Annotated in this window: 55 protein-coding genes, 1 pseudogene and 1 riboswitch (2 of these 57 running past the window's edge); of the genes and pseudogenes, 26 read left to right on the top strand and 30 right to left on the bottom strand. The window is 58.7% G+C overall.

The features are described from left to right. The 4 genes in view from BFG58_RS06565 to BFG58_RS06550 are tightly spaced (at most 22 nt apart) and all read left to right on the top strand, a layout consistent with a single transcriptional unit that may run on beyond the window. Positions 1-705 carry the end of a DUF2264 domain-containing protein gene (locus tag BFG58_RS06565; RefSeq protein ID WP_069719483.1) on the top strand. 1134 nt of this gene lie to the left of the window's left edge, so 705 of the gene's 1839 nt are visible here — the last part of the coding sequence; the start codon falls outside the window, past its left edge; the stop codon is at positions 703-705. After that, entirely contained in the window at positions 702-1982 is a 1281-nt protein-coding gene (locus BFG58_RS06560; RefSeq protein WP_063621329.1) for an oligosaccharide MFS transporter, read from the top strand. The genes BFG58_RS06565 and BFG58_RS06560 overlap by 4 nt, the downstream gene beginning before the upstream one ends. A 13-nt stretch (positions 1983-1995) precedes the next feature. Next, positions 1996-3186, top strand: coding sequence for a glycoside hydrolase family 88 protein (locus BFG58_RS06555; protein ID WP_069719482.1), 1191 nt, complete (start codon positions 1996-1998; stop codon positions 3184-3186). A 22-nt stretch (positions 3187-3208) separates the two neighbouring features. Beyond that, entirely contained in the window at positions 3209-3808 is a 600-nt protein-coding gene (locus BFG58_RS06550) for a DJ-1/PfpI family protein (RefSeq protein ID WP_069719481.1), read from the top strand. Between the two features lie 123 nt (positions 3809-3931). Here BFG58_RS06550 and BFG58_RS06545 read toward each other — a convergent pair whose 3' ends face one another. Genes BFG58_RS06545 through hpxO form a run of 3 tightly spaced genes read right to left on the bottom strand, consistent with a single transcriptional unit; the run spans position 3932 to position 7085 of the window. Beyond that, entirely contained in the window at positions 3932-4867 is a 936-nt protein-coding gene (locus tag BFG58_RS06545) for a PDR/VanB family oxidoreductase (RefSeq protein ID WP_069719672.1), read from the bottom strand. Between the two features lie 11 nt (positions 4868-4878). Beyond that, complete coding sequence (gene hpxD, locus BFG58_RS06540) at positions 4879-5916, bottom strand: molybdenum cofactor-independent xanthine hydroxylase subunit HpxD (RefSeq protein ID WP_048027296.1); 1038 nt, start codon at positions 5914-5916, stop codon at positions 4879-4881. 14 nt (positions 5917-5930) lie between these two features. Then, positions 5931-7085, bottom strand: a complete 1155-nt coding sequence (gene hpxO, locus BFG58_RS06535; protein ID WP_069719480.1) for an FAD-dependent urate hydroxylase HpxO — start codon at positions 7083-7085, stop codon at positions 5931-5933. A 239-nt stretch (positions 7086-7324) separates the two neighbouring features. Between hpxO and uraD the strand changes: the two genes are divergently transcribed. Both uraD and uraH read left to right on the top strand, forming a co-directional pair. Then, complete coding sequence (gene uraD / locus BFG58_RS06530) at positions 7325-7825, top strand: 2-oxo-4-hydroxy-4-carboxy-5-ureidoimidazoline decarboxylase (RefSeq protein ID WP_069719479.1); 501 nt, start codon at positions 7325-7327, stop codon at positions 7823-7825. Continuing rightward, entirely contained in the window at positions 7822-8145 is a 324-nt protein-coding gene (gene uraH, locus BFG58_RS06525) for a hydroxyisourate hydrolase (protein WP_063621334.1), read from the top strand. The genes uraD and uraH overlap by 4 nt, the downstream gene beginning before the upstream one ends. On the opposite strand, the gene guaD is transcribed toward uraH, so the two are convergent. Both guaD and BFG58_RS06515 read right to left on the bottom strand, forming a co-directional pair. After that, entirely contained in the window at positions 8125-9444 is a 1320-nt protein-coding gene (gene guaD, locus BFG58_RS06520) for a guanine deaminase (protein ID WP_069719478.1), read from the bottom strand. The genes uraH and guaD overlap by 21 nt on opposite strands. Before the next feature lie 99 nt (positions 9445-9543). Continuing rightward, positions 9544-11040 (bottom strand): NCS1 family nucleobase:cation symporter-1, encoded by a 1497-nt coding sequence (locus BFG58_RS06515; protein WP_008499855.1) that lies wholly within the window; start codon positions 11038-11040, stop codon positions 9544-9546. Positions 11041-11184: 144 nt separating this feature from the next. Here BFG58_RS06515 and BFG58_RS06510 point away from each other — a divergent pair, with 144 nt between their 5' ends. From BFG58_RS06510 to puuE, 3 genes and pseudogenes are all read left to right on the top strand, one after another. Then, positions 11185-11901, top strand: coding sequence for a GntR family transcriptional regulator (locus BFG58_RS06510; RefSeq protein ID WP_069719477.1), 717 nt, complete (start codon positions 11185-11187; stop codon positions 11899-11901). Continuing rightward, a pseudogene (locus BFG58_RS06505) lies at positions 11901-12770 on the top strand (aspartate/glutamate racemase family protein); the annotation flags it as partial. The gene BFG58_RS06510 and the pseudogene BFG58_RS06505, both read left to right, overlap by 1 nt. After that, on the top strand, positions 12691-13590 hold the full coding sequence (gene puuE / locus BFG58_RS06500) for an allantoinase PuuE (protein WP_240186502.1): 900 nt from the start codon (positions 12691-12693) through the stop codon (positions 13588-13590). The pseudogene BFG58_RS06505 and the gene puuE, both read left to right, overlap by 80 nt. A 115-nt stretch (positions 13591-13705) precedes the next feature. On the opposite strand, the gene hpxZ is transcribed toward puuE, so the two are convergent. Genes hpxZ through hpxW form a run of 4 tightly spaced genes read right to left on the bottom strand, consistent with a single transcriptional unit; the run spans position 13706 to position 17265 of the window. Beyond that, positions 13706-14092, bottom strand: coding sequence for an oxalurate catabolism protein HpxZ (gene hpxZ / locus BFG58_RS06495; RefSeq protein ID WP_008499851.1), 387 nt, complete (start codon positions 14090-14092; stop codon positions 13706-13708). Then, complete coding sequence (locus BFG58_RS06490; RefSeq protein WP_069719476.1) at positions 14089-15486, bottom strand: AtzE family amidohydrolase; 1398 nt, start codon at positions 15484-15486, stop codon at positions 14089-14091. The genes hpxZ and BFG58_RS06490 overlap by 4 nt, the downstream gene beginning before the upstream one ends. Beyond that, a complete protein-coding gene (hpxX, locus tag BFG58_RS06485) occupies positions 15483-15671 on the bottom strand; it encodes an oxalurate catabolism protein HpxX (protein WP_024909607.1) in 189 nt (62 codons plus the stop codon). Before hpxX ends, BFG58_RS06490 begins: the two co-directional genes overlap by 4 nt. 10 nt (positions 15672-15681) lie before the next feature. Beyond that, positions 15682-17265, bottom strand: coding sequence for an oxamate amidohydrolase (hpxW, locus tag BFG58_RS06480; RefSeq protein WP_069719475.1), 1584 nt, complete (start codon positions 17263-17265; stop codon positions 15682-15684). Positions 17266-17409: 144 nt separating this feature from the next. Here hpxW and hpxU point away from each other — a divergent pair, with 144 nt between their 5' ends. From hpxU to hpxK, 7 genes are all read left to right on the top strand, one after another. Continuing rightward, positions 17410-18249 (top strand): MurR/RpiR family transcriptional regulator HpxU, encoded by an 840-nt coding sequence (gene hpxU / locus BFG58_RS06475; protein WP_069719474.1) that lies wholly within the window; start codon positions 17410-17412, stop codon positions 18247-18249. Between the two features lie 192 nt (positions 18250-18441). Continuing rightward, positions 18442-19224 (top strand): transporter substrate-binding domain-containing protein, encoded by a 783-nt coding sequence (locus tag BFG58_RS06470; RefSeq protein ID WP_008499846.1) that lies wholly within the window; start codon positions 18442-18444, stop codon positions 19222-19224. Positions 19225-19228: 4 nt separating this feature from the next. Continuing rightward, entirely contained in the window at positions 19229-19894 is a 666-nt protein-coding gene (locus BFG58_RS06465; protein WP_048027626.1) for an amino acid ABC transporter permease, read from the top strand. Further along, positions 19894-20550, top strand: coding sequence for an amino acid ABC transporter permease (locus tag BFG58_RS06460; protein ID WP_083261469.1), 657 nt, complete (start codon positions 19894-19896; stop codon positions 20548-20550). Before BFG58_RS06465 ends, BFG58_RS06460 begins: the two co-directional genes overlap by 1 nt. Further along, entirely contained in the window at positions 20531-21268 is a 738-nt protein-coding gene (locus BFG58_RS06455) for an amino acid ABC transporter ATP-binding protein (RefSeq protein ID WP_069719473.1), read from the top strand. Before BFG58_RS06460 ends, BFG58_RS06455 begins: the two co-directional genes overlap by 20 nt. A 13-nt stretch (positions 21269-21281) precedes the next feature. Beyond that, positions 21282-22523: an alanine--glyoxylate aminotransferase family protein gene (locus tag BFG58_RS06450; protein WP_069719472.1), complete on the top strand. Its 1242-nt coding sequence runs from the start codon at positions 21282-21284 to the stop codon at positions 22521-22523. Further along, entirely contained in the window at positions 22520-23758 is a 1239-nt protein-coding gene (hpxK, locus tag BFG58_RS06445) for an allantoate amidohydrolase (RefSeq protein WP_069719471.1), read from the top strand. The genes BFG58_RS06450 and hpxK overlap by 4 nt, the downstream gene beginning before the upstream one ends. Here the strand turns inward: hpxK and BFG58_RS06440 are convergent. From BFG58_RS06440 to BFG58_RS06420, 5 genes are all read right to left on the bottom strand, one after another. Next, on the bottom strand, positions 23755-25005 hold the full coding sequence (locus BFG58_RS06440) for an MFS transporter (protein WP_048027321.1): 1251 nt from the start codon (positions 25003-25005) through the stop codon (positions 23755-23757). The genes hpxK and BFG58_RS06440 overlap by 4 nt on opposite strands. A 48-nt stretch (positions 25006-25053) precedes the next feature. After that, on the bottom strand, positions 25054-26610 hold the full coding sequence (locus tag BFG58_RS06435; protein WP_069719470.1) for an MFS transporter: 1557 nt from the start codon (positions 26608-26610) through the stop codon (positions 25054-25056). Between the two features lie 39 nt (positions 26611-26649). Next, a complete protein-coding gene (locus BFG58_RS06430) occupies positions 26650-28014 on the bottom strand; it encodes a glycoside hydrolase family 28 protein (protein ID WP_069719469.1) in 1365 nt (454 codons plus the stop codon). Between the two features lie 219 nt (positions 28015-28233). Beyond that, positions 28234-29913, bottom strand: a complete 1680-nt coding sequence (locus BFG58_RS06425) for a hypothetical protein (protein WP_069719468.1) — start codon at positions 29911-29913, stop codon at positions 28234-28236. 163 nt (positions 29914-30076) lie between these two features. Further along, on the bottom strand, positions 30077-31078 hold the full coding sequence (locus BFG58_RS06420) for a magnesium transporter (protein WP_048027328.1): 1002 nt from the start codon (positions 31076-31078) through the stop codon (positions 30077-30079). Between the two features lie 60 nt (positions 31079-31138). Beyond that, positions 31139-31308: riboswitch (M-box (ykoK) riboswitch) on the bottom strand. Between the two features lie 159 nt (positions 31309-31467). On the opposite strand from BFG58_RS06420, the gene BFG58_RS06415 reads away from it, so the two are divergent. Further along, a complete protein-coding gene (locus BFG58_RS06415) occupies positions 31468-31971 on the top strand; it encodes a DedA family protein (protein WP_048222448.1) in 504 nt (167 codons plus the stop codon). Position 31972: 1 nt separating this feature from the next. Here BFG58_RS06415 and BFG58_RS06410 read toward each other — a convergent pair whose 3' ends face one another. After that, positions 31973-32722 carry an SDR family oxidoreductase gene (locus BFG58_RS06410; RefSeq protein ID WP_069719467.1) on the bottom strand — a complete coding sequence of 250 codons (750 nt, stop codon included), beginning with the start codon at positions 32720-32722 and terminating at the stop codon, positions 31973-31975. 100 nt (positions 32723-32822) lie between these two features. On the opposite strand from BFG58_RS06410, the gene BFG58_RS06405 reads away from it, so the two are divergent. Further along, entirely contained in the window at positions 32823-33182 is a 360-nt protein-coding gene (locus BFG58_RS06405; RefSeq protein ID WP_063621345.1) for a helix-turn-helix domain-containing protein, read from the top strand. A gap of 1 nt (position 33183) precedes the next feature. Here BFG58_RS06405 and BFG58_RS06400 read toward each other — a convergent pair whose 3' ends face one another. Next, positions 33184-33978 (bottom strand): SDR family oxidoreductase, encoded by a 795-nt coding sequence (locus BFG58_RS06400; protein ID WP_069719466.1) that lies wholly within the window; start codon positions 33976-33978, stop codon positions 33184-33186. 124 nt (positions 33979-34102) lie between these two features. Then, the gene (locus BFG58_RS06395; protein WP_045908316.1) at positions 34103-34546 is read right to left on the bottom strand and encodes a helix-turn-helix domain-containing protein; all 444 of its coding nucleotides are present in this window, start codon (positions 34544-34546) and stop codon (positions 34103-34105) included. Positions 34547-34698: 152 nt separating this feature from the next. Here BFG58_RS06395 and agp point away from each other — a divergent pair, with 152 nt between their 5' ends. Continuing rightward, on the top strand, positions 34699-35940 hold the full coding sequence (gene agp / locus BFG58_RS06390; RefSeq protein WP_045908315.1) for a bifunctional glucose-1-phosphatase/inositol phosphatase: 1242 nt from the start codon (positions 34699-34701) through the stop codon (positions 35938-35940). Between the two features lie 33 nt (positions 35941-35973). Here the strand turns inward: agp and BFG58_RS06385 are convergent, their stop codons facing one another. Both BFG58_RS06385 and wrbA read right to left on the bottom strand, forming a co-directional pair. Beyond that, entirely contained in the window at positions 35974-36201 is a 228-nt protein-coding gene (locus BFG58_RS06385) for a YccJ family protein (protein ID WP_008499832.1), read from the bottom strand. A 20-nt stretch (positions 36202-36221) separates the two neighbouring features. Next, entirely contained in the window at positions 36222-36818 is a 597-nt protein-coding gene (wrbA, locus tag BFG58_RS06380) for an NAD(P)H:quinone oxidoreductase (protein ID WP_006809323.1), read from the bottom strand. Positions 36819-37209: 391 nt separating this feature from the next. Between wrbA and BFG58_RS06375 the strand changes: the two genes are divergently transcribed. The 4 genes from BFG58_RS06375 to BFG58_RS06360 all read left to right on the top strand — a co-directional run bounded on the left by BFG58_RS06375 (position 37210) and on the right by BFG58_RS06360 (position 39274). After that, positions 37210-37380, top strand: a complete 171-nt coding sequence (locus tag BFG58_RS06375) for a general stress protein (RefSeq protein ID WP_023311077.1) — start codon at positions 37210-37212, stop codon at positions 37378-37380. Between the two features lie 117 nt (positions 37381-37497). Next, positions 37498-38415, top strand: coding sequence for a DMT family transporter (locus BFG58_RS06370; RefSeq protein WP_069719465.1), 918 nt, complete (start codon positions 37498-37500; stop codon positions 38413-38415). Positions 38416-38476: 61 nt separating this feature from the next. Beyond that, positions 38477-38746: a DUF1778 domain-containing protein gene (locus tag BFG58_RS06365; RefSeq protein ID WP_008499829.1), complete on the top strand. Its 270-nt coding sequence runs from the start codon at positions 38477-38479 to the stop codon at positions 38744-38746. Positions 38747-38752: 6 nt separating this feature from the next. Beyond that, entirely contained in the window at positions 38753-39274 is a 522-nt protein-coding gene (locus BFG58_RS06360; protein WP_069719464.1) for a GNAT family N-acetyltransferase, read from the top strand. A 73-nt stretch (positions 39275-39347) separates the two neighbouring features. Here the strand turns inward: BFG58_RS06360 and rutG are convergent, their stop codons facing one another. From rutG to BFG58_RS23030, 9 genes are all read right to left on the bottom strand, one after another. Beyond that, positions 39348-40670: a pyrimidine utilization transport protein G gene (rutG, locus tag BFG58_RS06355; protein WP_069719463.1), complete on the bottom strand. Its 1323-nt coding sequence runs from the start codon at positions 40668-40670 to the stop codon at positions 39348-39350. 21 nt (positions 40671-40691) lie between these two features. Beyond that, the gene (gene rutF, locus BFG58_RS06350; RefSeq protein WP_023327078.1) at positions 40692-41186 is read right to left on the bottom strand and encodes an NADH-dependent FMN reductase RutF; all 495 of its coding nucleotides are present in this window, start codon (positions 41184-41186) and stop codon (positions 40692-40694) included. Positions 41187-41195: 9 nt separating this feature from the next. After that, positions 41196-41786, bottom strand: a complete 591-nt coding sequence (locus BFG58_RS06345) for a malonic semialdehyde reductase (protein ID WP_023327079.1) — start codon at positions 41784-41786, stop codon at positions 41196-41198. A gap of 9 nt (positions 41787-41795) precedes the next feature. Then, positions 41796-42596 carry a pyrimidine utilization protein D gene (rutD, locus tag BFG58_RS06340; RefSeq protein WP_069719462.1) on the bottom strand — a complete coding sequence of 267 codons (801 nt, stop codon included), beginning with the start codon at positions 42594-42596 and terminating at the stop codon, positions 41796-41798. 7 nt (positions 42597-42603) lie between these two features. Further along, positions 42604-42990 (bottom strand): pyrimidine utilization protein C, encoded by a 387-nt coding sequence (gene rutC / locus BFG58_RS06335; RefSeq protein ID WP_008499822.1) that lies wholly within the window; start codon positions 42988-42990, stop codon positions 42604-42606. 11 nt (positions 42991-43001) lie between these two features. After that, positions 43002-43691, bottom strand: coding sequence for a pyrimidine utilization protein B (rutB, locus tag BFG58_RS06330; protein WP_048027351.1), 690 nt, complete (start codon positions 43689-43691; stop codon positions 43002-43004). Next, a complete protein-coding gene (gene rutA, locus BFG58_RS06325) occupies positions 43691-44782 on the bottom strand; it encodes a pyrimidine utilization protein A (protein WP_045908307.1) in 1092 nt (363 codons plus the stop codon). The genes rutB and rutA overlap by 1 nt, the downstream gene beginning before the upstream one ends. A 315-nt stretch (positions 44783-45097) precedes the next feature. Then, positions 45098-45715 (bottom strand): hypothetical protein, encoded by a 618-nt coding sequence (locus BFG58_RS23740; protein WP_139125295.1) that lies wholly within the window; start codon positions 45713-45715, stop codon positions 45098-45100. A 178-nt stretch (positions 45716-45893) separates the two neighbouring features. Then, a complete protein-coding gene (locus BFG58_RS23030; protein WP_254665192.1) occupies positions 45894-47411 on the bottom strand; it encodes a hypothetical protein in 1518 nt (505 codons plus the stop codon). A 648-nt stretch (positions 47412-48059) separates the two neighbouring features. On the opposite strand from BFG58_RS23030, the gene rutR reads away from it, so the two are divergent. Next, on the top strand, positions 48060-48698 hold the full coding sequence (gene rutR, locus BFG58_RS06320) for an HTH-type transcriptional regulator RutR (protein ID WP_008499819.1): 639 nt from the start codon (positions 48060-48062) through the stop codon (positions 48696-48698). On the opposite strand, the gene BFG58_RS06315 is transcribed toward rutR, so the two are convergent. Both BFG58_RS06315 and putA read right to left on the bottom strand, forming a co-directional pair. After that, a complete protein-coding gene (locus BFG58_RS06315; RefSeq protein WP_069719461.1) occupies positions 48695-49090 on the bottom strand; it encodes a lysozyme inhibitor LprI family protein in 396 nt (131 codons plus the stop codon). The two genes, rutR and BFG58_RS06315, sit on opposite strands and share 4 nt — an antisense overlap. 101 nt (positions 49091-49191) lie before the next feature. Beyond that, entirely contained in the window at positions 49192-53154 is a 3963-nt protein-coding gene (gene putA, locus BFG58_RS06310) for a trifunctional transcriptional regulator/proline dehydrogenase/L-glutamate gamma-semialdehyde dehydrogenase (RefSeq protein WP_069719460.1), read from the bottom strand. A gap of 423 nt (positions 53155-53577) precedes the next feature. Between putA and putP the strand changes: the two genes are divergently transcribed. Together putP and BFG58_RS06300 are read left to right on the top strand one after the other, a co-directional pair. After that, a complete protein-coding gene (putP, locus tag BFG58_RS06305) occupies positions 53578-55086 on the top strand; it encodes a sodium/proline symporter PutP (RefSeq protein WP_045908304.1) in 1509 nt (502 codons plus the stop codon). 115 nt (positions 55087-55201) lie between these two features. Next, positions 55202-55604, top strand: partial view of a DUF3574 domain-containing protein gene (locus tag BFG58_RS06300; protein ID WP_045908303.1) — the 5' portion only. The gene runs 17 nt beyond the window's last position; only the first 403 of its 420 coding nucleotides appear in the window; the start codon lies at positions 55202-55204; the stop codon falls past the right edge of the window.

The following is a 55604-nucleotide window of genomic DNA, read 5'->3' as shown; positions in this document are numbered from 1 at the left end:
CTGTGGATGCTAACGTCCGGCCAGCTGGAGCTGAACAACTTCGTGAACACCGAAGCGAAATACTGCAAATTTGCCTATTCCACCCGCTTTGGCTTCACCATCGAACGCGGCCGCTACGGTCTGAACCATGCCGCGCCCGATTCGATGCTGCTGCTGGCCGAAAAGGACAACTACTGGCGTGGCCGCCGCGAGTGCCAGCACGTGGTCACCGCTGACGGCACTATTTATAGCCGCTGGCTGCCGTGGCACGACGTGGTGATTGATAGCTGGCTGCTGGCGCTGGGCGATTGGCAACTGCGCGTTCATCGTATCGATACCCGGCGCGCGCTGGACTGCGCGGAAGGGGGCTTTAGCCTGGCAAACCGCCCGCAGCCGCAGGTACACGAGAGTGACGGCGCCTGCTGGTTACGCAATGCCCGGGATGTCTCAGCCATTTTCTGTTTACATCCGCACGCTCGCCGCGGCGAGACGGTGTTGACGCCGCCAAACAGTAATCTGCTGTTCGCCGAGCGCGCAGCGGTGCCGGTGCTGCGCGGCGAGCTCGACCCCGGTACGCATGTGTTAATCAGCGCGGTGTGGGCGGGAAATGCCGCCGACTTCGATCCTCAACGCTGCCCGCAGGCCTTCATTAGCGATGACGCGGTACGCTTCGTGACGGCACGACAAGAAACGACGCTCGTTCTGGCTCCGGAGGCATCGCTATGAGCACATCATCGTCCGTACGCGCCGCTCAGTACAAAATGAGTACCTTTATTTTCCTTTACTTCTTCACGTGGTCATCCAGCTTTGGCCTGTACGCCCTGTGGCTGAGCCAGAAAGTGGGCCTCGATAGCGTCACCATCGGCAGCGTGTTCGCTATAAATGGCGTCTTCGCGGTGGTCCTGAAGCCGGTGTATGGCTACATCATGGACAAAATCGGCATGAGCAAGTGGCTGCTCTATTTTGTCTGCGCCATTTCTGCGCTGATGGCGCCGTTTTTTGCGCTGGTTTACCAGCCGCTGCTGCAAAGCCATGCGATGGCGGGGATTATCATCGGCGCGCTGTATCTAAGCCTGGGCTGGTACGCCGGTGTGGCGGCGTCTGAATCTTACGCCGACCGCTTTAGCCGCCTGTACGGACTGGAGTTTGGCCGCATCAGAATGTGGGGTTCACTGGGCTGGGCGATGGCGGCGTCGGTCTCCGGGCTGTTGTTTAATGTCACCCCGCTGGCCAACTTTCTCCTCAGCAGCGGTACCTCGGTACTGATGCTGCTGGTGCTGATTAGTCTCAAAATCGGCGATGAGCAGCTGCGCAATAACAGCGTCATTTCCGCTAATAAGATCGTCTTCGCCGATGTGCTGATGCTCCTGAAAAACCGCAAATTCTGGATGTTCAGCCTCTATGTCGCCGGGGTGGCGTGGATGATGTTTATCGCCGAACAGCAGTTCCCGCGCTACTTCGTCTCGTTCTTCGCCACCAAAGAGCAGGGGAATGCCTGGTACGGCTACCTGAGTACCGTCCAGTCGGGGATGGAGTTCGTGATGATGATGTTTATCCCGTGGCTGGTGAACCACTACGGTGCTAAGCGCGGCCTGCTGTTCTGCGGCTGCGTGGTCGGGGCACGGCTGATCGCCTCCGGGCTGACCAGTGACCCGATTGTTATCTCCATCATCAAACCGTTTTATGGCGTCGAGATCGCGCTGCTGCTCATCTCCGTCTTCAAATACATTGCCGAACATTTCCATCGTCGGGTTAACGCCACGATGTACCTGCTGGGCTACCAGGCGATGATTTACGTGGGTTCGATTGTGGTCGCCCCACCTGCCGGCTATCTGTACGACAAGATTGGCTTTGAGCATACCTATCTGCTGATGGGCAGCTGCGCCCTGGTATTTACGCTGATTTCCGCCTTTACGCTGTCGCGCTGCCAGTCGACGCGCGATGACTCACGATCCTTTGCTCCGGCTTTAGATACCGCCCCGGTTGAACCGGCCAAACATTAATTCAGGAGTTGTTATGACCAAATCTGTTATCACCGAAGCGTTGCGGCCGATCGAACTGCATCAGGTCGATCGCCTGGTACTGAGCCAGAAGCTGGAAGCGGCGTTAGCCCGCGTCACGCGCAAGCTCGACAACAATATTGTCGCCTTCGGCGATAAGTTCCCCGGTGAGGCCTGTGAGAAGGGGGTCTGGCCGCGCACCGATAACGTGGAATGGACCACCAGCTTTTGGCCTGGCCAGCTGTGGCTGGCGTGGGAGATGACCGGCAAAGCGCATTATCGCGAAGCCGCCGAACGCTATTTACCGTCGTTCGCCCGGCGTATTGAGCAGCGCATCGACACCGCAACGCACGATCTCGGGTTCCTCTATTCGCTCTCCTGCATCAGCGCCTGGCGCCTCACCGGTAACGAAGCCGCTCGCCAGTCGGCGCTGCTGGCAGCCGAGCGCCTGATGGAGCGTTTTAACCCGACGGCCAACATTATTCAGGCGTGGGGTGATTTAAACGACCCGGAGCAGCAGGGGAGAATGATCATCGACTGCAACATGAACCTGCCGCTGCTGTACTGGGCCAGCGAACAGACCGGGGATCCGCGCTATGCGCAGGCGGCGACGGCTCATGCCGGACAGGCCGCGAACTATATCGTGCGTGAAGATGCCTCGACTTATCACACTTACTATATGGATGTGCAGACGGGTGAGCCGCGCTTTGGCAACACCCATCAGGGTTACAGCGATACCTCGTGCTGGTCGCGCGGCCAGGCATGGGGCATTTACGGCTTCCTGCTCAGCTATCAGCACACCGGCGATAAGCAGATGGTTGAGCTGTCCCGCAGCCTGGCGCATTACTTCCTCAACCGTCTGCCGGAAGATGATGTTTGCCACTGGGATTTGGCGCTGCTCGGTACCGACGCCGTGCGCGACAGTTCAGCGGCGGCGATTGCCGCCTGTGGCCTGCTGGAGCTGGTCAAGGCGCTGCCGACGCTCGACGCAAACCGTGCGTATTATGAAGAGATGGCGCTGCGTATTGCGCTGTCGCTGACCGATAACTACCTTGCTCACGACGACGATCCGACCGAAGGGCTGCTGCAGCACTCGGTTTATCATATGGGCAGCGGTAAGGGCGTCGATCAGTGCTGTAGCTGGGGAGACTATTTCTATCTTGAACTGCTGGCGCGGCTGCGACAGATTTGGCACCCGTACTGGTAACCCTTAAGCAATGGAGAGCAAAATGAAAAGCGTAGCCGTGCTATTAGCCCCTGGTTTTGAAGAGGGGGAAGCGATTGTCACTATCGATATCCTGCGCCGCCTGAATATTTCGGTGCAGACGATTGCCTGCGGCGAGAGTCGCGAAGTGGTGAGCTATCACGCCATCCCTATGGTGGCGGACAGTACTCTGCAGGCCAGCCTCGACCGTACCTTTGACGCCGTGGTGTTACCGGGCGGCCCGCAAGGCAGCGTTAACCTGGCGAAAAGCGCGGAGGTCATTGCCTTCGTCCGCCGCCACGATGAAGCGGGCAAATATATCTGCCCGATTTGTTCCGCCGCCGCCCGCGTGCTGGGCGGCAATGGACTGCTGAAGGGGCGTCGCTATGTCTGTTCCGGCGATCTGTGGAAAACAGTCAGCGATGGCATCTACGTCGATGCCGACGTGGTGGAAGACGGCAATCTGCTGAGCGGCCGTGGGCTGGGTAAAGTGTTTGATTACGCCTTTACCCTGGCGGCGCGATTGCAGGGCGATGACGCGTTGGCGCGCGAGCAGGCCAGCCATATTGATTATGCGTGGCAGGATAGCAAGCCCGTTTACGGGCTGGCAAAGCGCGATTTGTAAGTTTCGCCCGGCGGCGCTACGCTTGCACGGGCCTACAATGAATAGTGCAATATATTGATATTGTTACGGATTATAGGCCGGGTAAGCGCAGCGCCACCCGGCAAGAAAGCGTGTGCAGACGGTTTACAGCCCTATCACCAGCTCCCCGGAATGGCTCCGCGAGCAGCACAGCGCCACCTGCTGGTCCGTTGCGCTTTTTTCCGCCTCCGACTGCACGCTATCCCGGTGATCCACCACGCCGTCAATCACCGGCGTCAGGCAGGCTCCGCAGATCCCCATCTCACAGGAAAGCGGGACCGCCACGCCATTTTCCTGCAGCACCTGGGCGATGGTTTTATCCGCAGGCACCAGCCAGCGCTCCCCGGTGGAGGCCAGCTTGACCGTGAAGATCTCCCCGGTTTCACCGCCTGCGGCGGGCGCAACGGGCTGAAACGCCTCGCTGTGAAGATGGGCGTCATCCCATCCCTTTGCCGTGGCGACCTCACGCACTTTTTCCATAAAACCTGCCGGACCACAGACCCAGGCGTGAAGGCCCGATTCGGCCGCCGGGAGATGTTCCGCCAGCGCGGTGCGCGGGCTGGCGGTATGAATGATGCACTCATCGCAAAGCGAGAGTTCGCGCGTAAACGCCGCGCTTTCCCGGTTCCTGACGTAGTAGTGCAGCGTGAACGGCGTTCCGGTCGCCTTCAGCTGCAGGGCCATCGCATACAGCGGCGTAATGCCAATTCCCGCCGCCAGGAGCAAAACCCGCTCTGCCTGCTGAAGCGGAAACAGGTTGCGCGGGGCCGATATCATCAGCTTCTGCCCGGGACGCAGCGTCTCGTGAACGTAGCGCGACCCGCCACGCGAGGCGGTTTCTCGCCCCACGCAGATCAGGTAGCTCTCACCGCTACACGCTCCGGTCAGGGAATACTGGCGAACCACGCCGCAGGGCAGGTGAACATCAATGTGTGCGCCGGGCTGCCACGGTGGCAGCGCTTCGCCGTCTTCCGCCACCAGCCTGACGGCGAGGCTTTTGTCGCCCTCGCGCCACAACCCGTCAACAATTACGCTCAGCATATCGGCCTCCGTCATACCAGGAAAAACTCGCCAAAGCCCATCTTCTTCAGTCCCCGACGGTAGGCAATCGAGCTTTTATCAGCGGGGATATGCGCTTCCAGGGTCAGGTCCAGCGGCAGGCTTTCCGGACGCTGGGTTTCCACCATCAGACGGTCCTCTTCAAAAATCCGCAGATTGAAGGCATGCACATCTTCCACCGGAATATGCAGGTCAAAATTGCGGGCGATAGGGGCGAACATGCGGGTCACGCGCGATGACACCGGCGATGCGGCGTTCATAATGACCAGTCTTGATTCACCCGGAAAATGAATCGTCAGGGTGGCGGTGAACGGCAGGTGCATCTCAAAATGGCGCAACCACTGGAACCCTTCCGGGGCCTGCACGGGGGAACTGGCGGGATAGTTGCTCACGGAGCTCCAGTAATCCGCCACGAAGCCAAACGGCGTCTCCTGCGGCTGATAGTGGGGCACCAGCGGGTTATTGGGGTCCGCAAAAGTATCAGTGTGGATCCAGGCAAAGTGCGCCACGTCCAGAAAACCCTCTACCTGACGTCCGGCAAAGCCGTTGACCTCAAACGCGGGGCAGTTAATCTGCTGAAATCCGTCGTCATCCCAGTGCGGCATGGTGGGCAGCGGCGCGGGGTTTTCCGGATCAAACGCCAGGCAGGTCCAGATGAGCCCGAACCGCTCCTCCACGGCGTAGTTAATCAGGTTCAGCTTCGCCGGAACGGGCTGGTCGGGGCTGGAGGGAATACGGTTGCAGCGCCCGTCCTCCCCAAAGCGTAAGCCATGATAGGGGCAGATAATCCCATGCTCGTCGTGAAAGCCGAGCGTCAGCGGCACGCCGCGGTGCGGGCAAACGTCACGGGCGACCACGACCTGGTCGTTAATGCGGTAAATCACCAGCTGTTCATCCAGTAGCGTCGCTTTGACTGGCGCCGGTCCGACGTCGCAGGCACGCGCGACCGGATGCCAGCATTTCGCCAGACGCAGCCAGTCCTCTGGCTCAAACGTACAGTGGGCGGGTGGAGTCGGTTCTCTTTTCATCATTATCCCTCTTACATTCAGCCTAACGGGCCGCCCTGAATGGTCTCGCACAGACCGTTGATGATGCGCTCTCCGGTCTCCTCTCGAAGCTCCTGATACCAGGCCTGCGTCAACGCCATGTCTTTGCCGTGGGTGACGTCGCAGCGCTTACGTGCCTTCAGCACCAGGTCGCGCACCCGGTCGCAGCGCAGCGCCTCGTACTGCCGAAGCGCCAGCGTGATGTTGTGGTTTTCACGCAGGCATTCCCCCAGCACCACGGCGTCTTCCATCGCTGCGCAGCCGCCCTGGCCGATATCCGGCGTGGTGCTGTGCCCGGCATCGCCCAGCAGCGCGACGTTGCCGCGTACCAGACTGTCGAACGGCTCAATGTCGTGGATTTCAATCCGGTTGGTGGTTTCAGGATCCAGCGCCGCGATAAGCGTCTGCACCGGCGGCGCCCAGCCGCGGAAGTAGCCCGTGAGATCGGCGCGCAGGGTAGTGCGATCCTCCGCCAGACCCGCAGGGAGCGGCACGTCAAAGAAGAAGTAGAAGCGTCCACCGGAGACGGGCATCAGCGACACCCGTTTGCCTTCGCCAACGAAGGTGGTCCACTGGTGCGCCGGGGCGATCTCCTCGTCAATCTTCACCAGCCCGTTCCAGTTCACGTAGCCGGCGTAGCGGCGCTCGGGGGTATACCCCAGCACGTACGGGCGAACCGCCGAGTGGCTGCCGTCGGCGGCAATCAGGAAATCCCCGGCAGCTGTGCTGCCATCGGTGAAGGTGACGCTCACGCCAGCCTCGTCTTCATGGACGCGTTCCACGCGCTTGCCGAACTGCACCTTGTCGCGCCCCCAGAAGTCCAGCATTTCGCGCTGAAGCTCAGCGCGCGAGACGGGGCAGGGACGCCCGCCGGTACGCTCAACCAGCGGGGCAAGGCTAAAGCGGGTCAGGGTATCGCCGCGACGGTAATCCTTATAGGCCATAAAACGCATCGGTCCGCCGTAGGTCTCGATGATGTCGCCCATGCCGAGGTGCTGCATGCATTTCACGCCGTTCGGCCAGATGGAGATGGCCGCCCCGACGGGCCTGATCTCCTTTACGGCTTCAAACACGGTACAGTCGATGCCCGCTTTCTTCAGCGCGACGGCGGCGCTCAGGCCGCCAATACCCGCACCAATAACGATTGCTCTCATGCTTCTCTCCTTTTGCAGGGTGTAAAGACATTCAGCAATTTGCGTACCAGGCTGCAGAGTGGTGAAAACGGCGTTGTGAGGGAGATGTTTGCACTGCTAAGGTGCGCAAAGGCGGTGAGCGTGCCTTTTTATGAATCAAAAATTTCCTGGTCGACCTTGTGGAATCGACTGTTTCACGCCTGTGCTCAGGGTGGCGTGGTTTGTGCAATAGCCTGGAGAAGGACAATAAAGGAGACACTATGATCGCACTGCACGACTTCAATCATCTTCCCCATGAACAGGCGTTAGCGCTGATTCACCCCTGCGTGGCGCTTCCCCGCTGGGCCGATGCGCTGGTTCACGGGCGGCCTTACGCCAGCCGGGACGAATTGTTCAGTACGGCGAAATCGCTGATGCAAAACTGGGACGAAGCGGCGCTGGCGCAAGCCCTGAGCGCCCATCCGCGCATCGGGGAAAAGCCCGCGGGTTCAGCGACGGAGGCGGCACTGTCGCGCCAGGAGCAGGGCGCGGTGAACGATCGCGATACCGCCCTTGCCCAGGCGCTGCGTGAAGGCAATGCCCGCTACGAAGCCCGCTTTGGGCGCGTCTTTCTGATCCGCGCGAAGGGACGCAGCGGCGAGGAGATATTACAGGCCCTGCACGCGCGGCTGGAGAACAGCGACGCGCAGGAAATCCGTGCCGCGCTGGAACAGCTGCGGGAAATTACGCTGTTGCGACTGGAAGGAGTCATTCACGAATGAGCACACTCAGCACCCATATCCTCGATATTTCGACGGGCAAGCCCGCAGAGGGCGTGACGGTTCATCTGCAACAGGACGGGAAGACGCTGGCCACGGGCGTGACCAACGTTCAGGGACGCATCGCCGCGTTCGTTCCCTCTCTGCCCGCGGGCCGCTATCGGCTGGTGGCGGAGATTGGGGCGTGGTTTAGCGATACCGGCCGGGAGACAATCTATCCCTGCGCGCACATTGAGTTTGTGACGGGTGAAACGGCAGACGAGCATTTTCATCTGCCGTTTGTGATTGCTCCCGGCGGGTGGTCAACCTACCGGGGCAGTTGACCACACCCGCTCGCCGTTGACCCAGGTCTCGCTGATGTTGCGTTCGTCGCCGAGGGTCATCAGCACAAAGAGCTGCTCGTAGATATCCTGGCAGCGACGATTGCGCAGGCGCTGCAGCGGCGTTACGTCGGGGTCGATAACCACGAAATCCGCCTCTTTGCCTGCCGCGAAGTTGCCAATCTTATCGTCCAGCCGGAGGGCGTGCGCACCGCCCAGTGTGGCGTGATAAAACGCCTCGCTGGCGCGCAGGCGGTAGCTCTGAAGCTGGCCCACCTTGTAGGCCTCCCCCAGCGTGCGCAGCATGCTGAATGTGGTGCCCGCCCCGACGTCGGTGCCGATGCCCATCCGCACCCTGTGCTGCCAGCAGGCGGGCAGGCGAAACAGCCCGCTGCCGAGAAACAGGTTCGAGGTGGGGCAAAACGCCACCGCCGAGCCGGTGTCATGCAGACACTGCCACTCGCTGTGGTGCAGATGGATCGCGTGGGCAAACACGCTGCGCTCGCCGGTCAGGCCGTAGTGGTGATACACGTCCAGATAGCGCTCATGCTCCGGCCAGAGATCACTCACCCAAGCCACTTCGTTGGGGTTCTCGCTCAGGTGGGTCTGCAGCCAGGTGTCCGGGAACTCCTCTCTGAGCAGGCTGACCGCCGCAAGCAGCTCGGGTGATGACGTCGGCGCAAAGCGCGGCGTAATCGCATAGCCCAGCCGTCCACGGTGATGCCAGCGCTGGATCAGCGCCCGGGTCTGCCGGTAGCTCTGCTTCGCGTCTTCGCTCAGGTAGTCCGGCGCGTGCCTGTCCATCATCACCTTTCCGGCGATAAGGCGCATGTTCAGGCGCAGGGCCTCGGTAAACAGCGCTTCGACCGATTCCGGATGCAGCGTGCAAAACACCAGCGCGGTGGTGGTGCCGTTGCTCACCAACTGGTTAATGAAAAATTCGGCGATCTCTTTTGCGTAGGCCTCATCGGCAAACTGGCTCTCCACCGGGAAGGTGTAGGTGGTCAGCCACTCCAGCAGCTGTTCGCCAAAGGCGCCAATCATCTCCGTTTGCGGATAATGGATGTGGGTGTCCACAAAACCGGGTAGCAGCAGCCTGCCGCGCAGGTCGGTATAGCCTTTGTGCGGGTCAAGATACTGCTCGCCCTCCTGCCACGGCATCTGTGCCAGAATTTTTCCGTGCTGGATAAACAGCAGTCCGTCCTCAAGATAGCGCGCGTGCTGGGCAATGGCGTCTGCGCTGTCGCAGACCCGGGCTATATCAAAAAAAGCACCGCGTATCGCAGTCTGGTATTCCATCATGGTTCCTGCCTTCGTGTGTGCGTAGCGGGGGTGAGAAGGCTCAGCAAGAACGGTGCCAGAATGAACGGGCCGCAGATATGCTGCGGCCGAAGGGAAAGGTTACTCTTTTTGCGTCGCCACGCGGGAGCCAAACGACGTCGCGCCTGCCGTCTCGCGCTCTTCCCGCGCCAGCCAGCGGTAGGTGACGCCGCCGAGGAAGACGCCAATAAACCAGCTGAAGTTTGCCACCTCATGCAGGGCCGGGATAAAGCTAATGACCAGGCCCACGGCAACGGACGGGATCAGCGCCCCAATGGCTTTCGGGTTAAAGCCGTTGCGGTACCAGTATTTGCCCTTTGGCGTGTCGTCGAACAGATCGTCAACCGACACCTTGCCGCGTTTAATCAGGTAGAAATCGGCGATCAGGATGCCGAACAGTGGGCCGATAAACGCCCCGAGCACGTCCAGGGTGTAGTGGATAAGCTCCGGCGAGTTGAACAGGTTCCACGGGGTGAGCAGGATCGAGCCGACGGCAGCAATCATGCCTCCGGTGCGGAAGCTGATTTTCTGCGGCGAGCAGTTAGAGAAATCAAACGCCGGTGAGACGAAGTTCGCCACGATGTTGATCCCGATGGTGGCGGTGATCATCGTCAGCAGGCCAATCGCCACGGCCAGATCGTTGCCCACGCGGCTGACGGTCTCAATCGGGTCGGTGATCATGCGGCCAAACAGCGACTGGGTGCCGGAGACAATCACCACGGTGACGATGGAGAACAGCAGGAAGTTAAACGGCAGCCCCCAGCGGTTGCCACGGCGGATCTCACCCATGCTTTTGCCGTAGCGGGAGAAATCGCCAAAGTTGAGCAGCGGACCGGAGAAGTAGGAGACCACTAGCGCCGTGGCGGTGATCATCTGCCAGGTCTGCTCGCCCGCGCTCAGGGATTTGCTGGCGAGGGTAAAGGAGATGCCGTCAAAACCGGTCTTGTATACAATCCAGCCGGCGAGGGCCAGCATCACTACGTAAACCGCCGGACCGGCGATATCAATAAAGCGCTTGATGGCGCTCATGCCGTGCCAGAAGACCATCGCCTGCAGGACCCACATAATGGCAAAGCAGATCCAGCCCAGATGCGACAGGCCCAGGAATGCGCCGGTAGTGAGTGAAGAGAGCGATGGCCAGAACTTCAGCGCCACCAGCATCAGGGCGTTGGCGGCGAGGTAGGTCTGAATGCCGTACCACGCGAAGGCAATCAGCCCGCGGATCACCGCCGGAATATTGGCCCCGAACACGCCAAACGCCTGACGGCTGATCACCGCGTAGGGCACGCCGGCCATCTGGCTCGGTTTGGCCACCAGGTTGGCGCACAGCTGCACGATGCAAATCCCCACCAGCAGGCAGAGCAGCACCTGCCAGCTTGCCAGCCCGAGCGTAAAGAAGCTCGCGGCGACAACATAACCCCCCATGCTGTGAACGTCCGACATCCAGAACGAAAAGATGTTGTACCAGCTCCAGTTCTGGTCACGCGTCGGTGCCAGATCCTCATTGCAAAGACGTGGGCTGTAAACCGCACCGGAATCAGCGGCCGTACCCTGCTGCGCGTTTTGACTGTTTGGCATGAAACCTGCTCCTGTGAATGAAAACCCGTTGAGTGGGAGTGCAGACGGTGTTGCAGGATCCAGGCCAAAATAATAAATCTTGTATGCAATATTTTATTTTTATGTATACGATTCGATAACGGAAAGTAAAATTCGGAGTGGTAAATGAACAACATAAACGCCCTGCAGACCGCGCCAGACCTGCATGACAAAGACGAATCCATCTTCCAGGCGCTGATGACCGCGATTGTCGAACACCAGCTGCTGCCGGGGAGCAAATTGCCGGAAGAGGCGCTGGCCGAGGTCTTTGGCGTGAGCCGCACGGGCATCCGCAAGGTGCTTCAACGACTCGCCGCTGTGCAAATGGTCACCCTGACGCCCAAGCGTGGTGCACACGTCGCCAGCCCGACGGTGGAAGAGGCGCGGCACATCTTCCGCACCCGCGCCCTACTGGAGGTCGCTAACCTGCCGGACGTGCTGGCGCACTGCCAGCCGCCGCATCTTGCCGCGCTGGAGGCCATTATTCGTCAGGAGCAGCAGGCGCACGAGGCCTATGACGGCCCGGCGGCGATCCGCCACTCCGCCAATTTCCATATTCAGCTGCAGGCCATCTCCGGCAACCAGGTGCTCACTGAGATGGTGACCAGCCTGAGCCAGCGTTCTTCGCTGGTGATTGCCACCTGGGGCGCGCCGTGGCGTCAGGGCTGCCGCTGCAACGATCACGAGCAGTTGGTGGATCTGCTGCGCCAGAAGGCGCTTGATCCGCTAAGCGATGCATTAATGCACCATTTTGAACATATCGTCGCCAGCCTCTGCTTCGAGCGGGCGGGCGAGTGCCTGCCTGATTTTGCCCGGCTGTTTGCCGGCCACAAGGAGTCGTAATGTCTGTCTGTATACAAGTGATCAACCCCAACACCAGTCTCGCCATGACGGAAACCATCGGCGCGGCGGCCCGCGCGGTGGCGGCACCGGGAACGGAGATCCTCGCGGTCTGCCCAGGCGCGGGCGTGCCGTCGATAGAAGGCCACTTTGATGAGGCCATCGCCGCCGTCGGTGTCCTGGAGCAGATCAAAAAAGGCAGGGAGCAGGGCGTGGACGGTCACGTGATCGCCTGCTTTGGCGATCCGGGCCTGCTGGCGGCGCGCGAGCTGGCGCAGGGGCCGGTAATCGGCATCGCCGAAGCCGCCATGCATATGGCGACGCTGGTCGCGACGCGCTTTTCGGTGGTCACCACGCTGCCGCGCACGCTGATCATTGCCCGTCATCTGTTGCACCAGTATGGCTTTCAGGACCATTGTGCGGCGCTGCACGCCATCGACCTTCCGGTGCTGGCGCTGGAAGACGGCAGCGGTCTGGCGCAGGAGAAAGTGCGCGCGCGCTGTATACAGGCGCTGAAAGAGGATGGCTGTGGCGCCATCGTGCTGGGCTGCGGCGGCATGGCGACGCTGGCGCAGGAGCTGACCCGAGAGCTGCGCGTGCCGGTGATCGACGGCGTCAGCGCGGCGGTGAAGATGGTGGAATCGCTGGTGGCGCTGGGGCTGTCGACCAGCAAGCACGGGGATCTGGCGTTCCCGGAGAACAAACCGTTAAGCGGGCATTTTCAGGCATTGAATCCATTTTAATTTTTTGGGGGTGGCAATGGGGCTTTTTGAACAGGATTATCCGCGGGATCTGCGCGGCTATGCGGGCAACCCGCCGCACGCGCGGTGGCCGAATCAGGCGCGCATCGCCGTGCAGTTTGTGCTCAATTACGAAGAAGGAGCAGAAAACCACGTTCTGCACGGCGATGCCGGATCCGAGCAGTTCCTGTCGGACATCATCGGCGCGGCCAGCTACCCGGACAAACACATGTCGATGGACTCTCTCTACGAATACGGCAGTCGCGCCGGGTTCTGGCGGATCCACAGTGAATTTCAGAAACGCGGCCTGCCGCTGACGGTCTTCGGCGTGGCGATGGCGCTGGCGCGTCATCCGGAGATAGTCGAGGCAATCAAAGCCGCGGATTACGACGTGGTCAGCCACGGCTGGCGCTGGATCCACTACCAGAATATGGACATCAGCCAGGAGCGCGAACACCTGCACAAGGCGGTGCATGTTCTGACCGACCTGTTTGGCAAGCCGCCAACGGGCTGGTACACCGGGCGCGACAGCCCCAACACCCGCCAACTGGTGGTGGAGCACGGCGGTTTTGATTATGACAGCGACTACTACGGCGACGATTTGCCCTTCTGGACGGAGGTGGCCTGCAGCGATGGCTCCCGTAAACCGCACCTGATTGTGCCCTATACGCTGGATGCGAACGACATGCGCTTTGCGACCGCGCAGGGGTTTAACACCGCCGAGCAGTTTTATACCTATCTGAAGGACAGTTTTGACGTGCTGTACGAAGAGGGGGAAAGCGCGCCGAAGATGATGTCCATCGGCATGCACTGCCGCCTGCTGGGGCGACCGGGGCGTTTTCGCGCGCTGCAGCGGTTCCTGGATTATGTGCAGCAGCACGAGCGGGTGTGGGTCTGTACCCGCCAGCAGATTGCCGACCACTGGCGGGACGTGCATCCGTTTCAGAAATAAGTGTGCGATGTTTTGCCGGGTGGCGGCTGCGCCTTACCCGGCCTACAGGGCCCACAGGGCATACGGAACATCGTAGGCCCGGTAAGCGCAGCGCCACCGGGCAGGTTTTTCAGCGTTACACCATCAAACTCACCTGCGCCGCCACGATGCGCCACCCGTAGGCAAACCGCACCCACGTCTGCTGCTGGCGGCCAATGCGTTCTGTGCTCTCCCGGGTAAACTCGGTGCTGCACACGGCATAATCCTCCCCGAAGGTGGTGATGACGGTGTGGCGCAGCGTCCGCTGCAGCCCGGCAGCGGGGCGCGCCGCGCGAAAGGCGCGGATTTCATCAATTCCGTACAGGTTTTCCCCCGCCCCCAGCCGCACCGTGTTTTTGTCGTGCCAGAACAGCTCGTCCAGCACCGCAACGTTGTTGCTCACCAGCGCGTCCTCATAGCGGTAAAACGCGGCCGTCACCTCGGCAACCACCCACGGGAGGTTAATGTCATCGTGATTCATCATGCTGCTATCTCCGCCGGACGGGCATCGGTGATGCCGCTCTCCTCCAGAACCCGCGCGACGCGCAGGCAGGCCTGCTCGTTAAACGGCGCGGCAATCAGCTGCACGCCGATGGGCGCGCCCTGCGCGGTGCGCAGCGGAACGGTGGTCACGGGCAGGCCCAAAAACGAAATTGGCTGGGTCAGCATCCCCATGCTGGCGGGAATGGGCAGCGGCTGACCGTTAATTTCCATGGTTTGCTCGCCCGCCAGCGTCGCGCTGCGCGGGGTGGCCGGGGCGATCAGCACGTCGGCCTGCGCGAATAAGGTTTTGAATGCCTGCCGGGCGTGAGCGCGAAACCGCTGGGCCTGAATGTACCAGGCGGAGGGGATCATCGCCCCGGCCAGCAGGCGTTCGCGGGAGTGAGGCTCAAAACGCGCCGGCTCCTGGCGAAGCGCGGGCAGGTACTGATTTCCCCCTTCGGCGGCGCTGATGATAAACGCCGCCGAACGCGCCAGCTCGGCGTCCGGGAACTGCAGCTCATCCTGCACGTCGAGCGCCTTCGCCACCCGCGCCACGGCGTCTCTGGCGTCCGCGTCGCACCAGGTGGTGAAGTAGCCGCCTAGCACCGCGCAGCGCAGGCCGTCAAGCCCGCGATCGAGCAGGGGGCGCGTCTGCTCCCGCGAGCTCTCTGCCTGAAAACCGTCGCTGGTGTCCCGTCCCTGCAGGGCGTCATACACGGACGCCAGGTCACACACGCGGCGGGCGAAGGGGCCGATATGATCCAGACTCGGGACAAACGGATGGCTTCCGGCGCGCGACAGGCGGCCAAAGGTGGGCTTCAGGCCGTAGATGCCGCACAGGGAGGCCGGAACGCGAATCGACCCGTTGGTGTCGGTGCCGAGTGAAAAGTGCACCAGCCCGGCAGCCACCGCGGCCGCTGACCCGCCGGACGACCCGCCCGCAATGCGCGCCAGGTCGTGCGGGTTACGCGTCGTGCCGTAGTGGCTGTTCTCGGTGGTAAAGCCGTAGGCGTAGGCGTCCATATTGACCATCCCGGTCAGCAGCCCGCCCGCGCTGCGCAGCTGGCGTACCGCAAAGCCGTCAGCCGCGGCGGCAGGGCGCTGGCTGAACAGCTCGGCCCCGGCGAGGGTGGTGTGACCGGCAACGTCGAACAGGTTTTTCACCGCATAAGGCACACCTGCCAGCGGCGGCAGGGGACGCTTTTCCCGTCGCAGGGTATCAATATTATCGGCTTCGGCGAGCATGCGTGCTTCCGTCACGGTGGTCCAGGCGTTGATCTGCGGGTTAACGCGCGCAATCGCCTCCAGCGTCTGTCGGGCGATCTCGTGGGCGCTCAGCTCTCCCGCGCTCAGCGCCTGCTGGATCGCGCTGATACTCATCTCGTGTAGCGTCATGCTTTATACACTCCTGCAATCTCCAGACGGTCGTCGAGCGGCAGCGCCATCAGCGGGGCGGCCATGCTGGCAATGCGGCTGAACTGCAGCTGCAGCTCGGCGCGGCGGGCGTCATCCAGCTCAACGCCGAGTACGGTTTCCATCTGCGCCAGGTACGCCTGCCAGTCGGGTTGGTGTGTCGTCATTGTTTTCTCCTCAGAATCCGGCGGCTGTGCCGTTGCTGCGCGGGTCAAATGCCCCTTCGAACAGCCCGTTGGGGTGGCGGACAATGGCGCCCGCGTGACCCATGGCTTCACTAAAGTCAGGGAAAAGCTCCACCTCGTGGCCGAGTGCCTGCAGGCGCGCGACCGTCTCGGGTGAAAAACGTCCTTCAAGCTTTAAGGTGTCCGAGGTTTGTCCCCAGGTACGTCCCAGCAGCCAGCGCGGGCGGGTAATGCTCTCCTGCAGGGGGACGCCCTGAACAACGTAGCGGGTAAAGAGCGCAGCCTGGGTTTGCGGCTGTCCGTCGCCACCCATCGATCCGTAGACCATCACGCGTCCGTCCTTCAGACGCGCCGCCGCCGGGTTCAGGGTGTGGAACGGCTGTTTGCCCGGCGCGAGGGCCAGAAGATGGGCGGGATCGAGGCTGAAGGATGCGCCGCGGTTCTGCCAGACGATGCCGGTATCGGGCAGCACCACGCCGCTGCCGAACTCGTGATAAAGGCTCTGGATAAACGACACGGCAAGCCCGCTGCTGTCCATCACCCCCATCCACACCGTATCGCCGGGACCTTTTCCGGTTCCCCACGGCGCCGCGCGTCCGTCGTCAACCCTGTCGGCAAGCGCCTGGAGGGCGGCGGGATCCAGCAGCTGCTGAACATCGGTGTTCAGCGCGCGCGGGTCGGTGATGTGGGCATCCCGCAAGCCAAAGGCCAGCTTGGTGGCTTCCACGATGCGGTGCAGGGTGTCGGCGTCGTCGGCCTCCGCCATGTTCAGGCGGTCAGTAATGCCGAGTATCGCCAGCGAGACCAGCCCCTGCGTCGGCGGGGCATGGTTAAAGATCTCCCCCTGCTGATGCTGCAGCTTCAGCGGCACGGTGCGTCGGGCGGCGTGCGCGTTGAGATCGGCCCGCGTCACGGGCAGACCCAGCGTCTCCATGCCCTGCGCCAGGACTTCCGCCAGCGGGCCGCGATAAAAGCTGTCCAGACCGTCCTGCACCAGGCGCGTCAGGGTCGTGGCCATGGCGGGCTGGTAAAAGCGGCTCCCGACCTGCGGCGGCTTGCCGTCCATCAGCCAGGTTTCCGCGAAGCCGGGAACGTCCTTCAGCTCGTCGAACTTGCTGGCCGTGGCGTGGGCCTGAGAGGCCGTGACCGGCGTGCCGTTTTGCGCATAGTCAATAGCGTCGGCCAGCAGGCGGGCCAGCGGCAGCGCCTTGCCGGTCATCTCGCGCGAGACCGTCAGCGCCTCGTCCCAGCCGCTGACGGTTCCGGCGACGGTCAGCGCCGCACGGGGGCCGCGATGGGGGATCTGCGTGAGCCCGTTGTAGGCGGCCAGCGTCGCGCGCGATCCCGCCGCGCCGCTGGCATCGATGGCGATGGGATCGCCTTCCGGGGGCACGATAAGCCAGAAGCCATCGCCGCCCAGCCCGTTCATATGCGGATAGACCACGGCGATGGTGGCCGCCGCCGCGACCATCGCTTCGATGGCGCTGCCGCCTTCGCGCAGCACCGCCAGCGCGCTCTGGCTGGCGAGGTGGTGGGGCGCAACCGCCATACCGTGTGTGGAGACATTACTTTGCATGAAGAGTCCTCGTAACCCTGAAAGTCACAAGGTGCTGCAAAAGCTGTTCCAGTTCTGAATAAAAAGTTTCATGCCAGTTGCCGCAGAAGCTGGCATGCTTAATGAATAATGAGCATGAGATGAAACAAACGTTACAGAGGCGTTATGGAACAGCTTGATGAACGACTGAAAGCACAATACGCGTCATTGTCGCCGCAGGAGCAGCGGGTGGCGGATTTTATTTTCGATCATTTTGACGACCTCATTAGCTATAACAGCGCCGAGCTGGCGCAGCTGAGCGGGGTGTCGAAAGCCACGGTGAGCCGTCTGTTTAAGCGTCTGGGCTATGAGAAATATAAGGACATGCGCGAAGAGCTGCGCACCCTGCGCCAGAGCGGGATGCCGCTCACCGACAATCGCGATGCGGTGCAGGGCAATACGCTGCTGGCGCGCCACTATAAGCAGGAGATGGCAAACCTGACCCAGTGGGTCAATGCCCTCGACGCGCAGCAGTTTGCCGACGCCATGGCCTGCATGGTGAAGGCGCGGCGCATCGTCATTATCGGCATGCGTAACGCCTATCCGGCGGCGCTGCACCTGCGCCAGCAGCTGCTGCAGGCGCGCGGTCAGGTGCTGGTGCTGCCGCAGCCGGGGCAGAGCCTGAGCGAGGAACTGGTGGACTTAACGCCGGACGATCTGGTGGTGATGATGGCCTTCCGCCGTCGCCCGCGCATCATTCGCCCGCTGATGCAGCAGCTTCAGAGTAGCGGTATTCCAGTGCTGCTGATGTGCGAGCCGCAGGCCCACAGCCTGTTCCCGCTGGCGAGCTGGCAGCTCTGCACCCCGCTGGACAGCGTCTCCGCCTATGACAGCTATTCGTCGGTCAACAGTCTGATCAACCTGCTGGCGAACGCCTTCCTGCATGACATTCTCGATAAGGGCCGCCCGCGCATTCACGAGATTGCCTCCCTCTACCAGCAGCTGGACGAGCTGGAACAGCGATAATGGGGCATCAGGCTGGTGCTTTGCATTAAAACAGTGCAATCAGACGGGGCGTAAAAGAGCGCCCCCTTTTCGCCATTCCCCGCTTTATCAGGCTTTATGACAATATCCCCCGTTTCGCCTGACCTGGCACATTAGTTGCAAAATCACATTCAAAGAATCTTTTGTTTCATGTTAACGTTACGGGGAAGCACCATGAAAAAATTGTTGATTGCACTGGCCGGGGCAGCATGCCTGTTCACACAGCTGCCGGCAAAGGCTGACCAGCTTCAGGATATTGAGAAACGCGGCACAATTCGCATTGCCGTTCCGCAGGATTTCCCGCCGTTTGGCTCGGTGGGAACCGATCTGCAGCCGCAGGGCTATGACATCGACATGGCGCGCTATCTCGCTAAACAGATGAAGCTCAAGCTGCAGCTGGTGCCGGTGACCAGCGCCAACCGCGTGCCGTACCTGCAAACCGACAAGGTGGACCTGGTCATTTCCAGCCTGGGTAAAAACCCGGAGCGCGAGAAGGTAATCGACTTCAGCCGCGCCTACGCGCCATTTTTCCTCGGCGTGTTTGGTCCGAAAGGGGCTGAACTGAAGGATGCCGCCGCGCTCAGCGGAAAAACCATCGGCGTGACGCGCGGGGCGGTGGAGGACATGGTGCTGACCGGCCTGGCGCCGAAAGACGCGGACGTGAAGCGCTACGAAGACAACAACACTACGCTGTCGGCATATCTGTCCGGCCAGGTGCAGTACGTGGCGACCGGCAATCTCGTGGTGGCGGCCATTTCGCGCCAGAACGCGGCGAAAGCCCCGGTGCCGAGCTTTATGCTGAAAGACTCGCCGTGCTTCATTGGCCTGAAGAAAAACGAACCGGCCCTGAAGGCAAAAGTGGACGCGCTGATCGAGCAGGGCATTAAGGACGGCACGCTGAACGGTCTGTCTGAGCAATGGCTGAAGGCCCCGCTGCCGGCAAACCTTGGCGCCTGAGCCGATGACTGAGCAACTTGATTTTTCCGCCCTCTGGCCGCACTGGCCGGAGCTGCTGGCCGGGCTGTGGGTCACTATTCAGCTGACGGTGATGGCCACCGTCGGCGGGCTGGCAACAGGGATTGTCGGCGCGGCGATCCGCAGCGGACGCACCACCTGGTACAGCCGGATCTGGGGCGGGTATGTGGAGATCATCCGCAACACGCCGTTTGTGGTGCAGCTGTTTTTCATCGTCTTCGGCCTGCCGAACCTGGGGCTGAAGATGACGGCGGGGGAAGCGGCGCTGCTGGCCATGGTGGTCAACCTGGGCGCCTACAGCACCGAGATTATTCGCGCGGGCATTCAGGTCACGCCGAAAGGGCAGTGGGAGGCCGGTCGCGTGCTGGGGCTGACCCGCCTGCAGACCTTTATCCGCGTGGTGCTGCCGCCTGCGCTGCAGCGCATTTATCCGGCGCTGGTGAGCCAGTGCATCATCGTGATGCTCGGCTCGTCGGTGGTGTCGCAGGTCTCGTATGAAGAGCTAACCTTCGCCGCCAACCTGATCCAGTCCAGAACGTTTTTAAGCTTTGAGGTCTATCTGGTGACCACCGGGATTTACTTAGCGCTGTCGATTACCCTGCGCCAGCTGATGATGGCGGCAGGACGGAAATGGCTGGGGGTGCAGGCATGATGACCACCTTTACCGACTGGGACATTATTCGCAATCTGCTGCTGGCCGGACGCTGGACGGTGCTGCTGTCGCTGGTAGCGTTCGTCGGCGGGGCGGTGGTAACGCTGCCGCTCCTGCTGCTGCGCCTGACGGGCGGGCGCACGGTGACGCGCATTATCCGCGGCTATATTGAGCTGTTTCAGGGCACGCCGCTGCTGATGCAGCTGTTCCTGGCCTTCTTCGGCGTGGCGCTGTTCGGCATCGACGTTTCGCCGTGGACCGCCGCCTCGCTGGCGCTGACGTTCTACACCAGCGCATTTCTGCTCGATATCTGGTACGGCAGCATTCGCGCCCTGCCGAAAGGGCAGTGGGAAGCCTCGCGCTGCCTGGGGCTGACCTTCGGCCAGACCCTGTTTCGCGTGGTCGCCCCGCAGGCGCTGCGCATCGGCATTGCGCCGACGGTCGGCTTTGCCGTGCAGGTGATCAAAGGTACCGCGCTGGCGTCGATTATCGGTTTTGTCGAGCTGACCAAGGCCGGGACCATGCTGACCAACGTGACCTATCAGCCTTTTAAGGTCTTTGCGCTGGTGGCGCTGGGCTACTTTATTCTGTGTTATCCGCTGTCGCGCTACAGCCGCTATCTGGAGACGAAATTCAATGCCTCTCATCACCATTAATCAGGTGCAGAAGTACTACGGCGATAACCACGTGCTCAAGGGCGTCGATCTGGATATCGACATGGGCCAGGTGATCTCCATCATCGGGCGCAGCGGATCGGGCAAAAGCACGCTGCTGCGCTGCATTAACGGCCTGGAAGGCTATCAGGACGGCAGCATCAAGCTGGGCGGCATGACCATTACCGACCGGGATTCCCAGGCGCGTGAAATCAGCCGCTCGGTGGGGATGGTGTTCCAGAGCTTCAACCTGTTCCCGCACATGACGGCGCTGGAGAACGTGATGCTCGCCCCGCGTCGGGTGCTGAAAAAAAGCGCCGCCGAATGCCGGGCGCTGGCGCAGCAGATGCTGGAAAAGGTTGGCCTTGGCGATCGTCTGGATTACTACCCGTCGAGCCTCTCCGGCGGCCAGCAGCAGCGCGTGGCGATTGCCCGCGCGCTGGCGATGTCGCCGAAAGTATTACTCTGCGACGAGATCACCTCCGCGCTGGATCCGGAGCTGGTGGGCGAAGTGCTCAAAGTGCTGGAGCAGCTGGCGGCCGAGGGGATGACGCTCATACTGGTTACCCATGAAATGAATTTTGCCCGCGAAGTGGGCGACCGCGTGGTGTTTATGCACCAGGGGAAAGTCTGGGAGCAGGGCGACAGCAAAACGCTGTTCGCCAACCCGCAGACCACGGAACTGAAGCAGTTCATCTCCTCCGTGCGCGGCCTCAAATGATAAGGACTGAACAATGGATATCGCACACTTTCCGCAAATCAACCCGCCGCAGCGCCTGCTGATGGGGCCGGGTCCGATCAACGCTGACCCGCGCGTGCTGCGCGCCATGTCGAGCCAACTGATCGGCCAGTACGATCCGGCCATGACCCACTACATGAACGAGGTGATGGCGCTCTACCGCGGGGTGTTCCGCACCGAGAACCGCTGGACGATGCTGGTGGACGGCACCTCCCGCGCGGGGATTGAAGCCATTCTGGTCTCCGCCATTCGACCGGGAGATAAGGTGCTGGTGCCGGTCTTTGGCCGCTTTGGCCACCTGCTGTGCGAAATTGCCCGCCGCTGCCGTGCAGAGGTGCATACCATCGAGGTGCCGTGGGGCGAGGTGTTTACCCCGGACCAGGTGGAGGATGCGATAAAACGTATTCGTCCGCGCCTGCTGCTGACCGTGCAGGGCGACACCTCCACCACCATGCTGCAGCCGCTCGCGGAGCTGGGCGCGATCTGCCACCGCTACGACGTGCTGTTTTACACCGACGCCACCGCGTCGCTCGGCGGTAACGCGCTGGAGACCGACACCTGGGGGCTGGATGCCGTCTCGGCCGGGATGCAGAAATGCCTCGGCGGCCCGTCGGGCACGTCGCCGATCACCCTGAGCGCGCGGATGGAAGAGGCGATCCGCCGCCGCAAGTGCGTGGAGGAGGGCATTCGCACCGACGCCCACCGCGACGGCGATGAGGAGATGATCTACTCCAACTACTTCGATCTCGGCATGGTGATGGACTACTGGGGGCCGGAGCGGCTGAACCACCACACCGAAGCAACTACCGCGCTGTTTGGCGCCCGCGAATGCGCGCGGCTGATCCTGCAGGAAGGGCTGGATAACGGCATCGCGCGTCATAAGCTGCACGGCGATGCGCTGCTTAAGGGGATTCAGGCGATGGGGCTGGAGACCTTCGGCGACCTGAAGCACAAGATGAACAACGTGCTGGGCGTGGTGATACCGCAGGGCGTCAACGGCGACCAGGTGCGTAAGCTGATGCTGGAAGATTTCGGGATTGAAATCGGCACCTCGTTTGGCCCGCTGCACGGCAAAGTGTGGCGTATTGGCACCATGGGCTATAACGCGCGCAAGGACTGCGTGATGACCACCCTGAGCGCGCTGGAGTCGGTGCTGAACTACCTCAAATTTACCACCACGCAGGGGGCCGCCATGCAGGCCGCGTGGGACCACTATCGCCGCGAGACGCCGCAATGAGCCCGGCGGCAGAACGGGTGATGGCGCGCGCCGACGCGCTGGCCGCCATCAGCGAAACCCCGGATGCGCTGACAAGGGTCTATCTCTCCACGCAGCATCTGCAGGCCAACCAGGTGGTCGGGGAGTGGATGCGCCAGGCGGGCATGACCGTCTGGCAGGACAGCGTGGGCAATATCTGTGGACGCTACGAAGGCGCGCAGGAGGGGGCCCAGGCGGTGCTGCTTGGCTCGCATCTGGACACCGTACGCAACGCCGGGCGCTACGACGGCATGCTCGGGGTGCTTACCGCCATCGAAGTGGTGGATAGCCTGCACCAGCAGGGTGTGCATCTGGCGCAGGCCATAGAGATTGTCGGCTTTGGTGATGAAGAGGGAACCCGTTTTGGGATCACCCTGCTAGGCAGCCGGGGGCTGACGGGCACCTGGCCGCAGGGCTGGCTGGAGACGTGTGATGCTCAGGGCATCAGCGTGGCGCAGGCGATGGTGCAGGCGGGGCTCGATCCTGCCCGCGTGGCGCTCGCGGCACGTCATCAGGACGATTTTAGCGCCTGCCTGGAACTGCATATCGAACAGGGACCGTGTCTGGAGCAGGAAGGGCTGGCGCTGGGCGTGGTGGAAGCCATTAACGGCGCGCGCCGCCTCAACTGCCGCTTCACCGGCGAGGCCGGGCATGCGGGTACCGTGCCGATGCATCACCGTAAGGATGCCCTGGCCGCTGCCGCCGAATGGATGGTGCTGATTGAAAACACCACCCGACAGCAGGGCGGCAACCGGGTGGCGACGGTCGGTGAACTGCGCTGCCTGCCCGGTGCGGTCAACGTCATCCCCGGCGAGGTTGCGCTCTCACTGGATATTCGCGGCCCGCAGGATGCCCCGCTTGACGCGCTGCTCGCGGAATTGCTGGCGCAGGCGCAGGCGATTGCCGCTCGTCGCGGGCTGAGCTTCAGCGCCGAGGAGTTTTACCGGATCGCCGCCACGCCGTGCGATGCACGTTTGCAGCACCTGCTGGGCGACGCCGTGGAATCGGTGCAGGGGCGTTCGTTATCCCTGCCCAGCGGTGCCGGGCATGACACCATCGCCCTGGCGGAACGCTGGCCGGTGGGGATGCTGTTTGTGCGCTGCAGGGGCGGGGTCAGCCACCATCCGGCGGAATCGGTGATGGCTGAGGATGTCGCTCTGGCAATTGAGGCGTTTGGGCGAGCGGTAAAAAAACTGGCAGGCGATGAAACGGCTTAGGCGTTCGGCCGTGCCGCCGTTTCCGGTAGGCGCAGCGGTACCGTCATCAGGCTGGCGGCGAAATAGAGGACGGCTATCACCCACAATGTCCCTTCCACACCCAATGGCGCGACGCACACGGTGACGATGAAGGGGCCGGCGAAATTGCTTAGCCCCGAACCAAGGTTGAGACAGGAGATCGCCGCCCCTTTGTTTTCCGGCAGCAGCGAGGGGATCAGGGCGCTCAGCGGGCCAAACGCCCCCAGGCCGATAGCGTAAAGGGCGAGCGCCAGAAACAGGGCGAGGGTGCTGTGGCCAAACAGCACGGGGGCATAACACACCGCGATGGAGGCTACGCCGCATAGCGTACCGGAAAACCACATCACCGTTTTTCGCCAGCCCAGGCAATCGCCCAGCCAGCCAAACAGATAGCTGGCGAAAATATTCACAATATTGACCAGGCCCCAGACTGTTAGCCACTCGGCAATGCTAAAGCCAAATTGCGGTAAATAGACCGGCATCAGGATCACCAGCGAAAATTTACCGATGTCATTGATGGTTTTCACCACGACCGCCAGACGCATTTTCGGCTCTCGCACCAGGACGATAATCCCCTCCAGAAGCGCTGTTCTCAGCGGATAACCGTCCCTGAAAACGGGCCGGTCGTGGTTGAGGACCAGTGCACAAAACCCGCCGCAAAGAACAAACGCGAAGCCGCTCAACAGCGTGCCCGTTTCGCCTATGCGTGCCAGCATCATGCTGGAGTACCACGGGCCAACAATTGTCATTCCGACACCGAAGGCTATCCAGAACCAGGAGACCGCACGGCCTAAAATACGGCTTTCGCAGCGCTGGTTTATCCATACCAGAAACGAGTAGGCAAACAGCGGGTAAGCCACCCCGCGTAGCGCGTAGGTTGCGACCATGAGCGGATAGTTATTCTGGGGGAGGGCAACAAAAATAAAGGGCACCGAGCCGATAAAATAGACCACCGTCGCGATCCACATCAGCCGGCGCACCCCCAGCACGCCTGCTCCGATACCGGAAAACCAGGAGACAGCGGCAACGCACAGGCCGAAGATGGATGAGAGCAGGCTAATTTCAACAGGATCAAAGCCCCGCTGCTGCAAAAGTGAAGCCAGCCAGCTTTGTTCGATGGTCGCTCCGGTTATAAATAAAAAAACACCGATGAATCCCCAGCTAAGCTCCCGGGGTAATCCTATCCGCGCCCATATCCCTTGTTGCATCACCAGGTTATGTTCAGTCATGTTGTTCTCTTCTTCCTGCCGGGCGGGCACGGTTACCCGCCCGGAACATCAGGCATTTTTCAGTTGTACGGTCGAACGGGATTTCATCTGGCTACGATTGACGTGGCCCACCGTGTTCTGCCCCCAGCACTGCTCGTAAGGTAAGCCGGTAAGACTTTCAATCACGGCTCTGTTTTCAGCGCTGACAGCGTCTTTCTTTTCGCCACGTTTGAGGCGTGCAACCTCGTCGTTAAGGATGGCATGAGTACGGCTGTTCACCTTGAACTGGAAGGCCGACCATATCCCCCAGAGCGTGAGCACAACGGGGAGCGCAATCATGATAATCACGATCATTGTGATGGCCGTTCCCGGCTGGTGGCTCTGCCCTGAAACGAAGCCGGAGAGTTGCAACGCAACGCCGACCAGGAAGATTGACAGCGCCTGGGAGGCTTTACGCAACAGGCTCATAAAGCCAGCAAAGATCCCTTCGCGGCGGCTGCAGGTGAGGATTTCATCCACGTCCGCCACAAAGGTGTAGTTGTTCCACGGGATCGCGTAGATCCCCCCGCGCGCCAGACCCGCAATCCCTGCCGTCAGATAGAGCAGGGCCATACTGGTAGAGCCGTTTACCCATGCCGCGCCGAAAAGGAGAAAAGCGAGAAGAGCGAGTGTTGCCTGGGTGGCGAACGCGCGTGAGGGTGAGAAACGCAGCGTGAGCCAGGTTGCTACACCGACGCCAAAGAACTGCATGCCGTTGATGGTCGCCAGGAGGTTGGAGGCAACGACCGGGGAGGTCATCAGGGCGAAGACGACAAAGTAGGTGAATACCGAATTGAAGATATCCTGGGCAACTGAGCCGCCCAGATACATCCCCAGGTGCGAGCGGAAGGTTTTTATTTTCAGCGTGGACAGGAAGTCGTAGCAGATGGCGTGAGCGCGGGCGAGGAGCGGCTGCTTTTCCCCCTCGTCAACGTGACGCTCGCATTGCTCTATCTCATCAAGCGAGCGTTCCCAGGTACCGAAGTAGACAAAGAACAGGACGACCATAAATGAGAGCGTGAAGATCGCGCCGGCATAAAAGAACGAATCTGCGGAGTCTGAACCAAAATAAGACACCAGGCGTCCCGGCAGAAAGGCGGCGGCAAATCCCGCCAGTTGGGCGATATACATACGGGCGCTGGTCAGCTTCGAACGCTTGCTAAAATCGGAGGTCATTTCTGCGGAGAGCGTATCGTAAGGGATAATAATCATCGAATAGACGATTTCGAACAGAATATAGACCAGCAGATAGATCCAGTAGTTAAACCCCTCTACCCACAGCAGGCTGTAGACCGACACCAGTGGAATACTGACCAACAAGAAGAAGCGGCGACGACCAAAACGACGGCCCAGCCGGGTTTTATGGAAGTTATCGGAGACATAGCCCATCAGCGGACACATGATGACGTCGACAATGCGCGCCACGGCAAACAGCGAGCCTGCTTCAATCGGCGTTAAGCCGCAGAAGGTGGTCAGGAAGAAGAGTAACCATGCGCTCACCAGCGTGAACGCGCCAGATCCTATTACATCAGCAAGACCATAACAAACGTAGTTATGCAGCTTTATTTCACGTACTTTTTTTATCATTTTTATCCCCAGTGACGAAGTCGTCCAAAGGTTCCACCTTTATGCACAGGCGGCGTCGGTGATGAGGTTCTGAACGTTAAGCAGGACGGTTTTTTCCGCGTTCCAGCCTGCAGGCAAGGGCACCGGTCGGCAGAGGTGCGTGGCGCAGAGCCGCAGCCCGCTTACGCCGTTGGCGTAAAAAACGGGCATACCGCCAGGGTAGGGCTCTACCCCATGCGCACGGCCGGTAGACGGATTGATGTTGTAGGCGTTGTCCAGCCCTATTCCGGTGGGACGCGCGGGGTTGCACGGCGGACGAATATCGTAGAAGCCTTGTTCCTGCGAGTCGCTGAGGCATTGTTCAACGCAGAGACCATTAAACATGACGTCGCGAATGTTGCCCGGCGTGTCGCTGTGCAGGTTAATCGCGCCTTCAGCGTGGCCTGCAAGGTTACTGAAAATGACGTTTTCGATGGCGCCAGGCTGAACCTCTGGCGCACGGTGGCGTACCGAAATATAGATCGGATCGGCTTTTCCCCAGTGACAGGGATGGCCGTGACGGCAGTCAAACAGAATATTGCTGAACACCAGCCGTTGAAAACGCCCTCCATCGCGTGAGACCAGCCCAATCCCCCGGTTGGACTCAAAAATCGTGCAGTTGTTGACGGTGATGTTCTCAATATCGGCAAAGGTTTCCGTACCGATTTTGATGGCGCAGCTTTTGGAACGCACAATACAGTTGTTCACCGTTACGTTACGAATGGGCTGCTGTAGCGGCGCGGGTTTCCGGGTGGTTTTCAGGCAAATCCCGTCGTCGGCGGCGCTGAAGTAGCTGTCGCTGATATGGACGTGCTGGCAACTGTCGATATCGAGCGCATCGGTGTTGGCGAGCGCCAGGTCATTATCAATGGCGATGTTCCGGACAAAAACGTGGTTGCAGCTCACCAGATGAGCGGTCCACATCGGCGAGTTATGCAGGGTAATATCCTGCAGGCGTACCTGTTCGCAGCCTTCAAACACCACCAGTCGCGGGCGCTGTGATTTAGGCTGGCGATAGCCCTGGTCATCCGCATCTGATGAAAACCAGCTTGCGGCGTCTCCATCAATTTTTCCTTCTCCACTCAGCGTGATGTGCTGCTCGCCACGGGCGTAAAGGAGCGCCATGTTTGACATTTCTGCGTGCGTCACCGTCTCCGTATGCTGGTAATCGGCAGGGTTTGCGCTGGCGCGCAGGCAGGCACCGGCTTCCAGATGCAGGGTAAAATGAGAGGGTAAAACAAGCGTACCGGTGAGCCAGATGCCGGGCGTCACGACAAGCGTTCCGCCCCCGGCGGAGGCTATCTCATCGATAAGCTGTTGCAGTTGCGCCGTCAGTACCGTATTGCCGCTGCGGTCGAGTGGCGCATTGTCTAAAGAAATTTTCATCGTCATTCCTGTTCATCAACATGATGACCAGGATTTAACGCGTTTTTACCGTTGCCGGAGTGCGCAGAAACGGTGCTTCTTGACGTAACGGTGAAGCACTTCACGTTTGATTTCTGCAGGACAATTAATTATTGAAAATTGTCACATTTCGCGTTTTTTCAGACCGAAAGGGTGTTGCAAAAAAGAGAAATCGTGGTTGCCAGGGACGCGGGTGAGGGGTTATGAACGCCCTCTCAGCGACGTTAATTCATGGCTCAGACTGTCAGCCAGCGCACGTACCCGCGAGGCATCAAATAACACATGCAGACCGGGTGAGGCGTCAGCGTGTTTCTGGCAGTAATCCTCCATTTCACAGGCGCATCGATAAAGCTCCTGAATATTGATATGGCTAATCTCCTGCATACTCCAGCTGTTCTCGACCTCACGGGCATAGCGCAGCGTAAAGAACGCCTTTTGCGCATGTAAAAAGAGACGACAATAGAGGGTAAAGCCCTGCCACTCTTCATACCAGCGATGTTCAAGCGAGCGGGGAAACGCGGCGCGTTTTACGAAATGCAGTGCCGCTTCCTGCAGCGCGGCGGCAGCGTTGCCCGCCTCGTCTTTCTCCCTTGCGATACGTGACAGGCAAGCGGCGGACGTTTCTGGATCGTTGCGATCGAAGGTGATTGTCCGTTCTGAGCCGGGCAGCCAGTAATTGCGGTTTAGCTGGCCGTAAAGGCTCCACACCGCCTGGCCATAGCTTTCGGGTACCTGGCTGTGACGATGAAAAACGTGCTTGCGGACATAAATAGCGCTGTATAACACCTGTCCCGCTTGCTCAAGCAGGGAACAAAATGTCTCAAAGGTCTGCTCGTCGGGTTGCCAGCCATAGCTTTCGTGTAGCCAGTCGGTCATCAGCTGCGCTTTCGTCAGCGTTGTCCCCTCGTTGCTTAGCATTCTGCTGCAGGCCACCAGATTACATTCGCTGAGCGTACCCATGATCCAATGGTTATCCAGACTTTCCCAGCTCACTTTGCATACCGCGCCAGTAATGGCCGGGTTACTGCGACACCAGAGCAACCGCCCCTGGAGTTCATCAATACGCGGGAATGGAAAGATGCCCCAGCCAACCTCTTCCCCGACCAGGTCGATCTCTGTCCAGACCTCGCGCTCCCGAACCTCCAGCAGTGCGGGGTTATTAGGAAAGGATGGCCAGAAACGTTCGGGGGTGAGCTTGATCGAGACGCTGACGCTCGCCGGTAAGGGACGGATGGCCTCCAGCACGTTGCCAAGATCGTGGTTATCCGCCGGAAATACACGCAGCACCAGATGTTTATTTTCCTGCTGCATCACGCAGGAGAGGGCAGTGAAGCAGCAGCTATAAATCATGAAGCTGCGATCGTCGCGTTGTAACGGGACGGGTTTTTCCGTTGATGGCTGCTCCCAACTGGGGCGTGAGACAGGCAGCAATCCGTCGGTGTTAGAAATCGCAATCATCAGGCCGCTGAGAGAAGGAATGCGCTGGCAGATCTGCGAAATCTTATCCGCAAGGTAACTGCACCAGAAGTCCACGTCGAAGCGTACACCCTGGTTGGGATCAAACAGGTGCGGATGGGAAAGCAAGAGATCGGTTGGAAAGTTGAGCTCTTTGGCCTGAAGGTAAAATCGCAGCCCCTGACGTCGGCACAGCTGGCCCAGGCGGTTGAGATAAACGCAGCGCGCCCGCTGCTGGCTGGATAAGCGGTCATTGTAGTGATGTGGCGTATACCCTTTCGGTGTGGCAAGCAGATTAAAGAGGTCAGCCTGCCCGACAATAAGGGTATTGAAGCCATGGGCTACAGCCCACTCCACCAGTTCACCGGTTTTATTCCAGTCCCAGTAAGCCTGGGTATTCAGTTCTACCGCTCGCGTCTGCCACATATCCCTGTCCATTCGTCCGACGAAAACAGGGTTACTATCTCGCTTTAGTTATGCCTTTCGCAAGCAGAGCAATAAGTTCCGGAATTTATAAAGACGAACTGACCACTCAGTTCGTCAGTAAGGTGTGTTCAACCTCCAGTGGGAGGTTGAGGCGCGCGATCGTTCACTCCAGCCCCAGCGTATATTGCGCGATCTTAAAGTAGATAATCAGCCCGGTACCGTCGATAAGCGTCGCGATAAACGGTGCGGAGACGACCGCCGGGTCAATGCCGCAGCGCTTGAGCACCATTGGAATGACGGACGAGACAATGGCGCTCCACAGCGTAATGCAGACCAGCGTCAGGCTGACGATGAGCGTAATTTCCAGCCCTATTCCCATCATCCAGGCGCGGATGCACCCGGCAAGACCCAGCGTGGCGGCAATCATCAGCGAGGTGGTCATCTCTTTACGCAGCACGCGGCCCACGTCGCGCAGACGCACTTCCCCCAGCGCCATGGCGCGCACCAGGGTGGAGGTGATCTGCGTCCCGCTGTTGCCGCCCGTGCCGATCAGCAGCGGAATGAAGAACGCCAGCGCGATGGCGGACTCCAGCGCCTCTTCAAAATGCTGAATAACCGAGCTGGTGTAGGCTTCGGCGACAAACAGCAGCAGCAGCCAGACGGAGCGTTTTTTCCACAGGCTATACGGGCTGGTCTCCAGATAGGGCTTCTCCAGGGGGAGCGTCGCCCCCTGAAGCTGGGCATCTTCGGTGACGTCATCTTCCAGCAGATGGGCGATTTCGCGCTCGGTCAGGCAGCCGACGAGCTTGCCGTGGGTGACCACGGGCACCACATCCGCGCCGCCGTGCGCCAGCAGTCCGGCAACATCGGCACGTTCATCCTCCGGTTTGACCTGCAAAAACTGCGAAATCATCAGCGACTTCACCGGCTGCACCGTATCGGTGGTCTGCAGCAATTTGCGCACGGCAACCATCCCCGCCAGGCGGCCATGGTCTTCGATAAAAATATGCGACGGAATATCATCGTCTTTTAATTTTTCGAAGAATTGCTCGCGCGCCAGCGCCACGCATAATGCCATATCGAGGACGATAAAATCGGTATTCATATATTGCGCGATCGCGCTGTCATTGAATGCCAGGTTTTGGTTGTGAATAGCGTAAGACATAGTGAATTCCCTTTGAATAATAAAATCTCTCAGGGGCGAGCAAGACAGGGCATGTCGAAGAGGAGATCCCCACGTCCTGGGTTCAGCACTGTACACCGTATCCCGCGAGGGAAGTTATACTGACAAAGCCTTGATTCGACAGTGCCTGTTTTACCCTGTGTCGATTCTCTCGAACCTACCAGAGCGATAACGTGTATTTGTACAGGAGCCTCGCCATAACGAGATCGTTGTAAAACGAGAGGAATAATACGCTTATTTAACGTTGCCGCTCAGGAATTTAAAAAATGTTTAAGAACGGTTTAGGAGAATATTATTAATGGAATGTTGAGGGTTTATTTAAGGTTATTCATTTTAAATGGAGAATTAAATAATTAACGGGGGAGGGGAAAATGGCGTGGCTTGATAATCTGCTGAATCATTTTGCGCTGTATCCGGCACATCTGTTCGCGCTGTTATTTATGATGGCGTTGAGCAAGTCGACGGTGCTGATCTCCTCCGTGTTGCCGCCCGCCTCGGTCATGCTGCTGGCGGGCATTACCGTCAGCCAGGCAAGCATGCATCCTGCCCTGGCGTGGCTGGCCGTGGTGATGGGGGCAACGGCGGGCTCGGCGCTGAACTACCACTTAGGACAGCGGATGGGGCACACGCGCTGGATGACCCGCTTCACGGCAAAACACGCCGGTAAATTTCTGCGGGTGCAGCATCAGCTACAAAAAAACGGGGTGCTGGTGCTGTTCACCGCGCGCTTCCTGGCGGTATTGCGCTACATCGTGCCGCTGGCGGCAGGCATGCTCAGGCTGAACGTGGTGAAAGTTTACGGCGTGAGCCTGGCCTCTGCCGCCGTATGGGCGGCGCTGTATGTCGGCATCGTCACCGGCATCAGCGCCTTTTGAGTTACAGGCTCCCCATTCCGCCGTCCACCAGCAGTTCCGTTCCTACCGTGTAGCTCGACTCGTCGGAGGCGAGATAGAGCGCGGCTTTTGCCAGCTCCGTCGTCGAGCCCATTCTGCCCAGCGGCACCAGCTTGATGATCTCCGCCATCATTGCGTTAAGCGCCTCTTCGCTTAAGCCCGTTTTCGTAAAGGCCGGGGTTTCCACCGGACCGGGGCTCAGGCCGTTGACGCGGATCCCGCGCGGCAGCAGCTCCGCCGACAGCGTGCGCGCCAGCGACAGCAGGGCGGCCTTGCTCGCGGCATACACGCTGCTGGTGGGCAGTCCGATGCGCGCGCTCACGGAGCCGCAGAGGATCACCGACGATGGGTTATTCAGCAGCGGCAGCAGCGCCTGGATTAAAAAGAACGGTCCCTTCAGGTTGATGTTCATCAGGCGGTCCCAGGTCTCTTCCTGCCAGGCTTCCAGCGGCGCGTGCGTCACGTCGCCGGCGTTGAGAAAGACCGCGTCCAGGCGTGGCCAGCGGGCGGCGAGGGTTGCCGCCAGCGCTTTTTGCGACGCGATATCGCCCGCATCGGTTGGGATCACCCAGGCCTTATCGCCCAGAATGCGCTCTGCTTCGGCGAGGGTGTCCGGGTTGCGTCCGGTCACGGCGACGTGCGCCCCTTCGACGATAAATGCCTGCGCGGTGGCGAGACCGATACCGCTGGTGCCGCCGGTAATCAACGTATACTTATCGGTTAAACGACCCATGTTCTTCTCCTGAAATGTCACTGGAGAAAGCACTATAGAAACGTTAGTATCGAAAGGAAACCAGGTACCAAATGGATACTAAAGAGGCAAGAGGTGTGCTATGGCTGAAATGCTGGAGGAGTGCTGTGAAAAAAAATCTGAGGCCTATACCTGCCCGATGACGCAGTTTGTAAACCTGATTTCCGGCAAATGGGCGATCCCGATCCTCTATCGTCTTATTGTGATTAACACGCCTGTCCGCTTTGGCGACCTGCTGCGGGCGGCTGCCCCCATCACCCAGAAAGAGCTGACGAAGCAGCTGCGTCTGTTTGAACAGCGCGGGCTGGTGACGCGGACGGTTTATCCGGAGATCCCGCCGCGCGTGGAGTATCAGATTACCGGGCTGGGGTTAACCCTGCAGGATGCGCTCTCGCCGCTGGCCGCCTGGATGAGCGAGTACGGCGACCAGCTTCAGCGTTAGGCTACTGTTTTACGTAGCGCGGTGCCGGGATGCCGGTGCGCGCGCTGCTAAACAGCTCAAGGCGCGCCGCTTCGTAGCGATCCCACAGGCCTGCATCATGCATCGGCGGGATGGTGATCGGTTCGCCCTGATCCAGACCCGCCAGCGACGCATCCACCATATCGTCGGTGGTCATTACCGATCCTTCCGGCAGATCGTCCACCGTGACGCCTGAATGGCTCCAGATCTCCGTTGCGGTGGCGGCGGGCAGTACGGCCTGAATACGCACGTTGCTGTCGGCAAATTCTTCCTGTAGCCCACGGGTAAAGCTCAATACCCACGCCTTCGTGGCGCTGTAGAGTGCGCTGCCCGCCCGAACATGCAGCGCCAGCACGGACGCGATATTGATCAGCGTGCCGCGATTATTCTGCGCCAGGCGCGGCAGGATGGCGTAGGTCAGACGCATCAGCGCCGTGGTGTTTAGGGTGTTAATGGCCTGATGATGCGCCACCTCGCCCGCGAGGAACGGTGCCATCTGCGCGGTGCCCGCGTTGTTAATCAGCGTATCGATGGCGGTATTGCTGCGCAGTTCGTCTTCCACCGCCCGGATCCCGGCTTCATCGGTGAGATCGGCCACCAGAATATCGACGGCCACGCCATAGCGTGCGCGCAGGTCGGCGGCGAGGGCTTTCAGGCGATCCTCGCGGCGGGCGACCAGGACCAGGTTAGCACCGCGCGCGGCAAGGCGATCGGCATAGACGGCACCGATCCCGGAAGAGGCACCCGTAATCAGGGCGGTGGTGATTTGCGTAGTCATCGTGTATTACCTCAGGCAAAGTGGGTTATTTGGTTTCAATATGAAACTGAATTAACTCTCGGCTATTTGGTTTTATAATGCAACCATATTGGCGATCATTTTGTGCTTTTGCCGTCGGGAACGGTCAGGAGGGGAGTTTAGCCACGATCTCTTCAGGCGTCAGTTCGCGGCCATCGTCGGCGATAAGCGCCAGTTTACGCAGGGGTTTGCGCTGTTCGCTATCGACCAGCACGGTGCCGCATTCGTTTTCCGCGAACAAAAATTCATTGCCCCACTGGGACAGGGCAACCAGCACGGTCTGCAGGGCGCGTCCCTTGTCGGTCAGGACGTATTCCTGCCAGGCGCTGCCGTCGGAGGCGGGCTGAAGCCGGAGAATGCCTTCGTCCACCAGCAGCTTGAGCCGCGTGGTCAGCATGTTTTTCGCGATACCGAGGCTTTTCTGAAACTCGCCGAAGCGTTTAATCCCGCGGAGCGCGTCGCGGACGATCAGCAGCGACCACCAGTCGCCGATGATATCCAGCGAACGGGCGACGGGGCAGGTGCTCTCTTCAAGGCGGGTACGTTTCACAGCGAATTCTCCGGTGGGGTATGGTTTTATTATAAAACTAATCCGTACACACCGTAAGCACGTTAATCATCAGTTTGAGAAATGCTTCCCGGAAAATTGTGACGAATCTGTCACACTGAGCGCGACATTTTAAAACGAGTGAGGAATTAGGGATGAGAAAAGCACTACTCGCGCTGGCAGTCGCCGGTTCCATTTCAGCAACGTTTGGCGTGCAGGCGCAAGAGACGCCGGAAGGGTATCAGCTGGAGCAAGTTTTAATCATGAGTCGCCATAACCTGCGCGCGCCGCTGGCTAACAACGGCAGCGTGCTGGAGCAGTCCACGCCGAAGCAGTGGCCGGAGTGGGAGGTGCCGGGCGGCCAGCTCACGACCAAAGGGGGCGTGCTGGAGGTCTATATGGGCCATTACATGCGCGAGTGGCTGGCGCAGCAGGGGATGGTGAAGACGGGAGAATGTCCACCGGCGGAGAGCGTTTACGCCTATGCTAACAGCCTGCAGCGCACCGTCGCCACCGCGCAGTTCTTCATTACCGGCGCGTTCCCGGGCTGCGATGTGCCCGTGCACCATCAGGAAAAAATGGGCACCATGGATCCGACATTTAATCCGGTGATCACCGATAATTCGCCGGAATTCCGCGAAAAAGCGCTCAAGGCGATGGAGGCGGAACGGCAGAAAATGCAGCTTGGCGAAAGTTATAAGCTGCTGGAGCAGATGACGAACTACGCCGACTCGCCGTCCTGCAAAGAGAAAAAGGTCTGCTCGCTGGCGGACGCGAAAGATACCTTCAGCGCCGACTATGAAAAAGAGCCTGGCGTATCCGGGCCGCTGAAGGTGGGCAACTCGCTGGTGGATGCGTTCACGCTGCAGTATTACGAAGGCTTCCCGGCCGACCAGGTCGCCTGGGGAGAAATCAAAACCGACCAGCAGTGGCGCGTGCTGTCGAAGCTGAAGAACGGCTATCAGGACTCGCTGTTTACCTCCACCGAGGTGGCGCAAAACGTGGCGAAACCGCTGGTGAAATATATCGATAAAACGCTGGTTACCGACCAGGCGAAAGCGCCGAAAATCACCCTACTGGTGGGGCATGATTCGAACATTGCTTCCCTGCTCACCGCCCTCGATTTCAAACCGTATCAGCTGCACGATCAGCAGGAACGTACCCCGATCGGCGGCAAGATTGTCTTCCAGCGCTGGCATGACAAAAATGCCAACCAGGAGCTGATGAAAATTGAGTATGTCTACCAGAGCGCAGAGCAGTTGCGCAACGCCAGCGTGCTCTCGCTGCAGTCTCCGGCACAGCGCGTGACGCTGGAGCTGAAGGGCTGCCCGGTGGATGCGAACGGCTTCTGTCCTGTTGATAAATTCAATGCGGTGATGAATAACGCGGCGAAGTAAGAGAGAACCCCCCGCTGCGGCGGGGGGAAACGCTTAGACGTTTTTACGTTCGATGGTTTGCTCACCCCAGAAGAGCGAGTCTTTGTCCGTTTTTTCGAAGGCGCGCACCAGCACCTCATCGTTACCTTCCTCCCAAATCTGCTCGGCCAGCTTTTCATCGTATTTCGCGACTTCAAAGATAGCTTCGGCAATCTCCGGAGAGGTGTTGCGTAAACTTGCCCATTCGCCCACGTGGTGAGCTTTGGATTCTTGAGTTGGCATGCTTGTCCTCCTGTTGGGTGTTAGCCGTTCAGTTTTTTGGCCAGACCCGCGACGTATTCACCCTGATAGCGGGCGATAGACAGTTCTTCATTGCTTGGCTGACGTGAGCCATCCCCACCGGCAATGGTGGTTGCGCCGTACGGCGTACCGCCGCGCACCTGGGAAACGTCAAACAGCTCCTGCGCGCCGTAGCCAATCGGCACAATCACCATCCCGTGATGAGCAAGGGTAGTCCAGGTTGAGGTAATCGTCTGCTCCTGACCGCCGCCGGTCCCGGTAGAGCTGAATACGCTGGCGAGTTTGCCGTAGAGCGCCCCGGATGCCCAAAGTCCGCCGGTTTGATCGAGGAAGGTACGCATCTGGCCTGACATATTGCCGAAACGGGTCGGGGTGCCGAAGATAATGGCATCATAATCCGCCAGCTCCTGCGGGGTGGCGACCGGTGCATTTTGCGTTTTTCCCCCGGCTTTCGCGAAGGCTTCCGCCTGCATGGTTTCCGGTACGCGTTTCACCACAACCTCTACGCCATCAACCCTGTTTGCACCTTCTGCTACCGCGTGAGCCATGGTTTCAATGTGTCCATACATGGAATAATAGAGCACCAGAACTTTTGCCATTTTGCATCACTCCTCGTTGGTTTTTCTGACAGCGGATCGCTGCGTTCTTTTAAAGATATGTCATCACAGCCAGACTGCAAAAATGAACGCCATTTATTTGATTTATAACAACATGAGGAGAAAAATGACTTTGTAGCAAAATGATACAACTTTCCCGGTGCGGATTTTTAAAATGATAAGAAAGGCTTATGGATTGCCGCCGCGTCATCTCACCCGAAAGACTGAGATCATGTTGCAGGATATTACCTTCGACTTGCCGGATAACCTCATTCCACTAAGCTTAGTTTCACGCGGCACAGATAAAGGCGTTGTCCTTGAGCCGCGAGGTGAAAGAATCCTCTTTTACTGAATGCAATATGATGTCTAATGTTTCACATTCTGGAGGTTAGAGATGGCAAACCATCGTGGTGGTTCAGGTAATTTCGCAGAAGACCGTGAAAGAGCATCAGAAGCAGGCCGTAAAGGTGGCCAGCATAGCGGGGGTAACTTCAAGAATGACCCGCAACGCGCATCTGAAGCTGGCAAGAAAGGGGGGAAAAACAGCCACGGCAGCAGTAAGTAACACGCCGGGTTGAACCCCTGCCGCCGGGATATCCCGGCGGTTTTTTTATTTCTGCAACATTGAACTGTAACCAAAGGCAACGCACACTACAGAATTGTTCTCACTTGCTGGTGCCGCATGTCTGTCTCACGCTTTAAATTCTCCGTAAAACCGCAGGAAGCCATCCTCATTCTCATCACCATGTTCTGGGGCGGGACGTTTCTGGCCGTTCAGTACGCGGTGACCCTTAGCGATCCGTTCTTTTTTGTTGGTCTGCGCTTTGCAACGGCGGCGATAGCCGTGGGACTGATATCCCTTAACACGCTGCGGGGTCTGACGCTCAAAGAGCTTAAGGCGGGCGTGGCGATTGGGGTGGCGATAGCCATGGGCTACAGCCTACAGACGTGGGGATTGCAGACCATCTCCAGCAGCAAATCCGCGTTTATCACCGCCATGTATGTGCCCCTGGTGCCGCTGCTGCAGTGGCTGTGCCTGGGGCGGCTGCCAGGGCTGATGTCCTGTATTGGCATCGTTCTGGCGTTTATCGGTCTGATTTTGCTGGCTGGGCCGGAAAACAATCTTCTGGCGCTGGGACAGGGTGAAATCATCACCCTGATTGGGGCCATTGCCATTGCGGCGGAGATTATTCTGATCAGCGCCTGGGCGGGCAAGGTGGACGTCAAACGGGTGACGGTGGTGCAGCTCGCCACGGCCTCGCTGGTGGCCTTTGCGACCATGGTGCCGGCAGGGGAGTCCGTGCCGCCGATGTCCACCGGCCTGGTCGTGGTGGCGCTGGGGCTGGGGATTTTCAGCGCCATTATCCAGGTCACCATGAACTGGGCGCAGCGCAGCGTATCGCCAACGCGGGCAACGGTCATCTACACCGGCGAGCCGGTCTGGGCGGGCATTTTCGGGCGACTGGCCGGGGAACGTCTGCCGCTGCTGGCCCTGGTGGGCGCGGCGTTTATTGTCGCCGGGGTGCTGGTGAGCGAGTTGAAGCTCAGAAAGCGTCGAAACCCGGTGAGCGACATGACTGCTGAAGAAGGTTTAGATTGAAAAAATAGACGAGTTTATCTACGATACGTACGGATAAATACCGTACACGGTGAAGTAAACCATGCCAGCACTGAAAAAACAGCGTATCGATCTTCGCTTAACGGACGAAGACAAAACAATGATTGAAGAAGCGGCAGCGATGACGAACCAAACGATCACCCAGTTTATGGTGAACAGTGCGTCAGAGCGTGCAGCGGAAGTTATCGAGCAGCACCGCCGTCTCGTATTAAACGAAGCATCATGGAATGCCGTGATGGATGCCATCGACAATCCGCCAGAGCCAAATGAACGCCTGAAGCGAGCGGCAAAACGTCTTCGAAACATGGAGTGAAGCGTCGTGGAAAATCTCACGATCGAAATGTTTTCAGAGGGAAAAGATTATGATTTCAGGGACTTCGATTGTGGTGAACCCTCGCTAAATGTCTTCCTCACAGAACATCTGGTGCGTCAGCACAATGGGCGTATTTTACGAGGCTATCTGCTTAAAGATCGCGATTGTCCGCGAGTCCTGGGCTATTACACGTTATCGGGAAGTTGCTTTGAAAAAGCGATGCTGCCTTCCAGGACTCAGCAGCGTCGGATCCCTTATAGCAACGTACCGAGCGTAACGCTGGGACGTCTGGCGATACATAAAGACCTGCAGGGACAGGAGTGGGGAACGACGCTCGTCACGCATGCCATGCGGGTTGTCTATCTGGCATCGCAGGCGGTGGGCGTACACGGAATATTTGTTGATGCACTCAATGACCGGGCAAAACGATTTTATCTGAAGCAGGGTTTTATTCCGCTGACGGGCGAAAACAGCCTTTCTCTTTTCTTTCCTACAAAATCTATCGAACGACTGTTTGAGCAGGCGTGATTGCCTGGCATTATGGTCTTCTTACGGAACGTAAAGGTCGGGTAAGGCATCGCCGTCACCCGACATTGAGATTTCACGAATCCTGACGCACCACCTCGCCCTGCGGGGCAGCGGCCATCCGGCGGCTCAGTAGGGCGTTAAGCAGGATCGCGCCGAAGGTCGCGGTGCCAATCCCGCCGATCGTAAACCCGCCCAGCGTCAGGGCAAAATCGCCCGCGCCCAGCACCAGCGTAACGGCCACCATAATCAGGTTGCCGTTCTGGCTGAGATCGACCCGATGCTGCACCCAGATCCGCGCGCCAGCCACGGCGATCAGCCCAAACACCACGATTGAGGCCCCGCCGATCACCGGTGACGGAATGGTGTGGATCAGCGCGCCGAATTTCGGCGAGAAGCCGAGCAGCATCGCCATCACCGCCGCCGCGACAAAGACCAGCGTCGAATAGACTTTGGTCACCGCCATCACGCCGATATTCTCGGCATAGGTGGTGACGCCGCTGCCGCCGACTGAGCCCGAAAGCATGGTCGCCAGCCCGTCGCCGACGAACGCGCGGCCCATGTACGGGTCCATACTGCGTCCGGTCATCCCCGCGACCGCCTTCAGATGACCCAGGTTTTCCGCCACCAGGATCACCGCCACCGGGGCGATGAGCATCATCGCCTGGGTGTTAAAGGTGGGCGAGGTCACTTTCGGCAGGCCGAACCAGGCGGCCTGATGCAGCAGCGTAAAATCAACCGGCTTGCCGAGACCAAAAACGTTCGCCAGCAGGGCATACACCAGACAGGCAACAATCAGCCCGACCAGGATCAGCAGCCGCTGGATCATGCCTCGCGTAAACACCGCTACCAGGCCGATGCACAGCACGGTCACGACGGCCATCCAGCTTTCAAACGGCGAGCCGGAGACGCTTTTCACCGCGATCGGCGCAAGGTTAAGGCCTATCGCCATCACCACCGCGCCGGTAACCACGGGAGGCATCAGGCGTTCGATCCAGCGCGTACCGATTTTCATCACCACCAGACCAATCAGGGTATACACCAGACCGCAGGCGATAATGCCGCCGAGGGCCACGCTCAGGTTGGGGTTGATTCCCTGGCCGTTAAATCCGGTGGTGGCGATCACCACGCCGACAAAGGCGGCGCTGGATCCCAGATAGCTGGGCACGCGCCCGCCGGTGACAAAAAAGAACAGCAGGGTGCCGATACCGGACATCAGAATCGAGAGGTTGGGATCGAGTCCCATCAGCATCGGCATCAGCACCGTGGCGCCAAACATGGCGACCGCGTGCTGAACGCCCATTACCATCGTCTGCCCGAGCGGGAGGCGTTCATCCGGCGCGACCACGCCAGCGTCTGTGGAGGTCGATTTCAACTGCCAGTGGGGAAATCCGAACATGGTCTGTCTCCTTAGAGCGCCTTAACAGGCGGGTCGCATCAGCGCGTGGTAGCCGCGGTCAAACCACACCAGGCCCTGCGGCGCGGGGTGGCGAATAATCGAAACGATGTCGCAAAACAGAATGTCATGGGTACCGACGCTCACCACCTGGCTGATGCGGCAGTCAAACGAGGCCAGCGCATCCTCCAGACGCGGGCAGCCGGTATCGCCCGTCTGCCAGCGGGCGGCGGCAAAGCGTTCTTCCATCGGCGTTTTGCCGCCAAACAGGTTTGAGAGCGGCTCCTGTCCGGCGCTGAGGGTATTGACGCACAGCGTGCGGTTCTCGCTGAACGTCGGCCAGACGGACGCGCCGCGGTTCAGGCACACCAGCAGGGTGGGCGGTGAATCCGTGACGCTGCACACCGCGCTGGCGGTGAAGCCTGCCATCCCCGCCGGACCGTCGGTGGTGATGATATTCACCGCCGCGCCGACGCAGGCCATGGCATCGCGAAAGGTTTGTTTATCCGGTGTCGTCATCATCGCTCCTTACGCCAGACCGCAGGCATCGTCGAAGGTCAGGCGCGGCAGGCGGCCGTAAAGTTTGCCCGGGTCGCCGTAGCCAATGTTGATCAGCAGATTGCTTTTAAGCGTCGTGCCGGTGAAAAAGGCCTCGTCGACCTTTTGGCGGTCAAAGCCCGACATCGGGCCGGTGTCCAGCCCCAGCGCGCGACAGGCGAAAATCATGTAGGCGGCCTGCAGCGAGCTGTTGCGAAAGGCGGTCTCTTCCGCCAGCGCGGGGCTTGCGGTAAACCAGCTTCTGGCATCGCCGTGCGGGAACAGTTCAGGCAGGCGTTCGTAGAATTCACTGTCCCAGGCCACAATCGCCGTGACCGGGGCGGTGAGCGTTTTCTCCAGATTGCCGCTGGAAAGCGCCGGTCGCAGCTTCTCTTTTCCCTCCGCGCTTCGCACAAACACAATGCGCGCCGGGGAGCAGTTGGCGGAGGTTGGACCCCATTTCATCAGGTCGTAGATTTCGCGCAGCGTCTCGTCGCTGACGGCAATATCCTGCCAGCCGTTATGGGTGCGGGCGCCGGTGAACAGCGTTTCCAGCGCGGTGGGATTAATGGCTTCGCTCATTACAGCTCCTTATAAAGCGGGTTCATGACTGTGCAGCAGGCTGGCCAGCCCGTTAAGCAGCAGGGTGTTAAAGGTGTCCGGCTCGGTGACGTTGCAGGCATGGCCGCCCTGACGCATCACCGCGCTGTGGCTGTGCGGGATCGCTGCCTGCAGCTCAGACGAGCAGACAGAGGGCACCAGCATGTCGTCGGCGGAACAGATGATCTGGACCGGGCAGCGAATGCGCGCCGCATGGCGGCTGAAGTCTGCCTTTTTCAGGGCGCTGAGCCGGTGCAGCAGGTTGGCTTTGCCCTGGAAATGGGCCAGCGCCAGCGCTTCTTCGGCCTCCAGGCGGGGAGCGCGAGCGGCCATCCAGTCTGCCGGGTAGAGAAACAGCGGCTGCGCCTCAACCCACGCCTGCGGGCCACCGTAATGCAGCAGGCGCTCGCGGATCTGAAAGCAGCGGCGGGTATGCGCGTTGAGGGTCAACCAGCCGTTGACGCACACCAGCGCGGTGAGGGCGTCGGGGCGGTCGAGGGCCAGCTGCAGGCCGACCAGTGCCCCCAGCGCGTGGCCGACAATGCTATAGCGCGCGATCCCGGCCTCAGCCAGCGCCTGGGCCACTTCATCCGCCATCTGTGCCAGGCTGTAGCCTTCCGGCAGGGCGTCGGGGTTAGTGCCCGTTCCACGCTGGTCATAGCACACCACCTGATACTCCGGTTCCAGCGCGGCCAGCTGGGGCAACCAGTAGCTGCCGCTGCCGCCGAGACCGGCAATAAGGACCACCACGGGCGCACCCTCATACGGGGGCGGTGAGACGGAGAGTTTCATGGCCGCCTCACTTCGCGATGTGCGCAACGGTGGCGATCTCAACCAGCGCGTCTGGCTTCACCAGCCCGCACTGAATGCAGAACCGGGCCGGTTTATCGCCAGGAAAGAACTCCGCGTAGATTTCATTAATCGCGGCGTAGTTTTTCCAGTCGGTGATAAAGATGCTGTTGAAGGTCACATCCTCCATCGTGCCACCCGCCGTTTCGATCACGGTTTTGATCGTCTCCAGCACGTGGCGGGTTTGCGCCTTTGGGTCGTTGATAAACACCACGTTGTTGTCTTTATCAAACGGCAGCGTGCCGGAGACATACACCACGCCGTCGGCGAGCGTGCCGGGGACAAACGGGGCGATGGGCGTGCTGGTGCCCGGCGGGATGATTACGGATTTCGGCATCGTGCGTCTCCTCAGGCGATACGGGCGAGCGGCGGATTCAGGGCGTCGCAGAAATCCGCAACGTTACTGACCCAGCCAAAAAAGGTTTCGATATTGAACAGGGCCGCCTTCTGGGCGAAATCCGGCCCGGCCTGATGGGTCGCGTCTTCCAGCACCACGCCGAAATACTCGAGGAAAAAGCCGTCGCGCAGGGTCGACTCCACGCAAACGTTGGTGGCAATGCCGGTGAAGACCAGGTGGCGAATGCCCCGGCTGCGCAGCAGGCTGTCGAGCGGCGTGTTGAAAAAGCCGCTGTAGCGGGGTTTCGGCAGGACGATATCGTCCGCCTGCGGGACCAGCTCATCCACCAGCTGATAATCCCAGCCACCTTTTGCCAGCAGCTTGCCCTGCAGTTCGGGCCGCTTGCGCATGGTTTTCAGGGCGTTCGACTTGTGGAAGTTCGGTGAACCGGGGCCACCGGCCTCAACGTACTGGTCATCCCAGCCGTTCTGGAACCATATGATAAGCATGCCCGCGGCGCGCGCGGCGGCGACGGCGGTTTTGATATTCGCTATCACAGGCTGCGTAGCGGAGACGTCGAAGCCCGCCAGATCAAGATAACCACCGGGGCTGGCGTAGGCGTTTTGCATGTCCACCACGATCAGCGCGCTCTGCTGTGGCGTGAAGGTAATGGCTTCCGGGCGTGCGTTAAGGGTTGTCATTACGCCACCTCCTTCGTGACGGCAGGGATGTGGGCGCGGCACTGCATCAGCGGCTGGATGCGCTCGCCGAAGGTCTCCACGCCGGTGAGGAAGTCATCGAAGGTCAGCAGGACGCCTTCCGCACCGGGAACGCCCGCCACTTCATCGAGCATTCTGGCAACGCTGGCGTACGAGCCGACCAGCGTGCCCATATTGATATTGACGGCGGAGGTCGGGTCGGCCATCTGACGAACGTTGGTATCCGCCCCGGAGCGGGTGTCCTTCTGGCTCTGCTCGGTGAGCCAGCTCAGGGCTTCCTCGTCGGCGCCGTCCTTATAGCGCTCCCATTTCGCGCGCGCGGCGTCGTCGGTTTCGTCGGCAATCACCATAAACAGTACGTAGGAGCCCACGTCGCGCCCGGTTTTGTCGGCGGCCTCTTTCATGCGCGCGGCGGTCGGTGCGAAGGCGGCAGGCGTGTTAACGCCTTTACCGAAGCAGAAGTTAAAGTCGGCGTATTTCGCCGAGAATTCCATTCCCGCGTCGCTCTGCCCGGCGCAAATTACCTTCATCGGCACCGACGGCTGCGGGCTGACGCGGCAGTCGTTCATGGTGAAGAAGTCACCCTTGAAATCGCTTTTGCCGGTACCCCACAGATCGCGCAGGACCTGCACGTACTCGGTCAGGTAGTCGTAGCGACGCGAGAAGTAATCGTCACCCGGCCAGAGCCCCATCTGCTCGTACTCGGGTTTTTGCCAGCCGGTCACCAGGTTGACGCCAAAGCGTCCGCCGGAGATGGAGTCGATGGTGGAGGCCATGCGCGCCACGATCGCCGGGGGCAGGGTGAGGGTGGCAGCGGTGGCGTAGATCTGGATCCGCGAGGTGACCGCGGCCAGTCCGGCCATCAGGGTGAAGGACTCCAGGTTGTGGTCCCAGAATTCGGTTTTACCGCCGAAGCCGCGCAGCTTGATCATCGAAAGCGCAAAGTCGAAATGGTAGTGCTCCGCTTTTTGCACGATGGCTTTATTCAGCTCAAAGGTCGGCATGTATTGCGGTGCAGTGGTCGAGATAAGCCAGCCGTTGTTGCCGATGGGTACAAATACGCCAATTTTCATCACGAACCTCTCTTCATCTCAATGTGGGGTGAAAGTCAGACGTGGCGCTGCATCCTGCATATCCTGTTCAGCCTCGTGAAAAGGGATTTGCAAAGGGGATGCCAGTTTTCAAAATTGCTTTGTTATTAATGTGTTAATAAGTGGTTGGTGAATTGGGTGTGGTTAAAGTGGACTAAATGGTCAAAAGAAATGCACGCAAAGCAGGCAACGGTGCGCGATGGCGGTGCAGGGCGAGAAGGGTAATGTAGCACGATCCCGGTGCGGGCCGGGATCGAAGGTTAGCGTTTATTGTGGCTTCACGCATAAAAACGTCTTTTATTTAGTTGCTGGTTTAGCATTAACCACTGTCTCCTTACCCTTGATAGCATTATCTAATATTTTAGAGAATAGTTGTGCGTAGGTATTTTGGTCTATGGCATTTGAACCATAAGCCATGCATAGTGAGAAGCTAGACGATAATACAAACAAAGCAGATGACATTTCATCGTCCTTATTCAGAACAACCACATCAGAAGTATCTTGAGAATCACGTTTCCCAGTAATAGATACTTTTGGTACGGTGATTGTAGCTTCTGTATTACGGATCTTTTTTAATGCTTCTGCTGCTTGAGATGGTAGAGTACAAAGTATTGGTTCGAAGTGTGCTGTATCCCCCTTCCGATACAGGACATAAGATAAATTTTTCATGGGATTGGTTAAAATCAATTTACCTTGCACTCTGCAATTGCTATCTCTGTGGTGTAAAATTCCATTAGCATCCTTATAATCATCACAATTATATGAGGCTTGATTAGTGATCGCTAAAATATCAGTTTCCTTAGGTGCCTTTGAGACGCATCCGCTTAAAATTAAACTAGCCACCACAAGAGAGGGAAGAATCAATTTGTTTGAATTTGAGCGAATGGGTAAATAAAAATAAAAGTGATTCGGCATGAGCTACTCCAATAAATAAAGGTGATTAAAGTAATAGGTGTTTCTATTTCTCATAACTATAGTGACTCAAAAAACATCTTCACTTGTACATTAGTTGTAGTTAATTAAAGGGGCTCAATCTTTATTCACCATTGAGGGGCTCTGATGGCTGAACATGTTACGGAGTTAGCCAACGTTTTTATTTCATTGCATAAGCCTGGATTAGTCTCCACAACAACCGACCCATAGGTAATCGATAGATATCGCTATGGGCATCGCCACCTGTACCAAAGGAATTGAATTGTGTAATTCCGTTTGATGTATCAATGTAATCAATAACTCTTGCCCCATTAATACCATTAAGAGGATTTGTACATTTTTCTGATGTATCACCACGGTTGCAGAGTGAAAATTTACCATGTGTTTCTGTAGCTGATGTATCTGAGGCAGTCATACAGTGAAATGTTCCCGAGTAAACTGGTTGGGTACAAGCTTTCACATAACTTTTCACTGCTCCTGCAGGGTCAGTCCATTTCGCAAATTTTACTGCTGAGTCGAATTTCGATGCTGTTAATACTAATTTAGTATTACCCAGCTTCATGTAATCTCCGTATGGCGCTCCTTCTTCACTTAACTCAGGAAAGAACCTGTTGATACTCATGGCACCCTGCAATGACACAGCTAAATTTACAGGGCTCGAGACCGTTGTGTCTTTTTTTATTGATGGACTGCTAAATAGCGCTCGAGTCATAGCGCGAGCACCGAAACTATGACCTATGGCGATGACAGGAAGTTTGCTGCCTGATTCGCTCATACTCTCAGGTATAGTTTGATTGATAATTTTATTGAGCCAGATGAGACCCAGTTCGTCCGCATCGTTTGCTTTGTTTGGGTAACTGGCAACATTATCTAGTCTAGTGGACCAATATGAAGGCCAGGTAATACCAATTACGAGCGGCCTAAAAGATAGGTTGTTTTTTTCGGAGGACTTTATAACTCGTACTCTGTGGATTAGCATGTTACTTGCGGGACTTGAAGGATTTTCTTTAACTTCATCCTGTTGTTCAAGAGAGGCTGTTATTATATTTCCAGTAATATCATTAAAATTACGGATTGCGTCACTTTGAGACGTATTCCAACCCATGACGATGATCAGTATATGGCTATAAGCACCACTTTTAAGGTCATGCTTGAGATTGCTTTTAAGCGCAGAAAGCCCTACGTTACTATTATTATAAAATGAGAGTAATAGAGCGTCTTTTGCATCTTCAACAGAGCTTGAAATGTCACATGCATTCCACCCGCTTATTTTAGCTATGTCGATGCTTGATTTATCAATCAACTCTTTTGATATATAGGAATTATAAACAAAACAGTAATTGCTAGTAATGTAAGGAGTGGCTGATTTTTCATTTATGACATTAAAGTCATTTTTTATGATATGAGAAACAAACATGGATTTTATATTGTGTTTTGTAAGTGATTTTATTTCACTTGGTCCGCCAATAATTCTTGTTGGTGATTTTTCAACGCCAATGATATATCCGGGACTGTGAAGGGCTATACCTGAAGGATAATATAACATAGAGTGAAAGCTTCGAGTGGTTGCGCCATTGAGTTCAAGTTTTTTTTCATAAGGAGCCATTACCGTATCAGTATTGCTACAGCTGCTGGCAGCAGAACAAAACATGATGATGAAAATTTTTGATAATTTCATGTGCTTTTACCCAATCAAGTACTGTGATTTGAATTTTTTTGAATGTAATAATTTATAAGCAATAGAATCTATTTATAAAAACATCTTAATCTCACTTTAAAATAATTCAATGTCTTAAAGAATAAATGTGATTTGTTCTCATGATTCTCTCATCAAATAGTTTTCTAATCATAAAAGCACAGTGGTTTAAGTTCGAGTAGGTAACTTCATTAAACTTAGACCTGCTTAAAAACAACTCCAGTGATTTCCGGTTTGAAATGAAAATAACATTAAAACACTGAGTTTTATTTTTATTGTGGTGTTTAATTTCATGGCATTTAACTCTTTCAGGATTTTATTGATTTTACTTTGGTAGAAAAGAAAGTCTTAACACACCATTCATTCACCAAATGAATAAATGGTGTGTTAAAAAGCATCTGCCTGTTTCTGAAAAAATTTATGGTTCATATAGTTTTAGCAACCGCACCAGGCTTTAAGTGGACCGTCTAAAGGACCGAGTAGTCAGCTATAAAGAAGGGGTAGCAACATTCGCACCTGGCCTACCATAACAGCTTTTCCTTTTCGATTTTGCACAGACACTGCAACCCAAAATGTCGAGAGAAAGCAGGGCATTTGCTATGCTATGGCAAAACAATAAGGAGAGCGGGAATGACACAAGGCGCAGTGAAAACACCAGGTAAACGTTCGCAGGCGGTGAGCGCCAAGAAGCAGGCGATCCTCAGCGCGGCGCTGGAGACCTTTTCGCAGTTTGGCATTCACGGCACGCGCCTGGAGCAGGTGGCGGAGCAGTCCGGGGTATCCAAAACCAATCTGCTCTACTATTACCCGTCGAAAGAGGCGCTGTATGTTGCGGTGATGCAGCAGATCCTCGATATCTGGCTGGCGCCGCTGAAAGCGTTCCGCGAAGAGCTGGCCCCGCTGGTGGCGATCAAAGAGTACATACGCCTGAAGCTGGAGGTGTCGCGCGATTACCCGCAGGCATCACGGCTGTTTTGTCTTGAGATGCTGCAGGGGGCGCCGCTGTTGCAGGCGGAGCTGACCGGAGATTTAAAACAGCTGGTGGACGATAAGTCGGCCATTATCGCCGGATGGGTGGCCAGCGGAAAACTGGCCCCGGTCGATCCGCATCATCTGATCTTTATGATTTGGGCCTCCACGCAGCATTACGCTGACTTTGCGGCCCAGGTCGAGGCGGTGACCGGAAAAACGCTCCAGGACGAAGCGTTTTTCCACAGCACCCTGGAAAACGTGCAGCGGATGATTATCGAAGGGATCCGCTTGCGCTAGTTCCCCGGTGGGAGAGGGCAGCTTAAGTCGCCCTCTTCACACTGCATCAGCGAGGCCAGAAACGCTTCGCGCTCCACGGTTTTCTCCGCCAGGCACTGATTCACGATCATCGGCTGAACGCTGCCGCCTTCCGTTCCCGAACCGATAAACGCACAGTCCGCGTCGCGCAGGGTAATCCAGGCCTGCTGCGCCTTTTTCAGCGGCTCGCGCTGGGGAGCTTCCGCGCGCTTGACGGCGGCCTGATAGGTCTGGTTGAGTTTTTTATCGGCAGCCTGGTATTGCTGCGCGCTACAGGTATTCAGTTCAAGCTGAGTGGTCGCTTTGTCGCACTCGTCGGCCAGCGCGCTGGCGCTCAGCAGCAGTGCTGCGCCTGCGAGAAATACTCTTTTCATCTTTCCCTCAGTATAAAAAAGCCGGATGCGCTGCGCATATCCGGCCTACGGTTGTTTTGTCGACCCGGTAAGCATAGCGCCACCGGGAAGAGTTTACACGATTAACCGATGGTCATCAGGCTGGCGTTACCCCCTGCCGCCGCGGTGTTGACGCTGAGCGAGCGCTCCACGTACAGACGCTCCAGCAGCAGGTTGGTTTCCCCGCGCGCGAAGCCCTGCACCGAAACAATTGCCCCACTGCGGGCCGCAACCTGCTCGCAGAGCTCGCGCAGCTGGTCGGAATCACCGTGATAAATCACGGCATCGAACGGCTGCGTCAGCAGCGCATCGGCTTTCGCGAAGTGGATACGGGCCGAGACCGCTTTCGGCAGCTGTTTGGCCAGGTCCCGATGCAGCGCATCTTCCGGCCACAGCACTTCACACCCGGTGGCCATCGCGGCGGCCAGCTGTACCAGCGCGTCCTGCTCGTTATCCGCCACGCACAGAACGCGCTCGCGCGGCATCAGCGTCCAGGTATTGCGCTCGCCGGTCGGCCCCGGCAGCAGACGCTGCGTACCGGCCTGTGCCAGCTCGCCATACTGCTGCGCCACGGCACGCAGTTCAGGACGTTTTTCCGCCCAGGCGATCAGCGCTTCCAGCGGCTGGGTCAGCACGGTTTTCAGCTGCGCATCCACCGGATACTCCGCATCCTGACGCGCCAGGGTGACGCCCAGCGCGTTCTCCGGACGGTTCGCCAGCAGACGGTACAGGTAGAGCGGACCGCCCGCTTTCGGGCCGGTGCCGGAGAGGCCTTCACCGCCGAACGGCTGCACGCCCACGACCGCGCCAACCATGTTGCGGTTAACGTACAGGTTGCCCACTTTGGCACTGCCGGTTACCTGCGCGATGGTCTCGTCGATACGGGTATGTACGCCGAGCGTCAGGCCATAGCCGGAGGCGTTGATCTGCTCAACCAGCTCGTTGAGGTTGTTACGGTTGTAGCGCACCACGTGCAGCACCGGACCGAAGACCTCTTTTTTCAGCTCGTCGAAGCTTGCCAGCTCGATAAGCGTAGGCGGCACAAAGGTGCCGGAACGCCACTCGCGGGCGTCTTCGCTGTTGTCTCGCACCGCCTGGAACACCGGACGGCCTTTCGCGCGCATGGCCTGAATGTGGTTTTCAATATTGGCTTTGGCTTCCGCGTCGATCACCGGCCCGATGTCGGTGGTGAGACGGCCCGGGTTGCCCATGCGACATTCGGCCATCGCGCCGCGCAGCATCTTCAGCGTGTGGTCCGCCACGTCATCCTGCAGGCACAGCACGCGCAGGGCGGAGCAGCGCTGACCGGCGCTGTCGAAGGCGGAGGCCAGTACGTCAACCACCACCTGCTCGGTGAGGGCGGAGGAGTCAACGATCATGGCGTTCATGCCGCCGGTTTCCGCGATAAGCGGAGTAGGACGACCCTGCGCATCCAGACGGGTGGCAATATTGCGCTGCAGCAGCGAGGCCACTTCGGTCGAACCAGTAAACATCACGCCGCGCACGCGGTTATCGGAGGTCAGTTTGGCGCCCACGGTTTCACCGCGGCCCGGCAGCAGCTGGACCACGCCCGCCGGTACGCCTGCTTCCAGAAGAATGTTGATGCCCTGCGCGGCAATCAGCGGGGTCTGCTCTGCCGGTTTTGCCAGCACGCTGTTGCCAGCGGCCAGGGCGGCGGCAATCTGGCCGGTGAAGATCGCCAGCGGGAAGTTCCACGGGCTGATACAGACGACCGGGCCGAGCGGGCGGTGGGTTTCGTTATCGAAATCATCGCGCACCTGACCGGCGTAGTAGTGCAGGAAGTCGACCGCCTCGCGCACTTCGGCGATGGCGTTGCTGAAGGTTTTACCCGCTTCGCGCACCAGAATGCCGATGAGTGACTGCATCTGGTCTTCCATCAGCACCGCCGCGCGCTCCAGAATGGCGGCACGTTCCTGCGGCGGGGTGGCGAACCAGATAGGTGCGTTATTCACCGCGCTGTCCAGCGCCTGATCCACTTCCGCATCGGTGGCTTCACGCACGTAGCCGACGATATCTTTTGGCTCAGCCGGGTTGATGACTGGCTGCATGTCGCCGTCAGCAACGGGCTGCTCCAGCATCGGTTTGGCTTGCCACTTCTGCAGCGCGCTGTTGAGCAGGGCAGAAGAGAGGGATGCCAGACGGTGTTCGTTGGCGAGATCCAGTCCCGCCGAGTTGACGCGGCCTTTGCCGTACAGCTCGCGCGGCAGGGCAATCTTCGGATGCGGCAGACCAATCTGGCCTTCCTGCGCCGCCATCTTCTCAACGGCCTGCACCGGATCGGCGACCAGCTCGTCGAGCGGCAGCGTGGTGTCGGCGATGCGGTTAACGAAGGAGGTGTTCGCGCCGTTTTCCAGCAGGCGACGCACCAGGTAGGCCAGCAGGGTTTCGTGGGTACCTACTGGGGCATAAATTCGGCACGGGCGGTTCAGCTTGCCGTCCGCCACTTTACCGGTCACCTGCTCGTACAGCGGTTCACCCATGCCGTGCAGGCACTGGAATTCGTACTGGCCCGGATAGTAGTTCTGACCCGCCAGGCTGTAGATCGCCGCCAGGGTGTGGGCGTTATGGGTGGCGAACTGCGGATAAATCAGGTTCGGCACGCCAAGCAGCTTTTTCGCGCAGGCGAGGTAAGAGACGTCGGTATAGACCTTGCGGGTGTAGACCGGATAGCCTTCCAACCCTTCCATCTGGGCGCGTTTGATTTCGCTGTCCCAGTAGGCCCCTTTCACCAGGCGGATCATCAGGCGACGGCGGCTACGGCTGGCCAGGTCAATCAGGTAATCAATGACGAACGGGCAGCGTTTCTGGTAGGCCTGGATAACGAAACCAATCCCGTTCCAGCCCGCCAGCTCCGGCTCGAAGCACAGTTTTTCCAGCAGATCGAGGGAGATCTCCAGACGGTCGGCCTCTTCGGCGTCGATGTTGATGCCGATGTCATACTGGCGCGCCAGCAGGGTCAGGGACTTCAGGCGCGGGTAGAGCTCTTCCATCACCCGGTCGTACTGCGCGCGGCTGTAGCGCGGGTGCAGGGCGGAGAGCTTAATCGAGATGCCCGGGCCTTCATAAATACCGCGACCGTTGGACGCTTTACCGATGGCGTGGATCGCCTGCTGGTAAGAAACCATGTAGGCCTGCGCGTCGGCGGCGGTCAGCGCCGCTTCGCCGAGCATGTCGTACGAATAGCGGAAACCTTTATCTTCCAGCTTGCGGGCGTTCGCCAGCGCTTCGGCAATGGTTTCTCCGGTCACAAACTGTTCGCCCATCAGACGCATCGCCATATCCACACCTTTGCGGATCAGCGGCTCGCCGCTCTTACCGATAATGCGGTTCAGAGAGCGTGACAGGTTGGCTTCGTTATGGGTCGAGACCAGCTTGCCGGTAAACAGCAGACCCCAGGTCGCGGCGTTGACGAACAGCGACGGGCTGCGGCCAATGTGCGAATGCCAGTTACCGTTGCTGATCTTGTCGCGGATCAGCGCGTCGCGGGTGGCTTTATCCGGAATACGCAGCAGCGCTTCCGCCAGGCACATCAGCGCCACGCCCTCCTGAGAGGAAAGGGAGAACTCCTGAAGCAGACCCTGAACCATCCCGGCGCGGCCGGTGGCGGTCTTCTGGTTACGCAGTTTGTCAGCCAGCTGGTACGCCAGGCTGTGCGCCTGGGCGGCAACGGCTTCCGGCAGACGAGCCTGCTCCAGCAGCATCGGTACGGCGTCGGTTTCGGCGCGACGGTACGCGCCGGTAATGGCGGCGCGGCTGACGGACTGCGGCAGGATCTGCTCGGCGAATTCGAGGAACGGCTGATGGCTCTCGTCGCCAGCGGCCGGCGCTTCCTCGCTTTCATTGGCGGCGCCGACGAGCAGGGCAGGCAGCTCCGGCAGGCCCTCGTCGCTCTCGAGTCTTTCGAGATAGTTAAAAATCGCCTGCTTAATTAACCAGTGCGGCGTGCGGTCAATGCGGGTTGCTGCGGTCTTAATCCGTTCGCGGGTTGCGTCATCCAGCTTAACCCCCATGGTGGTCATACCCATGCCAAAGCTCCTGTTGTGCTTTCATCGTGTTTGGTCGTTAGCGTGAAATATCCACCATGTTGCAACTTTGTGCAACCGTGTTAAATGTGACCTGGTTTGCAACCCGGGAAATGAATGAATTGTTAATGGATGGTTAGCTGGAAAAACGTGCTGCCTTTGTCCCGGGAAGCCTGTTTTTATGCGGGAGTTAACACTTTTAAAAGGTGCAACCCGTAAAAGCGTGAGCGGGTGCAACCTATAGGAAACTCGTATCAAACCGGGGATGAAATTGATGTAAATGCAGTGTTAAATCGTTTGTCAGCGGAGGGCGCATACGGCAGGATAGCGCGCCTCACCGAAACACAAGATACCGTCACCTCGTTCCGGTGATCATATAACAAGGCAACCCGGACGGTTGTCGCTCGACACTTTTGGAGAATTTGAATGGCAATTAGCACACCGATGCTGGTGACATTTCTCGTTTATATTTTTGGCATGATCCTGATAGGGTTTTTGGCGTGGCGTTCAACGAAAAACTTTGACGACTACATCCTGGGCGGACGCAGTTTAGGCCCGATGGTGACCGCACTCTCTGCGGGCGCATCGGACATGAGCGGCTGGCTGCTGATGGGTCTGCCCGGTGCGATTTTCATCTCTGGTATTTCGGAAAGCTGGATTGCCATCGGTCTGACCGTGGGCGCATGGATCAACTGGAAGCTGGTGGCAGGCCGTCTGCGCGTGCACACCGAGGCCAACAATAACGCCCTGACGCTGCCGGACTACTTCACCGGACGCTTTGAGGATAACAGCCGCGTGCTGCGTATTATCTCGGCGGTGGTGATCCTGGTGTTCTTCACCATCTACTGTGCCTCCGGCATCGTGGCCGGTGCGCGTCTGTTCGAAAGCACCTTCGGCATGAGCTACGAAACCGCCCTGTGGGCCGGTGCGGCGGCAACCATCCTCTATACCTTCGTGGGCGGCTTCCTGGCCGTCAGCTGGACCGACACCGTGCAGGCGAGCCTGATGATCTTCGCGCTGATCCTGACGCCGGTGATTGTGATTTTCACCGTTGGCGGCTTTGGCGATTCGCTGGAAGTGATCAAGCAGAAGAGCATCGAAAACGTCGATATGCTGAAAGGGCTCAACTTTGTCGCCATCGTCTCCCTGATGGGCTGGGGTCTGGGCTACTTCGGTCAGCCGCACATTCTGGCGCGCTTTATGGCGGCGGATTCTCACCACACCATCGTCCATGCGCGTCGCATCAGTATGACGTGGATGATTCTGTGTCTGGCGGGCGCGTGTGCGGTCGGCTTCTTCGGGATCGCCTACTTCAGCAATAACCCGGCGCAGGCGGGCGCGGTGAACCAGAACGCCGAACGCGTGTTTATCGAGCTGGCGCAGATTCTGTTTAACCCGTGGATTGCCGGTATTCTGCTCTCCGCGATCCTGGCCGCGGTGATGTCCACCCTGAGCTGTCAGCTGCTGGTCTGCTCCAGTGCCATCACCGAAGACCTCTATAAGGCCTTCCTGCGCAAGGGCGCGAGCCAGAAAGAGCTGGTATGGGTAGGGCGCTTTATGGTGCTGCTGGTGGCGCTGATTGCGATTGCGCTGGCGGCCAACCCGGAAAACCGCGTGCTGGGTCTCGTGAGCTACGCGTGGGCGGGCTTTGGTGCGGCGTTTGGTCCGGTCGTCCTGTTCTCCGTCATGTGGTCCCGTATGACCCGTAACGGCGCGCTGGCGGGGATGATTATCGGTGCGGTGACCGTTATCGTCTGGAAACAGTTCGCCTGGCTGGGCCTGTACGAAATCATCCCGGGCTTCATCTTCGGCAGCATCGGTATCGTGGTCTTCAGCCTGTTGGGTAAAGCACCGTCTGCCTCCATGCAGAAACGCTTTGCGGAAGCCGACGCGCATTACCACTCCGCACCGCCGTCTAAGCTGCAGCCAGAATAATTTTCTCACGCAGTACCGTAGGCCGGGTAAGCGCAAGCGCACCCGGCTTTTTTCTTGCCAAAATCCGTCTTTTCCTGTGATATCCCTGTGCTTATAACAATGAGGATAGCGAAGCATGACAATCAAAACAGGGTTAATGGCGGCGGCATTATTGATGCTGGCGGGCTGCAACGCGCCATCGCAACACGCGGCGGTGGAAACCTGCAAAGCGGATAACCAGATGCAGCAAACCACGCTCTATTTCGGCTTAAACCGTCCTGCCGGGGCGCAGATTACCCCCAACGAGTGGCAGCAGTTTGTTGACCAGGACGTGACGCCGCGCTTTCGCGATGGCTTAACGGTATTTGATGCCCGCGGGCAGTGGCTGGGGAACGACGGAAAAGTGGCGCGTGAACCGAGCAAGGCGCTGATGCTGATCCACGGAAAAGATGCGCAGAGTGAGAAGAACATCGAAGCGTTACGCGGGATTTATAAGTCACGCTTCGCGCAGGAGTCGGTGATGCGTGTCGATCAGCCGG

Source organism: Enterobacter sp. ku-bf2 (assembly GCF_001742765.1).
In the GTDB taxonomy this organism is placed as follows: domain Bacteria; phylum Pseudomonadota; class Gammaproteobacteria; order Enterobacterales; family Enterobacteriaceae; genus Enterobacter; species Enterobacter quasiroggenkampii.
The sequence above is the reverse complement of the archived record's forward strand: the minus strand, read 5'-3'. Positions and strand labels throughout refer to the sequence as shown.

What these genes read in the sequence shown, in the direction of transcription:
- BFG58_RS06560 (WP_063621329.1), top strand. Translation starts at nt 702, where the DNA reads ATGAGCACATCATCGTCCGTACGCGCCGCTCAGTACAAAATGAGTACC.
- BFG58_RS06555 (WP_069719482.1), top strand. Translation starts at nt 1,996, where the DNA reads ATGACCAAATCTGTTATCACCGAAGCGTTGCGGCCGATCGAACTGCAT.
- BFG58_RS06550 (WP_069719481.1), top strand. Translation starts at nt 3,209, where the DNA reads ATGAAAAGCGTAGCCGTGCTATTAGCCCCTGGTTTTGAAGAGGGGGAA.
- BFG58_RS06545 (WP_069719672.1), bottom strand. Translation starts at nt 4,867, where the DNA reads ATGCTGAGCGTAATTGTTGACGGGTTGTGGCGCGAGGGCGACAAAAGC.
- hpxD (WP_048027296.1), bottom strand. Translation starts at nt 5,916, where the DNA reads ATGATGAAAAGAGAACCGACTCCACCCGCCCACTGTACGTTTGAGCCA.
- hpxO (WP_069719480.1), bottom strand. Translation starts at nt 7,085, where the DNA reads ATGAGAGCAATCGTTATTGGTGCGGGTATTGGCGGCCTGAGCGCCGCC.
- uraD (WP_069719479.1), top strand. Translation starts at nt 7,325, where the DNA reads ATGATCGCACTGCACGACTTCAATCATCTTCCCCATGAACAGGCGTTA.
- uraH (WP_063621334.1), top strand. Translation starts at nt 7,822, where the DNA reads ATGAGCACACTCAGCACCCATATCCTCGATATTTCGACGGGCAAGCCC.
- guaD (WP_069719478.1), bottom strand. Translation starts at nt 9,444, where the DNA reads ATGATGGAATACCAGACTGCGATACGCGGTGCTTTTTTTGATATAGCC.
- BFG58_RS06515 (WP_008499855.1), bottom strand. Translation starts at nt 11,040, where the DNA reads ATGCCAAACAGTCAAAACGCGCAGCAGGGTACGGCCGCTGATTCCGGT.
- BFG58_RS06510 (WP_069719477.1), top strand. Translation starts at nt 11,185, where the DNA reads ATGAACAACATAAACGCCCTGCAGACCGCGCCAGACCTGCATGACAAA.
- hpxZ (WP_008499851.1), bottom strand. Translation starts at nt 14,092, where the DNA reads ATGATGAATCACGATGACATTAACCTCCCGTGGGTGGTTGCCGAGGTG.
- BFG58_RS06490 (WP_069719476.1), bottom strand. Translation starts at nt 15,486, where the DNA reads ATGACGCTACACGAGATGAGTATCAGCGCGATCCAGCAGGCGCTGAGC.
- hpxX (WP_024909607.1), bottom strand. Translation starts at nt 15,671, where the DNA reads ATGACGACACACCAACCCGACTGGCAGGCGTACCTGGCGCAGATGGAA.
- hpxW (WP_069719475.1), bottom strand. Translation starts at nt 17,265, where the DNA reads ATGCAAAGTAATGTCTCCACACACGGTATGGCGGTTGCGCCCCACCAC.
- hpxU (WP_069719474.1), top strand. Translation starts at nt 17,410, where the DNA reads ATGGAACAGCTTGATGAACGACTGAAAGCACAATACGCGTCATTGTCG.
- BFG58_RS06470 (WP_008499846.1), top strand. Translation starts at nt 18,442, where the DNA reads ATGAAAAAATTGTTGATTGCACTGGCCGGGGCAGCATGCCTGTTCACA.
- BFG58_RS06465 (WP_048027626.1), top strand. Translation starts at nt 19,229, where the DNA reads ATGACTGAGCAACTTGATTTTTCCGCCCTCTGGCCGCACTGGCCGGAG.
- BFG58_RS06460 (WP_083261469.1), top strand. Translation starts at nt 19,894, where the DNA reads ATGACCACCTTTACCGACTGGGACATTATTCGCAATCTGCTGCTGGCC.
- BFG58_RS06455 (WP_069719473.1), top strand. Translation starts at nt 20,531, where the DNA reads ATGCCTCTCATCACCATTAATCAGGTGCAGAAGTACTACGGCGATAAC.
- BFG58_RS06450 (WP_069719472.1), top strand. Translation starts at nt 21,282, where the DNA reads ATGGATATCGCACACTTTCCGCAAATCAACCCGCCGCAGCGCCTGCTG.
- hpxK (WP_069719471.1), top strand. Translation starts at nt 22,520, where the DNA reads ATGAGCCCGGCGGCAGAACGGGTGATGGCGCGCGCCGACGCGCTGGCC.
- BFG58_RS06440 (WP_048027321.1), bottom strand. Translation starts at nt 25,005, where the DNA reads ATGACTGAACATAACCTGGTGATGCAACAAGGGATATGGGCGCGGATA.
- BFG58_RS06435 (WP_069719470.1), bottom strand. Translation starts at nt 26,610, where the DNA reads ATGATAAAAAAAGTACGTGAAATAAAGCTGCATAACTACGTTTGTTAT.
- BFG58_RS06430 (WP_069719469.1), bottom strand. Translation starts at nt 28,014, where the DNA reads ATGAAAATTTCTTTAGACAATGCGCCACTCGACCGCAGCGGCAATACG.
- BFG58_RS06425 (WP_069719468.1), bottom strand. Translation starts at nt 29,913, where the DNA reads ATGTGGCAGACGCGAGCGGTAGAACTGAATACCCAGGCTTACTGGGAC.
- BFG58_RS06420 (WP_048027328.1), bottom strand. Translation starts at nt 31,078, where the DNA reads ATGTCTTACGCTATTCACAACCAAAACCTGGCATTCAATGACAGCGCG.
- BFG58_RS06415 (WP_048222448.1), top strand. Translation starts at nt 31,468, where the DNA reads ATGGCGTGGCTTGATAATCTGCTGAATCATTTTGCGCTGTATCCGGCA.
- BFG58_RS06410 (WP_069719467.1), bottom strand. Translation starts at nt 32,722, where the DNA reads ATGGGTCGTTTAACCGATAAGTATACGTTGATTACCGGCGGCACCAGC.
- BFG58_RS06405 (WP_063621345.1), top strand. Translation starts at nt 32,823, where the DNA reads ATGGCTGAAATGCTGGAGGAGTGCTGTGAAAAAAAATCTGAGGCCTAT.
- BFG58_RS06400 (WP_069719466.1), bottom strand. Translation starts at nt 33,978, where the DNA reads ATGACTACGCAAATCACCACCGCCCTGATTACGGGTGCCTCTTCCGGG.
- agp (WP_045908315.1), top strand. Translation starts at nt 34,699, where the DNA reads ATGAGAAAAGCACTACTCGCGCTGGCAGTCGCCGGTTCCATTTCAGCA.
- BFG58_RS06385 (WP_008499832.1), bottom strand. Translation starts at nt 36,201, where the DNA reads ATGCCAACTCAAGAATCCAAAGCTCACCACGTGGGCGAATGGGCAAGT.
- wrbA (WP_006809323.1), bottom strand. Translation starts at nt 36,818, where the DNA reads ATGGCAAAAGTTCTGGTGCTCTATTATTCCATGTATGGACACATTGAA.
- BFG58_RS06375 (WP_023311077.1), top strand. Translation starts at nt 37,210, where the DNA reads ATGGCAAACCATCGTGGTGGTTCAGGTAATTTCGCAGAAGACCGTGAA.
- BFG58_RS06370 (WP_069719465.1), top strand. Translation starts at nt 37,498, where the DNA reads ATGTCTGTCTCACGCTTTAAATTCTCCGTAAAACCGCAGGAAGCCATC.
- BFG58_RS06365 (WP_008499829.1), top strand. Translation starts at nt 38,477, where the DNA reads ATGCCAGCACTGAAAAAACAGCGTATCGATCTTCGCTTAACGGACGAA.
- rutG (WP_069719463.1), bottom strand. Translation starts at nt 40,670, where the DNA reads ATGTTCGGATTTCCCCACTGGCAGTTGAAATCGACCTCCACAGACGCT.
- rutF (WP_023327078.1), bottom strand. Translation starts at nt 41,186, where the DNA reads ATGACGACACCGGATAAACAAACCTTTCGCGATGCCATGGCCTGCGTC.
- BFG58_RS06345 (WP_023327079.1), bottom strand. Translation starts at nt 41,786, where the DNA reads ATGAGCGAAGCCATTAATCCCACCGCGCTGGAAACGCTGTTCACCGGC.
- rutD (WP_069719462.1), bottom strand. Translation starts at nt 42,596, where the DNA reads ATGAAACTCTCCGTCTCACCGCCCCCGTATGAGGGTGCGCCCGTGGTG.
- rutC (WP_008499822.1), bottom strand. Translation starts at nt 42,990, where the DNA reads ATGCCGAAATCCGTAATCATCCCGCCGGGCACCAGCACGCCCATCGCC.
- rutB (WP_048027351.1), bottom strand. Translation starts at nt 43,691, where the DNA reads ATGACAACCCTTAACGCACGCCCGGAAGCCATTACCTTCACGCCACAG.
- rutA (WP_045908307.1), bottom strand. Translation starts at nt 44,782, where the DNA reads ATGAAAATTGGCGTATTTGTACCCATCGGCAACAACGGCTGGCTTATC.
- BFG58_RS23740 (WP_139125295.1), bottom strand. Translation starts at nt 45,715, where the DNA reads ATGCCGAATCACTTTTATTTTTATTTACCCATTCGCTCAAATTCAAAC.
- BFG58_RS23030 (WP_254665192.1), bottom strand. Translation starts at nt 47,411, where the DNA reads ATGAAATTATCAAAAATTTTCATCATCATGTTTTGTTCTGCTGCCAGC.
- rutR (WP_008499819.1), top strand. Translation starts at nt 48,060, where the DNA reads ATGACACAAGGCGCAGTGAAAACACCAGGTAAACGTTCGCAGGCGGTG.
- BFG58_RS06315 (WP_069719461.1), bottom strand. Translation starts at nt 49,090, where the DNA reads ATGAAAAGAGTATTTCTCGCAGGCGCAGCACTGCTGCTGAGCGCCAGC.
- putA (WP_069719460.1), bottom strand. Translation starts at nt 53,154, where the DNA reads ATGGGTATGACCACCATGGGGGTTAAGCTGGATGACGCAACCCGCGAA.
- putP (WP_045908304.1), top strand. Translation starts at nt 53,578, where the DNA reads ATGGCAATTAGCACACCGATGCTGGTGACATTTCTCGTTTATATTTTT.